60 protein-coding genes (1 of these 60 only partly in view) are annotated in these 54474 nt (G+C 72.3%); 32 read left to right on the top strand and 28 right to left on the bottom strand.

Features of this window, described 5'->3' with window-relative positions; genetic code table 11:
* Positions 1–104: 104 nt before the first annotated feature.
* A complete protein-coding gene (locus tag AB0F61_RS29295) occupies positions 105–1019 on the bottom strand; it encodes a MerR family transcriptional regulator (RefSeq protein WP_357816128.1) in 915 nt (304 codons plus the stop codon).
* A 118-nt stretch (positions 1020–1137) separates the two neighbouring features.
* Between AB0F61_RS29295 and eno the strand changes: the two genes are divergently transcribed.
* Positions 1138–2403, top strand: a complete 1266-nt coding sequence (eno, locus tag AB0F61_RS29300; RefSeq protein WP_357816131.1) for a phosphopyruvate hydratase — start codon at positions 1138–1140, stop codon at positions 2401–2403.
* Positions 2404–2419: 16 nt separating this feature from the next.
* Here the strand turns inward: eno and AB0F61_RS29305 are convergent, their stop codons facing one another.
* From AB0F61_RS29305 to AB0F61_RS29315, 3 genes are read right to left on the bottom strand one after another with little or no spacing between them, the layout of a single operon-like run.
* Positions 2420–2827, bottom strand: a complete 408-nt coding sequence (locus AB0F61_RS29305) for an arsenate reductase ArsC (protein ID WP_357816133.1) — start codon at positions 2825–2827, stop codon at positions 2420–2422.
* 17 nt (positions 2828–2844) lie between these two features.
* Entirely contained in the window at positions 2845–3930 is a 1086-nt protein-coding gene (gene arsB, locus AB0F61_RS29310) for an ACR3 family arsenite efflux transporter (RefSeq protein ID WP_357816136.1), read from the bottom strand.
* Positions 3927–4301, bottom strand: a complete 375-nt coding sequence (locus AB0F61_RS29315) for a metalloregulator ArsR/SmtB family transcription factor (RefSeq protein ID WP_357816139.1) — start codon at positions 4299–4301, stop codon at positions 3927–3929. The genes arsB and AB0F61_RS29315 overlap by 4 nt, the downstream gene beginning before the upstream one ends.
* A 104-nt stretch (positions 4302–4405) precedes the next feature.
* Here AB0F61_RS29315 and AB0F61_RS29320 point away from each other — a divergent pair, with 104 nt between their 5' ends.
* Both AB0F61_RS29320 and AB0F61_RS29325 read left to right on the top strand, forming a co-directional pair.
* The gene (locus AB0F61_RS29320) at positions 4406–4903 is read left to right on the top strand and encodes an N-acetyltransferase family protein (RefSeq protein ID WP_357816142.1); all 498 of its coding nucleotides are present in this window, start codon (positions 4406–4408) and stop codon (positions 4901–4903) included.
* Between the two features lie 46 nt (positions 4904–4949).
* Positions 4950–6338 (top strand): FAD-dependent oxidoreductase, encoded by a 1389-nt coding sequence (locus AB0F61_RS29325; protein ID WP_357816145.1) that lies wholly within the window; start codon positions 4950–4952, stop codon positions 6336–6338.
* 52 nt (positions 6339–6390) lie between these two features.
* On the opposite strand, the gene AB0F61_RS29330 is transcribed toward AB0F61_RS29325, so the two are convergent.
* The 5 genes from AB0F61_RS29330 to AB0F61_RS29350 all read right to left on the bottom strand — a co-directional run bounded on the left by AB0F61_RS29330 (position 6391) and on the right by AB0F61_RS29350 (position 11076).
* Positions 6391–6525 carry a TraR/DksA C4-type zinc finger protein gene (locus AB0F61_RS29330; protein WP_357816148.1) on the bottom strand — a complete coding sequence of 45 codons (135 nt, stop codon included), beginning with the start codon at positions 6523–6525 and terminating at the stop codon, positions 6391–6393.
* A gap of 297 nt (positions 6526–6822) precedes the next feature.
* Complete coding sequence (locus tag AB0F61_RS29335; protein WP_357816151.1) at positions 6823–8040, bottom strand: ferritin-like domain-containing protein; 1218 nt, start codon at positions 8038–8040, stop codon at positions 6823–6825.
* Complete coding sequence (locus tag AB0F61_RS29340) at positions 8037–8882, bottom strand: PhnD/SsuA/transferrin family substrate-binding protein (protein WP_357816154.1); 846 nt, start codon at positions 8880–8882, stop codon at positions 8037–8039. The genes AB0F61_RS29335 and AB0F61_RS29340 overlap by 4 nt, the downstream gene beginning before the upstream one ends.
* Entirely contained in the window at positions 8882–10051 is a 1170-nt protein-coding gene (locus tag AB0F61_RS29345) for an acyl-CoA dehydrogenase family protein (protein ID WP_357816157.1), read from the bottom strand. The genes AB0F61_RS29340 and AB0F61_RS29345 overlap by 1 nt, the downstream gene beginning before the upstream one ends.
* A gap of 77 nt (positions 10052–10128) precedes the next feature.
* Complete coding sequence (locus AB0F61_RS29350; RefSeq protein WP_357816159.1) at positions 10129–11076, bottom strand: ion transporter; 948 nt, start codon at positions 11074–11076, stop codon at positions 10129–10131.
* A gap of 166 nt (positions 11077–11242) precedes the next feature.
* Between AB0F61_RS29350 and AB0F61_RS29355 the strand changes: the two genes are divergently transcribed.
* Both AB0F61_RS29355 and AB0F61_RS29360 read left to right on the top strand, forming a co-directional pair.
* On the top strand, positions 11243–11941 hold the full coding sequence (locus tag AB0F61_RS29355) for a TetR/AcrR family transcriptional regulator (protein ID WP_357816162.1): 699 nt from the start codon (positions 11243–11245) through the stop codon (positions 11939–11941).
* A gap of 119 nt (positions 11942–12060) precedes the next feature.
* A complete protein-coding gene (locus AB0F61_RS29360; protein ID WP_357816165.1) occupies positions 12061–12420 on the top strand; it encodes a hypothetical protein in 360 nt (119 codons plus the stop codon).
* Between the two features lie 66 nt (positions 12421–12486).
* Here the strand turns inward: AB0F61_RS29360 and AB0F61_RS29365 are convergent, their stop codons facing one another.
* The gene (locus AB0F61_RS29365) at positions 12487–13344 is read right to left on the bottom strand and encodes an NAD(P)H-binding protein (protein ID WP_357816168.1); all 858 of its coding nucleotides are present in this window, start codon (positions 13342–13344) and stop codon (positions 12487–12489) included.
* Between the two features lie 97 nt (positions 13345–13441).
* Between AB0F61_RS29365 and AB0F61_RS29370 the strand changes: the two genes are divergently transcribed.
* On the top strand, positions 13442–13837 hold the full coding sequence (locus AB0F61_RS29370) for a helix-turn-helix domain-containing protein (protein WP_357816298.1): 396 nt from the start codon (positions 13442–13444) through the stop codon (positions 13835–13837).
* A gap of 45 nt (positions 13838–13882) precedes the next feature.
* Here the strand turns inward: AB0F61_RS29370 and AB0F61_RS29375 are convergent, their stop codons facing one another.
* Positions 13883–14845, bottom strand: a complete 963-nt coding sequence (locus AB0F61_RS29375) for a helix-turn-helix transcriptional regulator (RefSeq protein ID WP_357816171.1) — start codon at positions 14843–14845, stop codon at positions 13883–13885.
* Between the two features lie 422 nt (positions 14846–15267).
* Here AB0F61_RS29375 and AB0F61_RS29380 point away from each other — a divergent pair, with 422 nt between their 5' ends.
* From AB0F61_RS29380 to AB0F61_RS29390, 3 genes are all read left to right on the top strand, one after another.
* Positions 15268–15930 carry a hypothetical protein gene (locus AB0F61_RS29380; protein ID WP_357816173.1) on the top strand — a complete coding sequence of 221 codons (663 nt, stop codon included), beginning with the start codon at positions 15268–15270 and terminating at the stop codon, positions 15928–15930.
* A 114-nt stretch (positions 15931–16044) separates the two neighbouring features.
* Positions 16045–18042, top strand: coding sequence for a Xaa-Pro dipeptidyl-peptidase (locus AB0F61_RS29385; RefSeq protein ID WP_357816176.1), 1998 nt, complete (start codon positions 16045–16047; stop codon positions 18040–18042).
* 199 nt (positions 18043–18241) lie between these two features.
* A complete protein-coding gene (locus AB0F61_RS29390) occupies positions 18242–19750 on the top strand; it encodes a phosphoesterase (RefSeq protein WP_357816179.1) in 1509 nt (502 codons plus the stop codon).
* Positions 19751–19862: 112 nt separating this feature from the next.
* Here AB0F61_RS29390 and AB0F61_RS29395 read toward each other — a convergent pair whose 3' ends face one another.
* A complete protein-coding gene (locus AB0F61_RS29395) occupies positions 19863–20450 on the bottom strand; it encodes a MarR family winged helix-turn-helix transcriptional regulator (protein WP_357816182.1) in 588 nt (195 codons plus the stop codon).
* 114 nt (positions 20451–20564) lie between these two features.
* On the opposite strand from AB0F61_RS29395, the gene AB0F61_RS29400 reads away from it, so the two are divergent.
* From AB0F61_RS29400 to AB0F61_RS29410, 3 genes are all read left to right on the top strand, one after another.
* Entirely contained in the window at positions 20565–22184 is a 1620-nt protein-coding gene (locus AB0F61_RS29400; protein WP_357816185.1) for an LLM class flavin-dependent oxidoreductase, read from the top strand.
* A 64-nt stretch (positions 22185–22248) separates the two neighbouring features.
* Entirely contained in the window at positions 22249–22899 is a 651-nt protein-coding gene (locus AB0F61_RS29405) for a helix-turn-helix domain-containing protein (RefSeq protein ID WP_357816188.1), read from the top strand.
* Positions 22896–24224: an MFS transporter gene (locus AB0F61_RS29410; protein ID WP_357816191.1), complete on the top strand. Its 1329-nt coding sequence runs from the start codon at positions 22896–22898 to the stop codon at positions 24222–24224. Before AB0F61_RS29405 ends, AB0F61_RS29410 begins: the two co-directional genes overlap by 4 nt.
* A gap of 168 nt (positions 24225–24392) precedes the next feature.
* Here the strand turns inward: AB0F61_RS29410 and AB0F61_RS29415 are convergent, their stop codons facing one another.
* From AB0F61_RS29415 to AB0F61_RS29425, 3 genes are all read right to left on the bottom strand, one after another.
* Positions 24393–25088: an alpha/beta hydrolase gene (locus tag AB0F61_RS29415; protein ID WP_357816194.1), complete on the bottom strand. Its 696-nt coding sequence runs from the start codon at positions 25086–25088 to the stop codon at positions 24393–24395.
* A 39-nt stretch (positions 25089–25127) separates the two neighbouring features.
* The gene (locus tag AB0F61_RS29420) at positions 25128–25508 is read right to left on the bottom strand and encodes a VOC family protein (RefSeq protein WP_357816196.1); all 381 of its coding nucleotides are present in this window, start codon (positions 25506–25508) and stop codon (positions 25128–25130) included.
* Positions 25509–25683: 175 nt separating this feature from the next.
* Positions 25684–26106, bottom strand: a complete 423-nt coding sequence (locus AB0F61_RS29425) for an MmcQ/YjbR family DNA-binding protein (protein ID WP_357816199.1) — start codon at positions 26104–26106, stop codon at positions 25684–25686.
* A gap of 141 nt (positions 26107–26247) precedes the next feature.
* Here AB0F61_RS29425 and AB0F61_RS29430 point away from each other — a divergent pair, with 141 nt between their 5' ends.
* Positions 26248–28062, top strand: coding sequence for an acyl-CoA dehydrogenase (locus AB0F61_RS29430; RefSeq protein WP_357816200.1), 1815 nt, complete (start codon positions 26248–26250; stop codon positions 28060–28062).
* Between the two features lie 12 nt (positions 28063–28074).
* Here the strand turns inward: AB0F61_RS29430 and AB0F61_RS29435 are convergent, their stop codons facing one another.
* A complete protein-coding gene (locus AB0F61_RS29435) occupies positions 28075–28251 on the bottom strand; it encodes a hypothetical protein (RefSeq protein WP_357816203.1) in 177 nt (58 codons plus the stop codon).
* A 217-nt stretch (positions 28252–28468) separates the two neighbouring features.
* Positions 28469–29188: a spermidine synthase gene (locus AB0F61_RS29440; RefSeq protein ID WP_357816206.1), complete on the bottom strand. Its 720-nt coding sequence runs from the start codon at positions 29186–29188 to the stop codon at positions 28469–28471.
* Between the two features lie 125 nt (positions 29189–29313).
* Between AB0F61_RS29440 and eccB the strand changes: the two genes are divergently transcribed.
* On the top strand, positions 29314–30690 hold the full coding sequence (gene eccB, locus AB0F61_RS29445) for a type VII secretion protein EccB (RefSeq protein ID WP_357816208.1): 1377 nt from the start codon (positions 29314–29316) through the stop codon (positions 30688–30690).
* 34 nt (positions 30691–30724) lie between these two features.
* Here eccB and AB0F61_RS29450 read toward each other — a convergent pair whose 3' ends face one another.
* The 4 genes from AB0F61_RS29450 to AB0F61_RS29465 are packed head-to-tail and all read right to left on the bottom strand — an operon-like array spanning position 30725 to position 34601.
* Positions 30725–31330: a class I SAM-dependent methyltransferase gene (locus AB0F61_RS29450; RefSeq protein WP_357816211.1), complete on the bottom strand. Its 606-nt coding sequence runs from the start codon at positions 31328–31330 to the stop codon at positions 30725–30727.
* 54 nt (positions 31331–31384) lie between these two features.
* On the bottom strand, positions 31385–32251 hold the full coding sequence (locus tag AB0F61_RS29455; RefSeq protein ID WP_357816214.1) for a carbohydrate ABC transporter permease: 867 nt from the start codon (positions 32249–32251) through the stop codon (positions 31385–31387).
* Positions 32251–33210, bottom strand: coding sequence for a sugar ABC transporter permease (locus tag AB0F61_RS29460; protein ID WP_357816217.1), 960 nt, complete (start codon positions 33208–33210; stop codon positions 32251–32253). The genes AB0F61_RS29455 and AB0F61_RS29460 overlap by 1 nt, the downstream gene beginning before the upstream one ends.
* Positions 33207–34601, bottom strand: a complete 1395-nt coding sequence (locus AB0F61_RS29465; RefSeq protein WP_357816220.1) for an extracellular solute-binding protein — start codon at positions 34599–34601, stop codon at positions 33207–33209. The genes AB0F61_RS29460 and AB0F61_RS29465 overlap by 4 nt, the downstream gene beginning before the upstream one ends.
* 115 nt (positions 34602–34716) lie before the next feature.
* On the opposite strand from AB0F61_RS29465, the gene AB0F61_RS29470 reads away from it, so the two are divergent.
* The 6 genes from AB0F61_RS29470 to AB0F61_RS29495 all read left to right on the top strand — a co-directional run bounded on the left by AB0F61_RS29470 (position 34717) and on the right by AB0F61_RS29495 (position 40284).
* The gene (locus AB0F61_RS29470) at positions 34717–35754 is read left to right on the top strand and encodes a zinc-binding dehydrogenase (protein ID WP_357816223.1); all 1038 of its coding nucleotides are present in this window, start codon (positions 34717–34719) and stop codon (positions 35752–35754) included.
* A complete protein-coding gene (locus tag AB0F61_RS29475; protein WP_357816225.1) occupies positions 35755–36576 on the top strand; it encodes a sugar phosphate isomerase/epimerase family protein in 822 nt (273 codons plus the stop codon).
* Between the two features lie 65 nt (positions 36577–36641).
* A complete protein-coding gene (locus tag AB0F61_RS29480) occupies positions 36642–37928 on the top strand; it encodes a hypothetical protein (protein WP_357816301.1) in 1287 nt (428 codons plus the stop codon).
* Positions 37929–37983: 55 nt separating this feature from the next.
* The gene (locus AB0F61_RS29485; RefSeq protein ID WP_357816228.1) at positions 37984–38382 is read left to right on the top strand and encodes an NUDIX domain-containing protein; all 399 of its coding nucleotides are present in this window, start codon (positions 37984–37986) and stop codon (positions 38380–38382) included.
* 42 nt (positions 38383–38424) lie between these two features.
* Positions 38425–38937, top strand: coding sequence for a DUF2267 domain-containing protein (locus tag AB0F61_RS29490; protein ID WP_357816231.1), 513 nt, complete (start codon positions 38425–38427; stop codon positions 38935–38937).
* A 261-nt stretch (positions 38938–39198) separates the two neighbouring features.
* Positions 39199–40284, top strand: a complete 1086-nt coding sequence (locus tag AB0F61_RS29495; protein WP_357816234.1) for an FUSC family protein — start codon at positions 39199–39201, stop codon at positions 40282–40284.
* Positions 40285–40293: 9 nt separating this feature from the next.
* On the opposite strand, the gene AB0F61_RS29500 is transcribed toward AB0F61_RS29495, so the two are convergent.
* Positions 40294–41520: a hypothetical protein gene (locus AB0F61_RS29500; RefSeq protein WP_357816236.1), complete on the bottom strand. Its 1227-nt coding sequence runs from the start codon at positions 41518–41520 to the stop codon at positions 40294–40296.
* A gap of 26 nt (positions 41521–41546) precedes the next feature.
* The gene (locus AB0F61_RS29505) at positions 41547–42062 is read right to left on the bottom strand and encodes an NUDIX domain-containing protein (RefSeq protein WP_357816240.1); all 516 of its coding nucleotides are present in this window, start codon (positions 42060–42062) and stop codon (positions 41547–41549) included.
* A gap of 65 nt (positions 42063–42127) precedes the next feature.
* Between AB0F61_RS29505 and AB0F61_RS29510 the strand changes: the two genes are divergently transcribed.
* The gene (locus tag AB0F61_RS29510) at positions 42128–42619 is read left to right on the top strand and encodes a type II toxin-antitoxin system PemK/MazF family toxin (protein ID WP_030336385.1); all 492 of its coding nucleotides are present in this window, start codon (positions 42128–42130) and stop codon (positions 42617–42619) included.
* On the opposite strand, the gene AB0F61_RS29515 is transcribed toward AB0F61_RS29510, so the two are convergent.
* The gene (locus tag AB0F61_RS29515) at positions 42604–43272 is read right to left on the bottom strand and encodes an NAD(P)H-dependent oxidoreductase (RefSeq protein ID WP_357816244.1); all 669 of its coding nucleotides are present in this window, start codon (positions 43270–43272) and stop codon (positions 42604–42606) included. The genes AB0F61_RS29510 and AB0F61_RS29515 overlap by 16 nt on opposite strands.
* A gap of 160 nt (positions 43273–43432) precedes the next feature.
* Between AB0F61_RS29515 and AB0F61_RS29520 the strand changes: the two genes are divergently transcribed.
* Genes AB0F61_RS29520 through AB0F61_RS29530 form a run of 3 tightly spaced genes read left to right on the top strand, consistent with a single transcriptional unit; the run spans position 43433 to position 45315 of the window.
* Positions 43433–43777: a metalloregulator ArsR/SmtB family transcription factor gene (locus tag AB0F61_RS29520; RefSeq protein ID WP_357816247.1), complete on the top strand. Its 345-nt coding sequence runs from the start codon at positions 43433–43435 to the stop codon at positions 43775–43777.
* Positions 43761–44234 carry an SRPBCC family protein gene (locus tag AB0F61_RS29525; RefSeq protein ID WP_357816250.1) on the top strand — a complete coding sequence of 158 codons (474 nt, stop codon included), beginning with the start codon at positions 43761–43763 and terminating at the stop codon, positions 44232–44234. The genes AB0F61_RS29520 and AB0F61_RS29525 overlap by 17 nt, the downstream gene beginning before the upstream one ends.
* 37 nt (positions 44235–44271) lie before the next feature.
* Complete coding sequence (locus AB0F61_RS29530; protein ID WP_357816253.1) at positions 44272–45315, top strand: phosphotransferase; 1044 nt, start codon at positions 44272–44274, stop codon at positions 45313–45315.
* A gap of 143 nt (positions 45316–45458) precedes the next feature.
* Here the strand turns inward: AB0F61_RS29530 and AB0F61_RS29535 are convergent, their stop codons facing one another.
* Positions 45459–46109 carry a GGDEF domain-containing protein gene (locus tag AB0F61_RS29535; RefSeq protein WP_357816255.1) on the bottom strand — a complete coding sequence of 217 codons (651 nt, stop codon included), beginning with the start codon at positions 46107–46109 and terminating at the stop codon, positions 45459–45461.
* Positions 46110–46377: 268 nt separating this feature from the next.
* On the opposite strand from AB0F61_RS29535, the gene AB0F61_RS29540 reads away from it, so the two are divergent.
* From AB0F61_RS29540 to AB0F61_RS29575, 8 genes are all read left to right on the top strand, one after another.
* Complete coding sequence (locus tag AB0F61_RS29540; RefSeq protein WP_357816259.1) at positions 46378–46617, top strand: DUF397 domain-containing protein; 240 nt, start codon at positions 46378–46380, stop codon at positions 46615–46617.
* A 143-nt stretch (positions 46618–46760) separates the two neighbouring features.
* Positions 46761–47648 carry a helix-turn-helix transcriptional regulator gene (locus AB0F61_RS29545; protein WP_357816261.1) on the top strand — a complete coding sequence of 296 codons (888 nt, stop codon included), beginning with the start codon at positions 46761–46763 and terminating at the stop codon, positions 47646–47648.
* Between the two features lie 41 nt (positions 47649–47689).
* The gene (locus AB0F61_RS29550) at positions 47690–48580 is read left to right on the top strand and encodes an SAM-dependent methyltransferase (RefSeq protein ID WP_357816263.1); all 891 of its coding nucleotides are present in this window, start codon (positions 47690–47692) and stop codon (positions 48578–48580) included.
* Positions 48581–48804: 224 nt separating this feature from the next.
* Positions 48805–49848, top strand: a complete 1044-nt coding sequence (locus tag AB0F61_RS29555) for a LacI family DNA-binding transcriptional regulator (protein ID WP_357816266.1) — start codon at positions 48805–48807, stop codon at positions 49846–49848.
* A 2-nt stretch (positions 49849–49850) separates the two neighbouring features.
* Positions 49851–50054, top strand: coding sequence for a hypothetical protein (locus AB0F61_RS29560; RefSeq protein ID WP_357816268.1), 204 nt, complete (start codon positions 49851–49853; stop codon positions 50052–50054).
* Positions 50055–50152: 98 nt separating this feature from the next.
* Positions 50153–51604: a protein kinase gene (locus tag AB0F61_RS29565; RefSeq protein ID WP_357816271.1), complete on the top strand. Its 1452-nt coding sequence runs from the start codon at positions 50153–50155 to the stop codon at positions 51602–51604.
* A gap of 33 nt (positions 51605–51637) precedes the next feature.
* Complete coding sequence (locus AB0F61_RS29570; protein WP_357816273.1) at positions 51638–52279, top strand: histidine phosphatase family protein; 642 nt, start codon at positions 51638–51640, stop codon at positions 52277–52279.
* A 94-nt stretch (positions 52280–52373) separates the two neighbouring features.
* Positions 52374–53249, top strand: coding sequence for an alpha/beta hydrolase (locus tag AB0F61_RS29575; protein WP_357816276.1), 876 nt, complete (start codon positions 52374–52376; stop codon positions 53247–53249).
* 9 nt (positions 53250–53258) lie between these two features.
* On the opposite strand, the gene AB0F61_RS29580 is transcribed toward AB0F61_RS29575, so the two are convergent.
* The 3 genes from AB0F61_RS29580 to AB0F61_RS29590 form a co-directional block, all read right to left on the bottom strand.
* Positions 53259–53756, bottom strand: a complete 498-nt coding sequence (locus tag AB0F61_RS29580) for a DinB family protein (protein WP_357816279.1) — start codon at positions 53754–53756, stop codon at positions 53259–53261.
* A 46-nt stretch (positions 53757–53802) separates the two neighbouring features.
* Entirely contained in the window at positions 53803–54243 is a 441-nt protein-coding gene (locus AB0F61_RS29585) for a VOC family protein (RefSeq protein ID WP_357816281.1), read from the bottom strand.
* A 94-nt stretch (positions 54244–54337) separates the two neighbouring features.
* Positions 54338–54474 carry the 3' end of a carbon-nitrogen hydrolase family protein gene (locus AB0F61_RS29590; protein WP_357816284.1) on the bottom strand. The gene runs 610 nt beyond the window's last position, so only the last 137 of its 747 coding nucleotides appear in the window; its start codon lies off the right edge, out of view; its stop codon occupies positions 54338–54340.

Below are 54474 nucleotides of genomic sequence, written 5' to 3' on the forward strand. Positions count from 1 at the left end.
CCGCGTCCGGGATCTTCGGCGTCTGGTCCAACGGCAACAGCGGGCCGGCATGCCAGACCAGTGGCTCGCCGGCCTGCGGCGGGCCAGGGACTTCGACACAGACCCTAGGCGGCGACCGATCCGGGGGCCTGGCGTCGCTTGGTGAGCCACCGCATCACGTGCAGCGGGTGCGACGCCGGGTCCGGAATCGGGTGGAAGACGTGTTCGATCTCGCCGTCGGCGATGATCAGGGTCAACCGCTCGTAGAGCGTCATGTCGCCCGCGGTGCGGGTCGGCAGACGCAGCGCGTCGGCCAGGGTCAGCCGCGGGTCGGGGATCAGCGGATAGGGCAGCCGCAGCCGGTGTGCCAGCTCCCGCTGGTACCCGGTCGACTGCGCGGACAGGCCGTACACCCGGGCCGCGCCGGCCGCGCGGAGTTCCGCGTGGTGGTCGCGGAACCAGGCGGCCTGCTCGGTGCTGCCCCGGGCGCCGTGGACCTCCAGCAGGCCGTTGGGCAGGTCGACGCCCGGCCGCCCGGTCAGCGGGTACACGAAGATGACGCTGCGTCCGGCGCCGAGCGCGCCGAGGTCGACCGGGCGGCCGTCGGTGCCGTAGAAGGACAGGGGCGGCAGGCTGGTCCCGACAAGCGCGGCGGGGTCGGCGCCGACCGCCGCGCTGCCGGGCACGACCTGGGTCGCGGCCGCGTCGAGACGGGCGTCCAGCGCCTCCCGCTGGGCGGTCAGTCTGCCGATCCGCTCCTGCAGGCCGGTGATGGTGCTGCGGTAGGTGGCGACCGCCGCCGCGCACACGTCGGCGTCGTCGGCGCCACCGGCGATCGACTCGACGAACGGGCGGGTCTCCTCCACGGTGAGGCCGAGCGCCATCAACTCGCGGATCTGGGCCACCAGCCGCACCGCGATCGGGTCGTACTCCCGGTAGCCGTTGCCCAGCCTCCGGGGCACGACCAACCCGGCCGACTCGTAGTACCGCAAGGCCCGGACCGTCGTCCCGGTCCGTCGTGCCAGCTCACCCACCCGCATCCCGCGACCCTAAACCCGCACCCTGGGGTACGGGTCAACGTGTCCATCGTCGCGGTGTCAGGACCGCCGTTTCGTGCCAGTCTGGCGGCGAAAAGGCATCGTGAGCAGGGAGTGTGTGATGACGGCAATCAGCCGGGTACGGGGTCGGCAGATCCTCGACAGCAGGGGCAACCCGACAGTGGAGGCCGACGTGGTCCTCACGGACGGGTCGACCGGGCGCGCGGCCGTGCCCTCCGGGGCGTCGACGGGGGCGAACGAGGCGGTCGAGCTGCGCGACGGGGACCACACCCGCTTTCACGGCAAAGGCGTCACGACGGCGGTCGCCGCCGTGAACGGTGCGATCGCCGACGCGGTGATCGGGCTCGACGCGGAGGACCAGGCGCTGATCGACGAGACGATGATCGCGCTCGACGGTTCGAAGGACAAGGGTCGACTGGGAGCCAACGCGATCCTCGCGGTGTCCCTGGCGGCGGCCAAGGCGGCGGCGCTGGCGCACCGGCAGCCGCTCTACCGCTACGTCGGCGGAGTGGGGGCCCGGCTGCTGCCGGTGCCGATGATGAACATCATCAACGGCGGCGCGCACGCCGACAACCCGCTGGACTTCCAGGAATTCATGATCGCTCCGGTCGGGGCGCGGACGTTCGCCGAGGCGGTCCGGATGGGGTCGGAGGTCTTCCACACCCTCCGGACGTCCCTGGCGGCGGCCGGGCACAGCACCAACGTCGGTGACGAGGGCGGCTTCGCGCCGACCTTCACGGATGCCGACGAGGCGCTGCGTTTCGTGCTGCGCGCCATCGAGGACGCCGGCTACGAGCCCGGCACCGACCTGACCATCTGCCTCGATCCGGCCAGCTCGGAGTTCTTCCGCGACGGCGTCTACGACTACGTCGGCGAGGGGCGGCAGCGCGGCGTCGAGGAGCACGTCGACTACCTGCTCGACCTGGTCTCCCGCTACCCGATCAGCTCGGTCGAGGACCCGATGGCCGAGGACGACATCGCCGGGTGGAAACGGCTGACCGCGCTGGCGGGGGAGCGGGTGCAGTTGGTCGGCGACGACGTCTTCTGCACCGACGTCGACCGGCTGCGCGACGGGATCGAGGGCGGTTACGCCAACGCGATCCTGGTCAAGGTCAACCAGATCGGCACGCTCACCGAGACCCTCGCGACGGTGGACGCCGCCCACAAGGCGGGCTACCGGGTGGTGATGTCGCACCGCTCCGGCGAGACCGAGGACACCACCATCGCCGACCTGGCCGTGGGCGTCGGCTGCGGCCAGATCAAGACCGGCTCGCTGTCGCGCTCCGACCGCACCGCCAAGTACAACCAGCTCATTCGCATCGAGGAGGAGCTCGGCGACCGGGCCGTCTACGCGGGAACGCGTTGACGGCGGAAGACCCCGGTCAGGTGATCGGGCTCAGCTCGGCGAGGAGCTTCTCCACCCGACCCCGGATCTCGTCGCGGATCGGGCGGACGGCCTCGACGCCCTTGCCGGCCGGGTCGTCGAGCTGCCAGTCCTCGTAGCGCTTGCCGGGGAAGACCGGGCAGGTGTCGCCGCAGCCCATCGTCACGATCACGTCGGAGGACTCCGCGGTCGCGTACTCGAGGATCGTGGGGGTCTGGTCGGTGATGTCGATGCCGACCTCCCGCATGACCTGCGCGGCCGCGGGGTTGATCGTCTCGGCCGGCGCGGAGCCGGCCGAGCGGACCTCGACGGTGTCGCCGGCGAGGTGGCGCAGCCAGCCGGCGGCCATCTGGGAGCGGCCGGCGTTGTGCACGCAGACGAACAGGACGCTGGGTTTGGTGCTCATGAGGGTCGCCTTCCGGGTCACACGGTTGCCGAGGGAGTGAAGAGGCGGCGGCGCGCCCACAGGGACACGTAGACGAGCCCGACCAGGACGGGCACCTCGATCAGGGGGCCGACGACACCGGCGAGGGCCTGACCGGAGGCGACGCCGAAGGTGCCGATCGCGACGGCGATGGCGAGTTCGAAGTTGTTGCCGGCGGCGGTGAACGCGAGGGTGGTGGTGCGCTCGTAGCCGAGACCGATGGCCCGACCGAGGGCGTAGGAGCCGGCCCACATGAGCGTGAAGTACAGCAGCAGGGGCAGGGCGATGCGGACCACGTCCAGGGGTCGGCTGGTGATGGCGTCGCCTTGCAGGGCGAACAGGATCACGATCGTGAACAGCAGCCCGTAGAGGGCGGCCGGGCCGATGCGGGGCAGGAAACGGGCCTCGTACCAGTCACGGCCCTTGGCGCGTTCACCGAGGCGGCGGGTGAGGTAGCCGGCGAGCAGTGGGATGCCCAGGAAGATGAGCACGTTGCGGGCGATGTCCCACGCGGAGACGTTCAGCTCGGCCCCGGACAGCCCCAGCCACCGTGGGAGCACGGACAGGTAGAACCAGCCGAGCAGGCCGAAGGCGACGACCTGGAAGACGGAGTTGAGGGCGACCAGAACGGCGGCGGCCTCCCGGTCACCGCGGGCGAGGTCGTTCCAGATGATGACCATGGCGATGCAGCGGGCCAGGCCGACGATGATCAGACCGGTGCGGTACGCGGGTTGGTCGGCCAGGAAGATCCAGGCCAGGGCGAACATCACCGCGGGGCCGATGAGCCAGTTGAGGACAAGCGAGGAGATCAGCAGGCGGCGGTCGCCGGTGACGGTGTCGAGCCGGTCGTAGCGGACCTTCGCCAACACCGGGTACATCATGATCAGCAGGCCGATCGCGATCGGCAGGGATATCCCGCCGATCTGCACCGCGTCCAGCGCGCTGTTCAGCCCGGGGACCAGGCGACCCAGGAGCAGCCCGACGACCATCGCCAGCCCGATCCACACCGGCAGGAACTGGTCGAGGCGGGACAGGCGGCCGACGACGGCGCTCTCGGCCGGGTCGCTCTGGACGGTGCTGGTCACGAGCAGTCCGGTCGGTCGGCGGACACCGCGCCTGCGGGTGTGACGGTGAGCAGTGCGGCGAGCTGGCGCAGCATGGCCGGCCGGGCACGGTAGTAGACCCAGGTGCCCCGGCGTTCGGCGTCGACGAGCCCGGCCTCCCGAAGCGTCCTGAGGTGGTGCGAGATGGTGGGCCCGGTCAGTTCGAACGCGGGGGTCAGGTCGCAGACGCAGATCTCCCCACTCTCGGCGGAGGCGATCATCGACAGGAGTTGCAGCCGTACCGGGTCGCCGAGGGCTTTGAACGCGGGCGCGAGCACCGCGGCGGCCTCTGCTGGCACGCGTCGCTCGCTCAAGGAGGGGCAGCAGGCCGCCAGCGCCGCTTGATTAGACATTGCTCTAGGTTGACACTGATCTAATCAGCGTGCAACTGTCTGATTCGACAGGCGTCGAGACAGGCGTCGTCGAGCAACCGACCCCACCGGGAAGGAACACCTGGATGGCTGACCTCGCCGTGCGGCCCATGACCGACGCCGACGCCGACCGGGTGCTGGCGATCTACCAGGCCGGCCTCGACGCCGGCAACGCCAGCTTCGAGATCACCGCCCCCACCTGGGCGGCCTTCGACGCCGCGCGGTTGACCGGGCACCGGTTCGTGGCCGTCGACCGCGACGGCGTCATCCTCGGCTGGATCGCCGTCTCACCGACCTCGACCCGCGCGGTCTACGCCGGAGTGGTCGAACACTCCGTCTACGTGGACCCGGCCGCCCAGGGCCGTGGCGTCGCCCGCCTGCTGCTGGACGCACTGATCACCTCCACCGAGGCCGCCGGCATCTGGACCATCCAGTCCGGGATCTTCCCGGAGAACACCGCCAGCCTGACCCTGCACCAGCGGGCCGGGTTCCGCGTGATCGGCGTACGCGAGCGGGTCGGCCGCCACCACGACCGTTGGCGTGACGTCGTCCTGCTCGAACGTCGCAGCCCTGTCATCACCTGACGAGCCGCGCCGGCTGCGGCCGGCCACCACATCGAGGAGTCAACTGATGAACGCTCAGGACGGCCTTCCCGTCGTCGTCATCGGCGCCGGCCCGACCGGCCTCGCGGCCGCCGCCCACCTGCACGAGCGGGGCCTGACCTTCGCCGTCCTCGAAGCCGGCGACGGCCCCGGCGCGGCGGTGCGGCAGTGGGGGCATGTGCGCGTCTTCTCGCCGTGGCGGTACAACATCGATCCGGCCGCCCGCCGGCTCCTCGACGAGACCGGTTGGGTCGCCCCCGACCTGGATGCCCTGCCCACCGGCGCGGAACTGGTCGGCGCCTACCTCCAGCCTCTCGCGGAGCTGCCACAGCTCAAGCCGCACCTGCGCTACGGGGCGCACGTCGAGGCCATCAGCCGACTCGGCCTCGACCGGCTGCGCACCGCCGGCCGCGACACCACACCGTTCCTGCTCCGCCTCGCCGACGGCGAGGAACTGCTCGCCCGCGCCGTCATCGACGCCTCCGGCACCTGGCGTACGCCAAACGTCCTCGGTGCGTCAGGTCTACCCGCGCAGGGCGAAGCCGACGTGACGGCGTACCTGGAGCACGCCCTGCCGGACGTGCTCGGCGCCGACCGGGACCGGTTCGTCGGTCGGCGCACCCTCGTCGTGGGCGCCGGCCACTCGGCCGCGAACACCCTGCTGTCCCTGGCGGAACTGGCCGCCGCCGAGCCTGGCACCGAGGTGACCTGGGCCATCCGGGCCGCCGCGCCGACGCGTACCTACGGCGGCGGGGCCGCCGACGCCCTCCCGGCGCGGGGAGCGCTCGGCTCGCGGTTGCGTGCGCACGTCGACGCCGGACGGATCCGGCTGCTCACCGGGTTCTCCGTGGACGCGCTCGCCCCGGCCGACGGTCGGGTGCGGGTGGTCGTGCGGCACCGTGACGGCAGCACCGAGTCGATCACCGTCGACCGCGTTGTCGCGGCGACCGGCTTCCGCCCCGACCACAGCGTCGCCGCGGAGCTTCGGCTGGACCTGGACCCCGTCCTGGGCGCCACCCGCGCCCTGGCCCCGTTGATCGACCCCAACGAGCACTCCTGCGGCACCGTTCCTCCGCACGGCGTGGACGAGCTCGCCCACCCGGAGCGCGACTACTACGCCGTCGGCATGAAGTCCTACGGCCGGGCACCGACGTTCCTCATGGCCACCGGCTACGAGCAGGTCCGCTCCGTGGTCGCCGCCCTCGCCGGGGACTGGGTGGCCGCTCGTGACGTCCAACTCGACCTGCCGGAAACCGGTGTGTGCAACAGCAGCCCCGCCGGCGTGGCAAACGGCGACGACTGCTGCGGGCCCTCCACGGGCGGCTCCGGCGCGCCGTTGCCCGTGCCGGTCAGCCTCATCGCCCTCGACGCCATCGCCCTCGACGCCGTGCCCGCCGGCGGCTGTTGCCCGAGCTGATCCCGGCCGGCGCGGTGACGCTGCCCGTCGCTCTGACAAAGGACGGGCGGCGTCACCGTCGGCTGGCGCAGGCGACACACGTCCGCGCCGACGGGCGGGCGACGAGCCGTTCGGCGGGGATCGGTCGGGAGCACCGTTCGCAGACGCCGTAGCTGCCGTCGTCGAGCCGCCCCAGCGCGACGTCCAACTCGGCCAGGCGCCGGCGGGCCGCGTCCAGGACGGCGGTGAGCTGTGCGCGTTCGAAGGCGATCGTGCTGCCCTCGGGGTCGTGCTCGTCGTCGGCGTTCGACGACCGGGACGCCTCGAACAGGCTCCGCAGGTCAGCCTCCAGGGCGACGGCTTGGGCATCGGTCTGCCCGCGTAGCCGCAGCAGTGCCCTCGCGGGTCGCGCTGGAGTCGCTGGTCATGGCCCCTCACCGTACTGCGGAATGACAGCTGTCACACGCTGCCGTCAGGCGCACGCCGTGCCGGGCGCGGGGATCGCCTACATGAAGTTGCGGGTGTGCAGGGCGGACAGAGCGGCGGCCTCGTCGGGCCGGAAACCCAGCCGTACCAGTCGGCGCTGGCGACCCTGATCCATGGCGTGTTGCAGGGCCTGCACCCGGTCGAAGCCGGCGGACACGTCGTCGGGATGCCAACCACCCGACGCGAGCACCACAAGCGCGTCGAAGACGTCCGCGTTGAGGCCCGCGGTGTCGACAAGCGCGTCGTGGCGGCGGTGGATGGCCGCCCGCAGCCGATCCCGCAACAGCGGGTCGAGCCGCGCCTGATGCTCCAGGTGCGCCATGCCGAACACCACGTGCCGGCGCTCGTCCTGCATGGCGAGCCAGCAGATCCGGCGCGTCACCGGGTCCGGTGCGTTCTGGTGCAGGAACGAGAGCAGGTCGACGAAGCTGCCCTCACCCAGGACGGACAGCAGGAACGAGGCTAGCGCGAAGTCGGACTCCGCGACGAGCGTGAAGAGCGACTGTCGACCACCGGCCGACGACGTGCCCAACTCGGCGCCCCGCAGCAGCGCCCGTCGGCTGAACACCTCCATGTGCCGCGCCTCGTCGGCCATCTGTACGGCGAGGAGCTGCACCACCTCACGGAAGTGCGGATGGATCCGCCCGACGAACCGGGCCGGCACGACGAGGGCGGCCTGCTCGTTCTCCACCAGGTACGTCATCACCTGCACCACCGCGGCTTCGACATCGGCCGGCAGCGCGAACGGATCGTCCCACGGCACCGCGGTCTGCGGGTCCCACTGTCGGGCCGCCGCCTGCGCGTAGAGGTGGGGAGCGACATCGGCCCACACCAGGTCGCGGTCGTCCAGGTCGAACCGGGCCTCGGGGCCACCGGCCTCGAGCAGCGCGCCCCGGGCGCCGAGCCCCCACCGGGCCGGCGGACGGTTGCTGAGCGCCGTCGGGAGGGCGGGCCCGGCCCGCTCCGCGCCGAACCAGCGGTCGTCGTCCGCCGTGCCCCGGACCACCACCGCCACCACCCCGCTGCGGTCGCCCGGCTCCGGCGCTTCGACCCGATGACCCCGGCCGCGGCACCAGGCGGGCAGGTGCACCGGCAACGCCGGGTCGCGTCCGCGGACCGCCAACCGGCCTCCGGGCGGCAGACCGGCCAGGGCGCGGTGCACCAGCAGGTGTGCGCCCCGGCCGAAGCTCAGGTCACCGAGCTGGACCTCGGCGTCGGCGGCCGGTGCCGCGCTCACGGCCGGTAGTCCGCGGCCGTCACCCGCCCGTCCGGGGAGTAGAAGCCGGTGGCGTCGACCGCCCCGGCCAGGGCGTCGTACCCCGAGGTGCGTCCGTCCTTCCAGGCCGTCAGCCCCTCCAGGTCGAGCAGCGGACGCACCTGTGCGTCCGCGTACGACATGCCGAGCAGCAGCGTGCCGAAGAGCTGGACCCCGGCGGACCCCGGCTCGCGGACCGTCATGTTGCAGTGGTCGTACGGTGCGGTCTGCGCGACGATCCGGGTGCCGTCGGGCGGCAGTGTGCCCTCCTGGACGAACGCCAGGTGGTTGGCGTCGATCATGCAGGCGGCGTCGACCTCCCCGGCCATCAGGGCGCGGGCCGCGTCGCGTTCACCGCCGATGTGGTCGCCGTGCAGGCCGACGCCGACGTCGAACCCGCGCACGTCGACCTCGACCCCGGCGGCCGCGAGGTGACCCAGCGGGATGAGCGTCGCCTGGGGGCTGTCCACCGCGCCGACCGCGACGACCTTCCCGGCCAGGTCCGTGACCTGCCGCGCTGGCGAGTCGGCCCGGACCACCACGACCGAGGTGAGGTCCTGGTCGGTGTCGCGCATGGTGAGCGCGCGGACGGTCGTGCCGTTGGCGACCGCCAGTCGCTCGGCGCGCAGCCAGGCCAGGGGTGAGTTCCATGCCGCGTCGATCCGTCCGGCGAGGAGATCCTCGACCTGTCGCTCGTAGTGCGAGTAGAGGACGAAGTCGAAATCGAGGCCGTGCCCGCGTAGCCAGGCACGGAAGCCCTCCCAGATGGTCACCACCTTGGGGTCGTACGCGACGGCACCCATCAGGACCGTTGGCGCCGGCATCAGCGGTTGGCCTCGTCGAGCAGCGGAAGGCCGGTGGCGACCCGGCCGACGAAGTCGTGCAGCGCGTCGGTGGTCGGTGCCATCACCCGGGCCGCGCGCGAGTCCCGGAAACGGCGCTCAAGGCCCAGCTCCCTGCGGAACGCGCTGCCGCCGCAGAGCTGCATCGCGCCGTCGGTCACGTCGGCCACGGTCTCGCCGGCGAGGGCTTTGACCTGCAACACCCGCAGCATCGCGTCGTCGCGGCCGGTCTCCAGCGCGGTGAGGGTGTCGCCGAGGAAGGCACGCAGGGCGTCGGTGCGGATCATCAGTCGGGCCAGGTCGCGGCGGGTGACGGGCGCGTCGCGCAGGGCGGCCCCGGTGTGCGTGAGCGTGGTCCCTGTGACATGCCGGCCGGCCTCGGTGACCGCGCTCTGGGCGAGACCGAGGCAGAACGCGGCGTTGAGCACCAGGAACCAGGGCAGGACCGCGCCGAGCGCGGTGTCCAGCCCCGCGCCGTCGGCCGCCATCATCGCCGTCGACGGAACCCGGAGCCCGTCGGCGGTCATCGGCCGGGAGCCGTTGCCGCGCAGGCCGAGCCCGTCGAAGTCGCCGGTCACGCTCAGGCCGGCGCTGCCGGCCGGCACGAGCCACAGCGTCATCGGACCGGCGTCGGGGGCCACCGGGAGGCTCGACCAGACGTAGCTGTCCACCTCGCCGGCGGAGGTGACCCAGCTCTTGCGGGCGTCGAGGCGGACGCTGCCGTCGTCGGTGGGTGTCGCGGTGCCGGTGGGCGACCAGAAGTGGCTGCGCGAGCCGTACTCGGAGAACGCCAACGTGGTGAGATGCCCGCCGGTCGCGATGGCGGCGCGGACCTCGCGTGGGCCGTGCGCCTCGATGACGGCGGTCGCCGCGTAGTGCATGAGGACCACCATCGCCGTGGAGCCGCATTCGGCGGCCAGCCGCTCGACGACCTCGGCGATCACCCGCATGCCGTGGCCGCCGCCACCGACCTCGGTCGAGGAGGCCAGGCCGAGCAGGCCGGCCGCGGCGAGGGCGTCGACACCCTGGCGGGGGAAGACCCCCTCTCGGTCGACAGTCGTCGCCTGCGGGCGGATCACGTCGTCGATGATGGTGCCGAGGGCGTTCGCGGCATCGGTGGTGGGATGGGCATTGTCGACAGTGGTCGTCATGCTGGTGCCCCTTCGGCCGAAGCGGTGGGACCGCCGTCGACACTATCCGAACGGAAGCACACAGCGCGAGCGTCGGATCACCGTCTGGTGCGGGTTCCGTCCCGGTGTGGGCGGCCGTGCCCGTCGTCCCGGTCGATCCGCAACTCCCGCTCCAGCTCGGCGATGACCGCCCGCAGGTCGTCCAGCCGCTGGGTCAGCGCGATGCGGTCCACCTCGTCCGGTACGCCGTCGCCGTCCTCGTCGTAGTCGGGGGCCAGTCGCTCGGTCATCTCCAACCGCCGTGCCTCCTCCATCGAGTTGACGATGACCGCGATGAGGATGTTGAGCAGCAGGTTGACGGTGATGATCACGTAGCTGACGTAGTAGAGCAGCGTCCACGGCGAAATGGCCATGCCCTGCTCGATGAGGTCGGGAAGCGTCTCCAGCGACAGCAGCACGAACAACGTCAGCAGCGACCGGCCGATGTCGCCGTACTGGTCCGGGTACCTGCTGCCGAAGATCAGCCAGCCGGCCATGCCGTACACGTAGAGCGTCACCACGGCCAGGGCGAGGAAACCTGTCACGCCCGGCAGGCTGCGCCACAGCGCGGAGACGATGGTCCGCAGACCCGGCGAGAACCGCACCAGCCGGACCATGCGGGCGACCCGCACGACGCGCAGCAGCGCGGGATCGCCGTGCAGGCCCGGAATGAAGATCGCCGCGATCACCACGAAGTCGAAGACGTTCCAGCCGTGCCGGAAGAAGTCCTGTGGACGCCTGCCGTAGGCGGCCAGCCGGACACCGATCTCGACGACGAAGACGGCGCGGAAGAACAACTCCAGCCAGTGCAGTGCGGTGCCCGCCGGGGTCAGGTCGTCGTACGTCTCCAGGCCGAGGACGATCCCGTTGGCGAGGATGACCACCACGATGACGATCTCGAAGGGGCGTGACCCGGCGACTCGGGCGCAGTGCCCGGCCCAGCCGGATCGGTGCTGCTCGGGTGGGTCGGGCGCACCCCGCTGGGCGGGCACGGATGCGCCACTCACCAGTGCGCCGGCTCGATCGCGGCCGCCGGGACCACCGTGTGGGCCCGTCCCCGGATGTCGTCGTGACGGTGCGGGCGGGGTGCGGGCATGCCGACCAGCCTAGCCAAGATCAATGATCGTGGGCGGGTCATAATTGCGAACCTGGTTTGCAGTTTAGGGTGGGTCAGTGAGCGATTCAGCCAGGAGGGCCGGCGACGGCGACACCGCCCGGCAGCCGATCTGGGCCAGGCCCGAGCGCGGCAGCCGTGGTCCCGCTCCAGCGCACAGTCGAGACGCCATCGTCGTGGCCGCCATCGCCCTGGCGGACACCGACGGGCTCGCGGCGGTGTCGATGCGTGCCGTGGCCGGTGCGCTCGGCACCGGGGCCGGATCCCTCTACCGCTACCTGTCGTCCCGCGATGATCTGCTCGACCTGATGACCGACCGGGTCGTGGGGGAACTGCGGCCGTACCCGCCGGCGACTGGTGACTGGCTGGACGCCATGGTGCTGCTGGGTCGCCGGCAGTTGGCGCTGTTCCGCGCCCACCCGTGGTTGCTCGACGTGATCCACCGGACGTCCGGCATCGGCCCGGAGAGTCTGGCCTGGTTCGACACCTGCCTTCGGATCCTGGAACCGGTGCGCTGCGCCGCGTCCGCCAAGTTCGAGGCGATCGCGATGATGACCGGCACGGTGAGCCTCTTCGCCCGCCGCGAGGCCACCGCCGAGACGTTCGACCTGGCCGGGATCGACCTCGCGGCGTACCCGCACCTGGTCGCGGCGTTCAGCCAGCCCTCGGCGCCGGCGCCCCGAACGGATCTCTTCGAGCGCACCGTACGCAGCCTGCTCGCCGGCCTGCTGCTGGCCCAACCACGCGAGGCGGGCTGAGAGGCCAGGTGGTGTCGGGACGTTCCGCCGTCCGCCGAGGCGTCGACTGGTCTAGGTTTTCGGTGGTGGGCGCAACCGGCTGGCCGCACCGCCCGAGGTGCGCTGATGGGAGGTGGGCAATGGCCGACCCTGATCTTGCTGACCTACGGGAACGGGCCGCGAACGGGGACCGGGACGCGGTCGACCGGATCGTCGAGCTGGCCGGCGAACGAGGTGACCTGGCGGAGCTGCGACAGCTCGCCGAGAGCGGCAACGCCGACGCGGCGGCGCAACTCGTCGAGCTCGCCAGCGAACGCGGCGACATGGACGAGCTGCGGCGTCTCGCCGATCGGGGTGACCGGGACGCGGTCGACCAGCTTGTCGAGTTGGCAGCGGAGCGGGTCGATGTCGGCGAACTTCGACGGCTCGCCGACGCGGGCAACCGCGACGCGGCCGACGTGTTGGCCGAGCTCACCGAAGAGGAGGACGAGCCGGAGTAGGCGCCGTACGCCGGGCGGGCGAGGGGAGCTCCCCTTCGCCCGCCCGGCGTCGGCTCGAATGCTGGCTCAGGCCCGCGCGGCCCGGATGGCGTCGCGCAGCGGGGTGCTCGGGCGGCCGAGCAGCCGGCTGAGGTCGTCGCTGTCGGTCGCCAGCTCACCGAGGGCGATCGAGTGGTCGAGCGCGGCGACGAACGCGGCGGTGCTGGCGTCGAGTCCGACGTTCTCCAGGGTCGAGGCCAGTTCGGCGGCCGACAGGTCCCGGTGGACGACCGTGGTGCCGGTGACCTCCGTGACGGCCTCGGCCAGCTCGTCGAAGGTGAACGCGGTGCCGCCCAGTTCGTAGACGGCGTTACCGTCCTCCGCGCGGGTCAGCGCGGCCACGGCGGCCCCCGCGTAGTCCGCCCGGGTCGCGGCGGAGATCTTGCTGCCACCGCTGGCGCCGAGGATCGTGCCGGTCGTCAGGTACTGCGGCAGTTGGTCGGTGTAGTTCTCGATGTACCAACTGTTGCGCAGCACGGTGTGGGCCAGACCCGACGCGGCGAGGGCCTCCTCGGTGGCCTTGTGCTCCGGGGCGAGCGGGTTCGTGGTGGTGTCGGCCTTCAGGATGCTCGTGTAGATCAGGCGCTCGACGCCGGCGAGTGTGGCCGCCTCGATGACCGCCGTGTGTTGCGCGACCCGCTGACCGGGACTGTTGCCGGAGATGAGCAGCAGGCGGCGTACGCCGGCCACGGCGCCGGGCAGCGTCGACGGGTCGTCGTAGCTGGCCTCGCGGATCTCGACCCCGCGTGCGGCCAGGTCGGCGGCCTTCTCCGGACTGCGAACGATGGCGGCGATCTCGGCGGCGGGTACGCCGGAGTCGAGCAACCGCTCGATCACCAGGCGGCCCAGCCGGCCGGTGGCGCCGGTGACGGCATAGGTGGGCATGGGAAACCTCCGGTACGGCGGTGACTAATCGCAAGCACTTACGAATCTACAGCACTAACCGAAGGGCGGCGTGGGATAGGCTGGTGAGGTGAGCGACATGCCGGCCCAGGACCCGGCGGGGCCTACCCAGGAATTCGTCAGCGATGTCTTCGCCCGGGGGTGCACCTCCCGTGCGGCCTTCGAGGACGTCACCTCGAAGTGGGCCTCGCTGGCTCTGTTGGCGCTCGGCGAGGGCCGCTACCGGTTCAACGCGCTGCGTCGGCGCATCGACGGGGTCAGCGAGCGGATGCTCTCGCAGACGTTGCAGACCCTCGAGCGCGACGGCATGCTCACCCGCGAGGTGCTCACCGCGATCCCACCCCGCGTCGAATACTCGTTGACGCCTCTCGGCGCCCGGGTCGCCGAGCAGTTGCGCGGCCTCGCCGACCTGCTGGAGGCCTCGGTGCCCGAGGTGCAGACCGCCCGCGACACCCACGAGCGCGCGCGGGGCTAGCCCGAGCGTCCGCCGGGCGGGCGGGAAGCTCGGTGTTCGGCCCGGTCAGGCGCGGAGCGTCTCGCGCGGTGGCACACCGAAGCTGGCGTGGTACCGCGCGGTGAACCTGCTGTGGCTGGCGAATCCCCACCGACTGGCGATCGCCGAGACCGTCTCCTGGTCCGGGTCGGCGCGTATCAGGTCGTGGTGTGCCCGGACGAGCCGGACCCGACGCAGGTAGGCCATGGGGGTGGTGCCGAGATGCCGGCGGAAGGCGAGTTGCACCGCCCGGAGGGAGACGCCGGCGGCGCCGGCGATGTCGGCCGCGCTGATGTCCCGGTCCGCGTGCTCCTCCAGGAAGGCGATCGCCCGTCGCAGCGTGGCGGTGGTGGCGTCGTTCCGGTCCGCGGCTGTCGGTTCGGTGAACGCGGTGTTGGGGAAGACCGCGAGCGCCGCCGCGGCCAGCATCCGGGCGGCGTTGCCGATCACCAGCGATTGCGCCCCGGCGGCCGGGCTGTTCAACACGATGTCGCGGACGAAGCTTGTGGTGTTGCGCCATTGCCGGGCGAGGGAGGTGCTGGCGGCACCCAGTTCGGTGAACTCGATCCGACCGGGCCGGCGGGCCGGCGCGGTGGTGGCCACCTGCGCCAGCACCGACAGGTCCAGCACACAGAGCTCCACCTCGCCAGGATGCCAGTCGACGGTGCACGGCTCCTCCGGCCTGGTGACGAGGAAGGCCTCGCCGGGGCCGAACCGGTGGGCCGCTCCGGCACAGGAGCGATTGACGTTCGCGCTGCGGGTGCGACCGATGACCAGCCCGCCGAGGGTGCTGGCATCGATTTCCAGGTGCCCGGTCTGGCGGGTGGTCGCAATGGCGAAGAGACCCGTGTCGACGCGGTGGTGGGTGAGCCGGTACCCGTTCCTGCTCTGAATGCGCAGCTTCGGGTCGTACGTGGCGGACAGGAATTCCTGGATGACCGCCGGGTCGCGGCTGTCGAACTGGTGGGTCTGCACTGGCGATGACGTCATCCGCTGTCTCCGTCCGGTGGAGGGCCGCCGGGTGCTGGACCGGGTGCCGACGGCAGGTTCGGGACGTGCCGGGGTGCTCGGCGGTGACCCGGCACGCGGCTGGCCGGCGGTGCGGTGAGGTGGCGCGTCGCGAGCGGGACGGCAGCGACCGGTTGCGGGTGTCGGCTCTGGTCCGACCATTCGATGAACCTGGGGCGCAATATCTGTAGATGGGAATGTCACCATACGACAGTCACCGGCGTGCCGTCCCGTGAATCAGCGTGATGTGTCGGCAGCTCGACTTCGTTTTCCGGCTAGCGCGCCGAATGGTTCTGCGTCTGCGGTCCTAGCCACCCTCGTGGCCGACAGCGAAATCTTGTTCATGATTCGTCGGAGGACGACCGGGTCACCGCCGGGAGGCCGACCCGCGGAGGGGGGAAGCGTTGGACAGTACTGATCCTGACCGCGTCGTTCGGCTGGCCGTTGCCGAGGCGCTGGCGCGGGTGGCGGACGAGGACAGCCTGGGTCTGGGCGAGGGTGACGCGCTGGAGCGGCTCGGGGCTGGGCTGCGTGAGGTGCTCCGCCGGGCACTCGACGACCGGGTGCCCCTGACCACGCCGGACTTCGTCGACCTCTGCCGTGACCTGCGTCTGACCCGGGACGCCTTCGACCTGCTGGGGCACTACCTGATGACCGCGTTGCTGACCCAGCACGTCGGACCGGACGCGCTGATCCGGGTCGGGGTGCTCTTCGGCACCGTCGGGCGCTACCTACCCGCTGCCCGTCCGGTGGCCCACCGCAACGAGGGTCCCGCGTCACGGCGACGTGACGTGCGTTCGGACAACAGCGTCGTCGGTCGGTACCGCCGCGCCAAACTGCCGGAGCACCTGCCCAACCCGCCGAGCTGGACCTGCACCGGATGTGGCCGCGAGTGGCCCTGCGCCACCAAGCAGAGCCAACTGCTCGCCGAGTTTGGCGGAGCGCGCGCCTCCCTCGCGGTCTATCTCGGCTCCTGCCTGGTCGCGGCCGCCCAGGACCTGCCGACGCTGCCGCTGCCTCGGGTCCGGCTTCGGTTCCTGGGCTGGCTGCCACGCGCCCGGATCTGACCCGGCCGTCGGCGGCCCACCCCTCGTACGGAAGCCGGATCGGTGCGGGCACTAGGCAGCGCACCCATTGATGCGGTGGAATGTGCACCACGTGTCGCGCCCGGGAGGACACCGATGACGTCTGCTCCGTCGCCCGGCGGCACCCGCGCACGGGTCGCCAGCCTCCTGGTCGGCCTGCTGCTGGTGGCACTGCCCGCCGCGCCGGTGGTCGCCGCTGGCCGGACAACCTCCCCGACGGCGGCCGAGGCGGCGGCGCGGCACCGCCCCCTCCCGCCGCACGTGGTCGGCGACCAGACCGTCCCCGCCTACTCCTACGCCGACGCGATCCGGGAGAGCGTCTGGGTCCAGACCCGCGCCGACACCGATCGTGACGGGGTGCCCGACCGGGTGGCGGTGGACCTCGTCCGGCCCCGGGAAGCCGCCACCGCCGGGGTCCGCGTACCGGTCATCATGGACGCCTCGCCCTACTACCTCTGCTGTGGTCGGGGCAACGAGGGCGAGCGGAAGACGTACGACGCGGCCGGCGTGATCGCCAAGGCCCCGCTCTTCTACGACAACTACTTCGTCCCGCGCGGGTACGCCTTCGCCGCCGTGGACCTGGCCGGCACCGCCCGGTCGACCGGCTGCGAGGACGTCGGCGGTCCCGCCGAGGTGGGCAGCGCCACCGCGGTGATCGACTGGCTCAACGGGCGGGCTCGCGCGTACGACGACGCCGGGCGGCCGGTCGGCGCCGCCTGGAGCAGCGGGCAGGTCGGCATGATCGGCAAGTCCTGGGACGGCTCGGTCGCCAACGGGGTCGCCGCCACCGGCGTGTCGGGATTGGCCACCATCGTGCCGATCTCGGCGATCTCGAGCTGGTACGACTACATGCGCTACCAGGGGGCTCTGGTCGGCACCGACTATCCCGGCTACCTGCACTCGGCCGTCAACGGCCGCCCCGACGAGGCCTGCGCGCAGGTGTTGGCGCGACTGCGTGCGGACAGCGCCGACGAGACCGGTGACTACACCGAGTTCTGGGCGCGGCGCGACTACCGGCCCTCGGCCGACCGGGTCCGGGCCAGCGTCTTCCTGGCGCACGGCCTCAACGACCTGAACGTCACGACCAACCAGTTCGCCCGCTGGTGGCAGGAGTTGGCCGAGCAGGGCGTGCCCCGCAAGCTCTGGCTGCACCAGGCCGGCCACCAGGACCCGTTCGACGTTCGACGCGCCGAGTGGGTGGCCGCCCTGCACCGCTGGTTCGACTACTGGTTGCAGGGGCTGCGCAACGGGGTGATGGACGAGCCGCGGGTCGACCTGGAGACCGCGCCGGGTACGTGGACGACGCAGCGCGACTGGCCCGCTCCCGGGACCCGGGACGTGCGGGTGGCCCTCGGTTCCGGTGACGGGGTGACCGGCACCCTCGGCGGGCGCGGCGCACGGCCGGGTCAGGAGCAGGCGTACGTCGACGAATCACTGTCCGAGGACGAGTTGGTCGCCGCGCCGAACACCGCGACCTCCGGCCGGTTGGTCTTCCTCTCCGGCGCGCTGCCCTCCGCGCTGCGGATCGCTGGCAGCCCGTCGGTGCGGCTGCGGATCCGGGTGGATCGGCCCACCACCGAGCTGACCGCCCGGCTCGTCGACTACGGGACCGCCGAGCGGATTCAGCTCACCGGTTCGGGAGGAGTGCGGACACTGGACACCGAGTCCTGCTGGGGCGCCTCCACCGCCGTCGACGACGCCTGTTACCGCGACACCGAGGAGGACATCGCGGTCTCCGACCACGCGGTGCTGACCCGGGGGTGGCTCGACGCGGCGCACCACCGCTCGCTGCGGTTCACCACGCCGCTGCGACCGGACCGCTGGTACACGGTGACGGTCCCGCTGAACGGGTACGACGCGGTGGTGCCCGCCGGGCACGTGCTCGGGCTGGTGCTCGGCCAGAGCGACCCGGGGTTCACCGAGACCGCCGACCGGGACGCCACCGTCCGGGTCGACCTCGGTCGCAGCACGCTGGTCCTTCCGATCACCGGTCGTGTCGGGCTGCCCGCCGTCGATGTCGCACCGCCGGTGGTGACCGCGCCGACCGACCCGTCGGCCTCCCGGACGCCCCGCGACACCCGGCAGATGCCCTGACCCGGTCCCGGCCGGGGGAGGCCCCGATCGGGCACTCCGTGCGGTCGAGGGGTGACCCGCTGCGGTGTGTGGCCGGTGCTTTCGGCAGGTCAGGGTGAGGTGTTCACGGTGGACACGCGTGCCGTACGGCGGGTGTTCACCACCCTCTCCGAGGCTTCTTGATCGAAAGAGCATTCGCTTGATCGAGGAGAGGCCCTCAGTGCGAGACAAGCAACCCGAAGAGACCGAGCACGCGCAACTGTCCCGGCGCAAGCTGGTCAAGTACGCGGGCGTCGGCGCGACGCTGGCCGCGGCCAGCCCGCTGGTCGGTGCCAGCGCGGCGTGGGCTGACGAGGACCGTCGGCCCGGTGATGACACGGGCGACCGGGGCAACTCCAAGAACCGCGTGTGGCGTGCCGGTGACCACCACATCCACTCCGAGTACAGCGGCGAGTTCGACACCACGAAAAGCCCGATCGTCTTCCACAAGGGCGCGGACGCGGTCTACCCGATCGTCACCAACGCCATCATGGCGAAGAACTTCGGTCTGACCTGGGCGATGTGCACCGACCACGGTGGACCGACGCACTCCAAGGTGAACATCGAGCAGGCGTACCCCGACCTGCTGCGCTCGCGCAAGCTGGTCCCCGAGGTGCTCCAGTTCTGGGGTATGGAGTTCGACGCGCCCTCGCTCGACCACCACACCCTGATGATCCCGCGCCACGACGACGAGGCGAAGCAGCTCTTCGAACTGGAGAGCCGGTTCGCCAAGTACGACGCGTTCCCCACCGACCCGGCCCGCGACACCGAGGCCAAGATGGTGGAGTTCCTCAAGGTCGCCCGGGGCATGCCGCACAAGCCGCTGGTGATCGCCCACCACGCGTCCCGCTCGGCGACCGGGCTCGGCGTCTACGGCCAGGACACCCCGCGGGAGTTCCGCAACGGCAACAACGCCGCACCGGACGTCTACATCGGCTTCGAGGGCGCGCCCGGGCACCAGGCCGGCCCGCTCAACGGTGGCAAGCGCGGCGGGTACGGCAACCACCCCACCTACGGCGGCTTCGACCAGATGACCGCCCGGGTCGGCGGGTTGTGGGACTCGCTGCTCGGTGAGGGGCGGCGTTGGTGGATCACCGCGACGTCGGACTCGCACGTGCACTGGACCCGCGGCGGCTCCGACTTCTGGCCGGGCGAGTACAGCAAGACCTACGTCCACGCCCGCCAGGACTACGGCGACATCATGGACGGTCTGCGCAACGGCCGGATCTGGGTCACCACCGGCGACCTGATCCGCAGTCTCGACGTCACCGCCACGTCCCAGGGCAAGACCGCCGAGGTGGGCGAGACCATCACGGTCAGCCGTCGTAGCCGTACCGACGTCGAGATCGAGATCAAATTCCGTCCGCTGGGCGGCGCGAACGCGAACGGGGACCGTCCCGAGGTCCGTCGGGTCGACCTGATCGTCGGCCAGATCACCGGCCCGAGCGCCAACCTGGACGCCGACACCAACCCCACCACCAAGGTGGCGGCCCGGTTCGGCCCGCGGGACTGGCGTCGACAGGGCGAGGACTACGTCATCCGGCACACGCTGCGCAACGTCGAGGCCGACACCTACGCGCGGGTGCGGGGCACCAGCACCGACGAGGCCGAGCCGCTCGCCGACGGGCTGGAGAGCCCGTGGGACGACCTGTGGTTCTACTCGAACCCGGTGTTCGTGCACGTGCGCTGATCCACGCGCCATCGGCGCAGCGCGGGTCCGTCCGGCTCGCTCGACCTACCACGTCGAGTGAACTGGACGGGCCCGCTTCCGCGTTTCTTTCCGGCGTTGGCTGTCGTCCGGGTCAGTCGGCGGTGCGGCGACGGCCTCGGGGAGTGGCGGTGCGCCCGCCGCGGCCGGCCGGGGCGTCGGTCTGGTTCGGTGCTGGCGTGGGCTGCACCTGCGGCACCACCTCGCAGAGGTCACGCAGCGGGTCCATCGCCTGAGCGGAGCAGGCGACCCGCTGGAGCAGTGCCCGCAGCGTCGCCGACTCGGTCGGCGTGAGCGTGCCCAACAGGTGCGACTCGACGTGTCGCAGCGCCAGACGCCGCTGCTCCCAGGCGGCGCGGCCGACGTCGGTGACGTCGACGAGCCGGTTACGCCGGTCTGCCGGGTCCGCCCGACGGGCGACGAACCCGGGCCGTTCCAGGTCATCGATCAGGTACGTGAGGACGGTCCGGTCGATGCCGAGCTCCTCCGCGATCGCACCCTGGTTGCGGGCCGGCCCGGTGATCGCCGCGGTGAGCACCTGGTAGCCGCGCGGGCCGCCGGGGAAGTCGGTGAGGGCGTGCTCGGCCGCCCGGACGTAGCCGCGGAACACGACCCCGAGCATCCAGCCGAGGTCGTCGTCGAGCGGATCGGGCCGGTCCGGCCGGTGAGGGACACCCGTCATCCCCCGACAATAGCGCAGTGACGAAGACCTTGTTGGCGAAAGATGTTCTGTCTGACATAAGGTTATGGTCTCGACGCATCGATCGAGGCGTCGCGTGAATCGGGAGGCTCGCAGATGAGCGACTACGGCCACGACCTGGTCTTCGGATCGTTCGTCACCCCCAGCGGTGACAACCCGGCCGGCACGGTGGGCCTCGCCGTCCTGGCCGAGCAGGTCGGGCTGGACCTGGTCACCTTTCAGGACCACCCGTACCAGCCCGCGTTCCTCGACACCTGGACCCTGCTCAGCTTCGTCGCGGCCCGGACCAGCCGCGTGCACCTGGCGGCCAACGTGACGAACCTGCCACTGCGCCCACCGGCGGTGCTCGCCCGCAGCGTGGCAAGCCTGGACCTGCTCAGCGGCGGCCGGGTGGGCCTCGGCCTCGGCGCGGGGGCGTTCTGGGACGCCATCGAGGCGATGGGCGGCCGACGCCTGACCCCCGGCCAGGGCGTACGCGCGTTGGAGGAGGCCATCGAGGTCATCCGCCAGATCTGGGACGCCGAGGCGCGTGGCGGCGTGCGTGTCGACGGCGAGTTCTACCGGGTGCGGGGCGCCAAGCGCGGGCCGGCGCCGGCACACGCGGTGCCGATCTGGCTGGGCGCGTACAAGCCCCGGATGCTCCAGCTCACCGGTCGCCGGGCCGACGGTTGGCTGCCCTCGCTGGGCTATCTCCAGCCGGGCGACCTGACCAGGGGCAACGCGACAATCGACGACGCCGCGCGGGAGGCCGGCCGGTCACCGCAGGACGTGCGCCGGTTGCTCAACATCTCCGGGCAGTTCTCGGCCGCCGGGCGCGGACCGCTGAACGGGCCCGCCGAGCAGTGGGCGCGGGAACTGGCCGAGCTGGCGCTGGGGGAGGGCGTGAGCACCTTCATCCTCGGCAGCGACGATCCCGACGACCTGCGCCGGTTCGCCGGCGAGGTGGCTCCGGCGGTTCGTGAGCTGGTCGCGGCGGAGCGTGATCGCGGTACGACGCCGGAGCTGGAGCGTGCGCGGGGGCCGGAGCCGGACCCGGAGGCGGGGCGTGCGCCGCAACCGGGGCCGGAGCGTGCGCCGGAGCCGGCGGTGCGGCCGAGCCGCGCGACAGCGACCGGTGGCGCGTTCGCCGTGGTGCCGACCCCCGACGACGGTGTGCGGCGCAGCGACCAGCGGGTCTGGGACGAGTCGACCCGGCCGACCGGGCCCGCGCCCGACTCGGACCGCACCTACACCCCGCACGAGCAGGCCACCGGGGCGCACCTGGTGCAGGTCCACGACGGCCTGCGTGCCGAGCTGGCCCAGATTCACGATCTGATCGAGCAGGTGGCGGCCGGTGAGATCGACGCCGGGGCGGCCCGGTCCCACATCAACACCATGACCATGCGACAGAACCGCTGGACGCTCGGCGTCTACTGCGAGTCGTACTGCCGGATCGTCACCACCCACCACACCATCGAGGACCAGTCGTTCTTTCCCCGGTTGCGGGCGCGTGACCCCCGACTCGGCCCGGTCGTCGACCGGCTGGAGCAGGAGCACCACGTCATCCACGACGTGTTGGAGGGCGTCGACCGGGCCCTGGTCGCGTACGTCGGGTCTCCGGACGGTCTCGCCGAGCTGCGCGCGGCGGTGGACCTGCTGACCGACGCCCTGCTGTCGCACCTGAGCTACGAGGAGCGGGAGTTGGTCGAGCCGTTGGCGCGGTTGGGCATCGCCTGATCGTCACGTGGTCCCCGTGCGGCCCGGGGTTGCCGGACCCGACGTGAGAGACTACTTTCGAGACATGTCTCTCAAGAACCCGTACGGGGATTTCGAGATCACCGAGCCGCAGGCGCTGCGGGCACTCGCCCATCCGGTGCGGCTGGCGATCCTCGAACACCTGCAGCGGCACGGCCCGGCCACGGCGACCGGGCTGTCGCCGCACGTCGGCGCCACACCGTCGGTGGTGAGCTGGCACCTGCGGCACCTCGCCACGTTCGGCCTGGTCACCGACTGGGACGGCGCCACCAGCAAGCGGGAACGCTGGTGGCAGGCCGCTGCCCGGGGCTTCCGTTTCACAGCGACCGACAGCGTGGAGGGGCAGTCCGCGAGCCAACTGCTGCGCGGCGAGATGTTCGCCCGCAACGCCGACGCGCCCCAGCAGTGGCTGCTGCGCGAAGAGCCCCGGCTGGAGCCCGAGTGGCGCGCCCTGGCCGGCGTGGCCGACACCCGGTTCGTGGCCACCGCCGACGAGCTGCGGCAGCTTGAGGAGTCGATCGAAGAGCTGATCGCTCCGTTCGTGCGGCGCAAGGAGGAGTCGTCCCCGGACGGAGCGCGGATCGTCCGGATGCTGCGCTACCTCCTGCCCGAGCCCGGCGACGACGCTCCGGCCGAGGCCGAGGCCGAGGCCAACGACGACCAGGCCGAGGCCCACGACGATCCGGCCGCGTCGTGAACACCCCCGGCGCCGAGACCGTGCGCACCGCCGGCGCCGACACCGAGCGCGCCCCCGGCGCCAAGACCCTGCGCGCCCCCGGGGCGGCGCCTCCGCCGGCCCTGCACCGCGACCGGCGGTTCCGCACCTTCTGGATCGGTCAGACGGTCTCCGACTTCGGCGATCGGATCAGCGAACTGGCCCTGCCACTGATCGCCGTCACCCTGCTCGCCGCGACGCCCGTGCAGGTCAGCGTCCTCACCGCGTCGATCTGGCTGCCCAACCTGCTGGGCCTGTTCCTCGGCGCCTGGGTGGACCAGCGCACCCACAAGCGGCGACTCCTGATCATCGCGGACCTGATCCGCGCCGCGGTGCTGATCAGCCTGCCGGTGGCCTATCTGTTCGACGCGATCACCCTCACCCAGCTCTACCTGGTGGGACTGCTCACCGGTGCCGGGGCGGTGCTGTTCGCCATGGCACGCCAGGCGTTCTTCGTGGCCCTGGTGCCGCGATCGGCGTACGTGGACGCGACAAGCAAGCTGAGCATGAGCCGGTCACTCTCGTTCATCGCCGGTCCGGCCGTCGGCGGCGGACTGGTCCAGACGCTCAGCGCGCCGGTCGCGATCGTCGTCGACGCGGTCTCCTTCCTCGGCTCCGCGCTGCTGCTCAGTCGCATCCCGGTGACCGAGCCGCCTCCGCCGCCGCGCCGAACGTCCACCCTCGGCCTGGTCCGCGAAGGGCTCGTGCTGGTGCTGCGGCACCCGGTGCTGCGGGCCGCCCTCGGCTGCACCAGCACTGTCAACTTCTTCACCTTCATCGCCAGCGCCCTGCTGCTGCTCTACGCCAGCCGCGACCTCAACCTGTCGGCCGGCGAGATCGGCGTCGCCCTCGGATTCGGGGCGGTCGGCGGGCTCGCGGGCGCGGCGCTCGCACCACGGATCTCGCGCGCCATCGGACTGGGGCGTACCGCGATGATCGGCGCGGTGCTCTTTCCCGCGCCGCTGGCGCTGACCGCCCTGGTGTCGGGGTCGACCTGGACGAAGGTGGCCCTGCTGGCAGCCATCGAGCTGGTCTCCAGCGTCGGGGTGATGCTGATGGACGTCAACCTCAACGCCCTCCTCACCGCCGTCACACCCGACGACGCGCGCGGACGCCGCGCCGGTGCGTACAGCGCTGTCAACTACGGCATCCGACCGCTCGGCGCGCTTGTCGGTGGTGTGCTGGGCACCACCATCGGGTTGCGACCGACACTTGTCGTCGCCGGCCTGGGTGGTGTGCTCGCCGTGCTCTGGCTGCTCGCGTCGCCGGTGCGCCACATCAGGACCCTGGACGACCAGACGGCCTGATCGACCCGGGTGGCTCGCCCGGACCGCCGTGGCCCGACGCGGAACCGCCGCTGCCCGGGGTGCTGGCGCACCGGTATGTCGCTGATTCCGGTGGTTGACCCGCGGGCCGCGGTCGGTGGGTGCCGCGGGGCGGTAGTCGGTGTGCGGGGGAGGCCGGGCCTTCGCCGGTCAGATGGTTTCCGCCAGCAGGATCTGAGCCAGCTCGGCGGGCTGGGAGAGCATCGGCCAGTGACCGGTCGCCATCGTGACCAGTCGCCAGCGGTCGCTTGTCAGCAGCTTGGCCACGGTCTCGTTGGGCTCGGGCCCGTCGAGCAGGCACTTGATGTACGTCGCCGGTAGCTCGCCCAGCGGGCCGTTCAACACGGCCGGCTCGGTAAGCGTGGCACCCGGGTGCGGCGTGCAGCCCTCGACCAGGCGGGTCACCTGCTCGCCGGTGAGCCCCTGACCGTCGAGGTCGGCCGCACCGGGCGGCGCCCAGAAACCGCCGTTGTCGGCGAGCAGCGCCTCGAACGCCGCCTGGCCCTGCCACCAACCGGACGCGAACGACCCGCCGTCGACCGGCACCTCGGAGTCGACGAAGACCACCCTGGTCAACCGGTCGCCGATCCGCTCAGCGGCCTGACCCGCCGGGATGCCCGAGTAGCTGTGCCCGACGAGCACCACGTCGCGCAGGTCACGACGCTCGATCTCGTCGACGATGTCCCGCACGTGGGTCTGCTGGCCGGCGGCCACGCCCTGCCGCTCGGCGAGACCCGAGAGGGTCAACGGGTAGGTGTCGTGCCCGGCTGCCCGCAGCGGCGGCACCACCTCGTCCCAGGCCCACGACCCCAGCCACGCCCCTGCCACCAACACGAAATCAGCCATGGTCGGGACCCTAGCGCCGCCGTGTGACAGGCCGGCGGCTCAGGGCCAGGTGCGGGCCTGTGCGGCGAAGACCTCCGGTGGGCTCGCCACCGGCAGCACGCACAGGAGATGCCCACCGGGGGCCCGCAGGATCCGACACTCCAACCACCGCGACACCTCGGCAGCGCCCAGGTCGATCAGCCGCGCGGTCTCGGCCGCCACGTCGTCGGTCTCGATGTCGAGGTGATAGCGCGGCGCGTCGTCCACCGCCTGCACGGCCGTGACCAGCCCTGGCAACGCCTCGTGCAGGCCGACGAACTGCGGCTCCGCCGGATCCGACCGGGTGCTGACACCGAGCGCCGCCGACCAGAACTTTGCCGCCTGGGCGGCCTGCGCCTCGGGGGCGTCGATCAGCAGCGCGTACACGCGGCTTCGATGCATGTCGGCCAGGATATCGACGATGCCGACGTGCTGCTCGGTGCGGCACGTGGCACCCGACCGCCGGCGACCACAGGACGATCACGCGCCGGCGTCGAGGTGGGCCGCGATCTGCGTCGGCAGCGGATAGCTCCAGGAGACCGCCGGCGCTCAGCGGACGGCAGGGTGCCCTCGGCGCTCAGCCGACTGGCGGCGCCGGAGGGCCTACCTGGGCGGCGAGTCGCTTCGGGGCCATGATGCGGTAGCTCTCGGTGAGCAACTCGCCCACCTCCTCCCAGTCGGTCTTCCCGTCCAGGACCATGCCCAGCACGTTCGGACTCCAGTCCGGTTTGTAGAAGGGGTGCCCGGTGGCGAGGAGACCGGCGATCTCGTCGAGTGGCGACCGGAAGGTCAGCAGGCAGGCAGGTTGGTCGGGTGCGGCGGCCCGTGCGTGGACCGGCTGGCGATCGGGATCGACGCTGCGCACGTGGGCGATGGTCCGCTTGCGGACCCGCCAGCGGGTGCCCACCCACGCGGGCTCCTCGTAGGTCTCCGGCAGCCCGAGGCAGATCGGCCGCAGCCGGTCGAGGACCTCGGGCGGGACGTCTCCGGGTTCGGTCACGGGCAGCGACGCTAGTCGGCGGGTGTGACACGTTCCGCTCGTCGACCGCCGCCCGGCCCGGTGGTGCACGCCCCGTCGATCCGCCAGGATGGGCCAGGGCGACAGTGGGCCGTCGTCCAGGCTCGACCACCCCCGTGCCCGATGAGGAGTGCCGTGCCGTCCACCCTGCTCTCCCGCCGCGACCTCGACTTCCTGCTGCACGAGTGGCTGCGGGTGGCCGAACTCGTCGAGCGTCCCCGCTACGCGGAGCACTCCCGGGAGACCTTCGACGACGCCCTGGACCTCGCCGAGCGGGTGGCCACCGAGCAGTTCGCCCCGCACAACCGCGCCGCCGACCTCGCCGAGCCAACAGTCGACGGGCAGCGGGTGCGGCTGATCCCGCAGGTCCGCGCGGCGCTCGACAGCTTCGCCGAGACGGGTCTGCTCAGCGCCGGGCTGGACGCCTCGGTCGGTGGCCTGCAACTGCCACACGCCGTGGCGGCGGCCTGCTTCACCTGGTTCCAGGCGGCCAACGTGGCCACCTCGGCGTACCCGTTCCTCACCCTGGGCAACGCCAACCTGCTGCTGGCGCACGGCAGTGCCGAGCAGGTGGACACCTACGTCCGGCCCATGCTCGACGGCCGGTTCTTCGGCACCATGTGCCTGTCCGAGCCGCACGCCGGCAGCTCACTCGCCGACATCACCACCCGGGCCGAGCCCCAGGCGGACGGCACGTACCGGCTCTTCGGCACCAAGATGTGGATCTCCGGTGGCGATCACGAGCTGGCCGAGAACATCGTCCACCTGGTGCTGGCGCGGATCCCCGGCGGCCCGCCCGGCGTGAAGGGCATCTCGCTGTTCATCGTGCCCAAGGTGCTGGTCGGCCCGGACGGGTCACTCGGCGACCGCAACGACGTGGTGTTGGCCGGGCTCAACCACAAGATGGGTTTCCGGGGCACCACGAACACCCTGCTCAACTTCGGTGACGGGGGGCACACCCCGGGCGGCCGCGCCGGTGCGGTCGGCCACCTGGTCGGCGCGCCACACCAGGGTCTGGCCCAGATGTTCCACATGATGAACGAGGCCCGGATCGGGGTCGGGGCCGGTGCCACCGCGCTGGGGTACACCGGCTATCTCAAGAGCCTGGCGTACGCGAAGGAGAGGCCGCAGGGCCGTCCGGTCGGTGCGAAGGACCCGGCCACGGCACAGGTGCCGATCATCGAGCACCCCGACGTGCGGCGGATGCTGCTGGCGCAGAAGAGCTACGTGGAGGGGGCGTTGGCGCTGGTGCTCTACTGCGCGCGGCTGCTCGACGAGCAGCAGACCGCCCCCGTCGAGGCGGACCGCGAACGTGCGCACCTGCTGTTGGACGTGCTCACCCCGATCACCAAGAGCTGGCCGTCGCAGTGGTGCCTCACCGCCAACGACCTGGCGATCCAGGTGCTCGGAGGCGCCGGGTACACCCGCGATCACGACGTGGAGCAGCACTACCGGGACAACCGGCTCAACCCGATCCACGAGGGCACCCACGGCATCCAGGCGCTGGATCTGCTGGGACGCAAGATGACCATGCGGGGCGGCGCCGGTCTCGCGGTGCTGACCGCGACGATCGGCGACACCGTCGAGCGGGGCCGGAAGGCCGGCGGTGAGGCGGCCGGGCTGGCGGACCGGCTGGCCGGTGCGGTGGACCGGACGACCGCTGTCACCCGCCGGCTGTGGGCCGACGGTGACCCGGTGCTGGCGCTGGCCAACGCCAGCGCCTACCTGGAGGCGGTCGGGCACGTCGTGATCGCGTGGATGTGGTTGGAGCAGGTGCTGGCGCTGCCGCCGGAGGGGGCCGGCGACGCGTTCCACGCCGGCAAGCGCCAGGCGGCACGCTACTTCTTCCAGGTCGAGTTGCCCCGCACTGGCCCACAGTTCGACCTGCTGGAGAGCCGCGACCGCACGAGCCTCGACATGCGCCCGGACTGGTTCTGACCGGGCCGGCCGTCAGCGTCGGCGGTTCTGGTGCTGCATCGCCTGCCGCCCCTTGACCACGCCCAGGATGATCACGATCACCAGCGCGATCAGACCGATGATGATCAGCCAGCGGACGGCTTCGAGGAGCAGCCCGAGCAGGATCAGCACGCCGGCTACCACGCCGACGACCCAGAGCAGTGCACGCATGTCCACCTCCGGTGACCGGCCGCGCCTGGTGCGGCGGGCACGGGGTCTCCTTCCCGATCCGGCGGCCACCATGCCCGGTTGAGGTGAGAAGAGCTGCTTTTGATCGACAGGGGTTCGTTGACGTCGGGGTGTCCGGGACGCGGGACGGCCCGATCTCCGGAAAAACTGAGTCGATCACGGGCAGGCCCCGGGGGCCAGCCCGGCTGGCCCGGCCGGCTCAGCCCTCGGCGCGCGCCACGTAGACCGTGTTCGCGGACTCGCCGCCGGTCAGCGGGTTGGCGAACGGCACGACGTGCGCCCGCACCTCCCCGAACACCTCGCCGACCGCCGCGGTGAACTCGGCGTCCGGCGGGTCGTCCGACCAGAGCGCGAACACCCCCTCGGGGCGCAGCAGCGCGGCCAGCCGACGCAAACCGGCCGGCGGGTAGAACGCCGCGTGGCTGGGGTGCAGGACGTTGCGCGGGGAGTGGTCGACGTCGAGCAGCACCGCGTCGAACCGCCGCCCGGGCACCTCGGCGTCGAAGCCGACGTCGCCGGCCACCGCCGCGAAGAAGTCGGCCTGCACGAACCGGGTCCGCGGGTCCTCGGCGAGCCCCGCCGCGAACGGCAGCAGCCCCCGACGGTGCCAGTCGATCACGTCCTCGATGGCCTCCACCACCAGCAGCGAACGCACCCGTGGGTCGCCCAGCGCCGCGCAGGCGGTGTAGCCCAACCCGAGACCGCCGACCACCACGTCGAGCGAGTCACCGGCGACCTCGGCGAGACCCAGTCGGGCCAGCTCGATCTCCGCGACCGGGAACAGGCTGGACATCAGGTACTCGTCGTCGAGCTTGACCTCGTACACCTCGACCTGGAGGGCCGGATCCCGGCGTCGGCGCAGGCTGATCGCGCCGATCGGGGTCTCCCGCCAGGCCAGCTCCTCGAAACGCGCGCCCACGGGTGCCCTCTCGCCGCCGGATTCGTCCCCGGATGGTACCGGTTGCCCCGTGCCGGACACGCAGGGTCCCGAGACATCGACGCACCGCATATTCTGTGCCCGGCCGAACCACCGGAAGGGACCTCATGCCGTCGCGGCAGGACCAGCTGCACTCCTACCAGTTCAGCGTCCAACGGGCGGTCGCCGCTCTGGTCATGCGGGAGACCGACCCCGCGCAGTCGCCGTTTCGGCGGCTGGCCGGCGCCGGCCTCGCCAGCGTCCTGGTCGCGGCGATCGGGCTCGGCGGCTCCGCGCTCTACGGCCTGTTCGCCGGGGGCGGCAACGGCTGGCGCGACCCGGGTGCGGTGATCGTGGAGAAGGAGTCCGGCGCCCGGTTCGTCTATCGCGAGCAGAAGCTGCACCCGGTGCTCAACTACGCCTCGGCGTTGCTGATCGTCGGCGCGGACCGGTCCAAGACCGTGCTGGTCTCCCGACGCACGATCGACGGCGTGCCGCGCGGGCTGCCGCTGGGCATCGCCGACGCGCCCGATTCGCTGCCCGCCCCCGGCCGGCTCGCCACGGCGGCGTGGACCGTCTGCTCGACGGCCCCGGCGGGGGAGCCGCCCCGCTCCGCGCTGCTGATCGGCACCGAGCCCGGGGGCGGCCGGCCGCTGGGCGACGAGGCGTTGCTGCTGCGGCACCCCGACGGCGGGCTGCACCTGGTCTGGCACCAGTGGCGCTACCTCGTCCGCGATCCCAGCCGGGTGCTGGCGGCGCTCGCCACCACCCGCGCGCAGGCGGTGGCGGCAGCGCCCGCCCTGCTCAACTCGCTGCCCGCCGGCACCGACCTCGCCCCGCTCGACCTACCCGGGCTGGGGCAGCCCGCCACCCGGGTGCCGGACGCCGTGATCGGCACGGTCTACCTGGTGAGCAACTCCGGTGGCGGCCGGCAGTACGCGGTGGCCGTCGACGCCGGTCTGGCCGGCATCACCGAGTTGCAGGCCGGGCTGTTGCTGGCTCGCACCGGGCAGGGTGAGCCGGTGCCAATGACGTTGGGCCGTTTCGCCGCGCTGCCCACGGTGCCCGACCTCGCGCCGAGCGGCGCGAACGCCCCACCGCCGACCCCACCCCGGCTCGCGGCCGGCGACGACGGCGCCCTCTGCACCCGGGTCGCCGACGACGGCGGGGTCGCCGAGGTGCGCTGGGGCGTACCGCTGCGGGACCTGGCGGCCACGCCGCGGACCGTGCCCGGCGGTGGCGCGGTGCTTGCCGACCACGTGGTGGTGGAGCCGGGTCGTGGCGCGGTGGTCGAGGCCGCCGCGGCGCCCGGCGCGGCCGGGGGCGCGGTCTCCGTGGTCACCGACCTGGGCCGACGCTACGTGCTGGCCGACCGGGACGTGCTCCCGATGCTCGGCTACCGGGATGTGCGCCCGATGCGGCTGCCCGCCGGGCTGGTCAGCCTGGTGCCCGCCGGCGCCACCCTGGACCCGGCCGCCGCTCGGGCCGTCGCCGCCCCGGACTGAGGGTGACGCCGCCCGACCGGGGTCGGGTCGGCCGTCAGTCGGCCGGGCGGCGCAGGATGCTTACCGCGAACGGCGCGTCGTCGCGCCACGGGCGCAGGTCCCAGGTGGCGAAGCGGTGCTCCACGCGCAGCCCGGCGGCCACCGCGTCGGCGTCGAACGCGGTCAGGGGATAACCCCGCTCCGTGCCGAAGCCCACGGCCAGCACACCGTCGGGGCGCAGGTGCGCGGCGACCCGGCGCAGCACCTCCGGTTCGGTGCCGACGGCGACGAAGGCGAGGACGTTGCCGGCCAGCACCGCCGCGTCGAACGGCTCCGCCTCACCAAGCGCCGGCAGGTCCAGCTCGGCCAGGTCGGCGACCAGCCATGTGGGGCCGGGATAGTCGGCGCGGGCGGCGTCGACGAGCATCGGGTCGGCGTCCACTCCCACCACGGTGTGCCCACGCTCGGCAAGCGCGGCACCGACCCGGCCGGTGCCGCTGCCGGCGTCGAGGATCCGGGAGCCGGGCGCGACCAGAGTGTCCACCAGGCGGGCCTCGCCGGCCAGGTCCTCGCCCTCGGCCACGAGTTTGCGGAACCGGTCGATATACCACTGTGAGTGCTCGGGGCCGGTGTCGGTCGCCCAGCGGGTCGGGTTGGACATGTGGCCACCGTAACCGGGCCGGTGGGGATGCCGCGGGGGACCCGGGGGAGACGATCATCCCTTCTCCGCGCCGCTGGTGAGCCCCTCGGTGAGCAGCCGCTCGCTGGCGAAGAAGAGGATCACGATGGGCAGGGTGAGGACGACCGACCCGGCCATCAGCACCGTCTTGGGCACCTCCACCCCGTCGGCGAGCAGGGACAGCCCCAGCGACACCGTCCACCTGTCGGGTTTGTCGACCAGGAACAGCAGGGCGAAGAGGAACTCGTTCCAGGCGATCATGAAGTCGTAGAGCGCGACCGCCATGATCGACGGCAGGGCGAGGGGCAGGCTGACGCGGCGGATGATGCCGAGCCGACCCGCGCCGTCGATGGCGGCGGACTCCTCCAGACTCACCGGAATGGTCTCGAAGTAGTTGCGCAGCATGTAGACCGACACCGGCAGCGTCTGCGAGATGTAGACCAGCACCAGGCCGAACAGCGAACCGCGCAGCTCGGCGAGGCTGAACACCACGAACAACGGGATCGCGATGACGATCGACGGAAACAGGTAGACCGCCAGGAACAGGAAGTCGACCTGCCGCCGGCCGAAGAACCGCAGCCGGGCCACCGCGTACGCGCCGGGGATCGCCACCAGCAGGGTGAGCACTGTCGCCGAGACCGCCACCACCCCGCTGTTGCGGATGAAGGTGAGGAACCCCTGGCCCCCGTCGTCGGTGGCCTTCAGGACCTCGGTGTACGTGGACACGGTCAGCTCACCGAAGCCGACCAGCAGCGCGCCCGGGTCGAGCAGCAGTTGCTCGATGGGGCGTACCGAGAGCACCAGCATGTAGTAGAAGGGGAAGACGGTGACCACCAGGAACACGGCGATCACCAGGCGTCGCAGCCACCGCAGGCTCACCGTCTCGACCACGTCCCGGTCCATCAGCCGGCCCTCCGTCCGAAGAAGCGCAGATAGATCAGCACGAACACGATGAGCACCACGGCCAGCACGACCGCCTGCGCGGAGGCCGCGCCGATGTCGGTGCGAGCGGTGAGGAACTCGTACACCCGCACGCTGACCACCTCGGTGCCGGCCGCACCCCCGGTGAGCAGGTAGACGTCGTCGAACTTGTTGAACGTCATGATGAAGCGCAGCACGCCCAGCAGGGCGATCACCGGCAGCAGTTGGGGCAGCAGGATGTGCCGGAACCGTTGGGTGGGGGTCGCGCCGTCGACCCGGGCGGCCTCCTCCAACTCGCCGGGCACCGCCTGGAGCCGGGCCAGCAGGAACAGGAACGCGAACGGGAAGTACCGCCACGCCTCGAAGGCGATGACCGTGCTCAGCGCTGTCGACTCCTGGGACAGGAACGGCACCGGGGCGTCCCAGCCCAGCAGGCGTTGGCCCCACGCGTTGACGATGCCGAGCTGTGGGTCGAGCATCACCTGCCACACGAACGTCACAGCGACCACCGGCGCCACGTACGGCAGCAGCATGGACGCCCGGACCAGCGTGCGGCCCCGGAACGGCCGGCGGACCACCAGGGCGGCCACCAGACCGAGCAGGATCGACCCGACGGTGCCGCCGATGCTGTAGATCAGCGTGACCCACAGCGTCTCGGCGAAGCCGGGGGTGTGCAGCACCCGGTCGAAGTTGTCCATGGTGAAGTCGCCGAACAGGCCGGTCTTGCGCAACGTGGCGAGCCGGACCCGCTGGAAGGCGAGCACCACGGTCCACACGATCGGGATGCCGATGACCGCGACGGTGACGAGCAGGGTCGGTGCGACGAGCGCGAGCCCGGCCCGGGACTCGCGGCGGCGCAGGGTCAGTGGGCGACGGCGGCCGGCCCGTCCCGGCCGCTCCCGGTTGGGGGAGCGGCCGGTCTCGGGCGCGGTGGTGGTCAATTGACGCCCGCCTTGATGGCTTCGACGTCCTTCTTGGCCCGGCCTGCGGCGGCCGCGGCGTCGGACTTGCCGGAGTAGACGTCGGTGAGCGCCTTGGGCACCGGTAGCTCACCGAGCATGGCGCCGACCAGCTTGCCCTGCCCCTGGGTGAGCCCCCACCGCTGGAAGGTGTCCGGGCTGCGGCGCAGGGTGGCCAGCACCTCCTCGCCGAACACGTCGGCGAGGGGCTTCTTCGCGTCCACCCCGGCCTGGCTGGTGTTCCACGCGGTGAGGAACTTCTCCGGCTCGGCGGAAGTGCCCTTGCGCACCGGGAAGCGGCCCTCGGGGGACATGCCGAACCAGCTCGGGTAGCCGTCGCTGAGCATGTACTCCACGAAGGACTTGGCCGGGTCGGTCACCGCGCCGTCGAGCACCGCCCACGAGCTGATCTCGCCGTACTGCGCCGGCTCGGTGCCGTTCGGGCCCTTGATCGCGGTGACGAACCCGCTGTTCTTCGCGAGGAACGCCGGGTCGCTCTGACACTGTGGGCAGGTGGGCTTGGCGTCGTTGCGCAGCCCGGCCAGCTCGTCGAGGATGAATGGCGACCAGATGACCATGGCCGCCTTGCCGGCGAAGTAGGTGGCCCGGGTGGTGTCCACGTCCTGGGCGCCCTTCACCGAGCTGGTGCGGATCAGGTCGCCGTAGAAGCGGATCGCCTCGACGCACTGGGGCGAGTCGAGGGTGACCTTGCCGGAGTCGTCGGTGAGCTGGCAGCCGTTGGCGAGTGCCAGGTGCTCGAAGGTCTGCTGGGTGAACACGTCGCTGGCGGAGGTCGCCGCGGTGATCCCGGCGACGCCGCCGGTGTTGAGTTTCGCCGCGGCGTCGGTGATCCGCTCGTACGTGTCCGGGGCGGGTAGGCCGGCGGCGGCGAAGAGGTCCTTGCGGTAGACGAGCAGTTGACCCCACCCGTCGCTGGGGACGGAGAGCTGCTTGCCGTCGTCGGAGGTCAGCTCCAACGCCCGGGGCGAGAACGTCTGCCTGCCCAGCTTGTCGACGACCTCGGCGTTCGCCGAGGCGTGCAGCAGCTCGTTGCCGGCGAGCGTGCGGACGCCGGCCAGGGAGACCGAGCCGACCACGTCGGGCAGGTCGCCGGCGGCGGCGTTGGCGGCGATCAGGGAGGGGAACTGGTCCTCGTTGACCGTAACGAGGTCGACCTGGATCCCGGTCCTGGCGGTGAAGTCGGCGATGATCGCCTTGGTGGCGGTGACCCGGTCGGCGACGTCTTCCAGGCTCCAGACGGTGATCTTCTTGCTGTTGCTGTCCGGTTCGTCGTCTCCGCAGGCCAGCAGGGTGGGCATGGACAGTGCCATGATCAGGGTGGTGGCGAGTATCCGCCTCGGAGGTGCTGACATCAGTGGCACTCCTCTCGAAGGGTACATGACGGATTCAACACCATCGATAGATCAATGACAAGACATATGGCGATTTTTTGCTATCCTGGAGCCCAGTGCTACCGGGATGTGACACATGGGCAACTGGGTCGTCTCTCTCGCCGGGCCTCGACGGATCAGCCTCGAGCCCTGCCCACCGGATCCGCTCGGCCCCGGTCAGGTCCGGGTCCGCACCTGCTACTCGGGCATCTCCGCCGGCACCGAGCTGACCCTCTACCGGGGCAGCAATCCCCGGCTCAGCAAGGACTGGGACGACACCGCCCGGATGTTCGTCCCCCGGCAGACCCCGGTTCCGTACCCGCTGATCGGCTTCGGCTACGAAGAGGTCGGCGAGATCGTCGAGGTGGCCCCGGAGGTCACCGACCGGCATTCCGGGCAGCTCGTGTGGGGCATCTGGGGTCACCGGGCCGAGGCGGTGCTCACCGCCGGCGCGGTCCGTCCACTCCCCGCCGGGCTGGACCCGCTCGCCGCCGTCTTCGCCCGGCCCGGCGCCATCGCGCTCACCGCCGTGCTCGCCGGTGACCTGCACCTCGGTGACTGGGTCGGCGTCTTCGGGCAGGGCGTCATCGGGTTGCTCGCCACCCGACTCGCCGTGCTCTCCGGCGCCCGGGTGGTGGCCGTCGACCCGGTGCCCGGCCGGCTGGCGCACGCCGCCGGCTACGGCGCGAGATCCACCGTGGACGCCCGCACCGAATCGGCGGCGGCCGTGCTGCGTCGGGCCACCGACGGCCGGGGCGCGGACGTCTGCCTGGAGCTGTCCGGCGCGTACCCGGCGTTGCACGAGGCGATCCGGTCCACCACGCACGCCGGCCGGGTCGTGGCCGCCGGCTTCTACCAGGGCCAGGCCGACGCGCTCGGCCTCGGCGAGGAGTTCCACCACAACCGCATCCAGTTGGTGGCCGCCCAGGTCTCCGGGCCCACCCCCGCGCCGAGCATGGCCGGCCGGTGGACCGGAGACCGGGTGGCGCAGACCTTCATGGATCTGGTGGCTGAGCACAGCCTCGACCCGATGCCGCTGGTCAGCCACATCGTCGACGCCAGCGCCGTCGCCGACGCCCTCGCGCTGCTCGACCGCGGCGCCGGTGACGTCCTCCAAGTGGTGCTGAGGTTCTGAATGACCACCATCGCGCTGGCCTGTCAGGAACAACTCCTGCCGGGCACCGACCTGACCCAGAAGTACGCGCTCGCGACCGCCCTCGGCTACCAGGGCATCGAGTTACGCGGGCGCGGTGACCTCGCGTTCGCCCGCCGGCTGCCGGAGCTGCGCCGGGCCCGCGCCGCCGGGGCCGTGCTGCCCACCGTCTGCGTCGAGATGGACCACTTCATCGGCGACTTCGACCCGGCCCGCTCCGCCGACGCCGTCCGTAACCTGCGCTCGCAGCTCTCGGTGATCGCCGAGCTGGGCGGCATCGGGGTGATGACCCCGGCGGCCTGGGGGATGTTCTCCCGACGGCTACCACCGTTCGAGCCGCCGCGTCCGCCGGCCGGCGACCGGCAGGTCCTCCTCGACGCCCTCGGCGAGCTGGGCGAGCACGCCCGGGCCGAGGGGGTCACCCTCTTCCTCGAACCCCTCAACCGGTACGAGGACCACATGGTCAACCGTCTCGACGAGGCGGTCGCGCTCTGTGCCGCCGTCGGGATGCCGTCGGTCCGGGTGGTCGCCGACACCTTCCACATGAACATCGAGGAGGACGACATGCACCGGGCGCTGCGTGCCGCCGCGCCGTACCTCGGGCACGTGCAGGTGAGCGACTCGAACAGGTGCCAGCCCGGCGCCGGGCACCTGGACTGGCCGGCACTGGTGCGTACGCTGCTGGAGCTGGACTACCGGGGCTGGCTGGCCCTGGAGTGCCGGCTGCGCGGTGACCCGGTCCGGGCCCTGCAACAGGCCGCGACGGTCCTGCGACACGCGCTGCCCCGCGAGGCCGCCGCGTGAGCGCCGGAGGTGTGACGGCCGACGCCGACCCCGCCCGCACCGGTGGGCCGGCCGACGTCGCCGGGCTGCGCCAACTCGCCGTCGACACACTCGACGCCAACTGGGAACGCGACCACACGGTGCCCTCGCGCACCCTCTACCCGCACCAGTGGAGTTGGGACTCGGCGTTCATCGCGGTCGGGTTGGCCCAGGTCCGCCCCGAGCGCGCCTGGCGGGAGCTGGCGAGCCTCTTCCGGGCGCAGTGGGTCGACGGGCGGGTCCCGCACATCGTGTTCAACCCGGCGATGCGGGTCGGCACGTACTTCCCCGGCCCGGAGCTGTGGCGCTCGTCGGCTGTCGCGGGCACGCCCGCCGTGGACACCTCCGGCCTGGTCCAGCCACCGGTGCACGCGCTCGCGGCGTGGCTGGCGTACCAGCGGGCACCTGGCCCCGTCGGCCTGGCCGCGCTGCGCCGGCTCTATCCCGGGCTGGTCGCCCAGCAGCGGTACCTGGCGACGCGGCGGGACGTGGCCGGCGACGGGCTGGTCTGCCTCGTGCACCCGTGGGAGTCCGGGCTGGACAACAGCCCGGCCTGGGACGAGCCGATGGCCGCGGTCGCGGCGGAGGCGGCGGTCATGCGCGCGTACCGTCGGCACGACACCGCGCACGCCGACGCCGCGCACCGCCCCACCGACCTGGACTACGCGCGCTACCTGGCGATCGTCGCGGCCTACCGGGACCGCGGCTACTCCGACCGCCGGCTGGCCGACGGTCACCCCTTCCTGGTGGAGTGCCCGCTGTTCAACGCGGCGTACGGGTCGGCCGAACACGCCCTCGCCGAGATCGCCGTGCTTGTCGGGGCCGACCCGGGGCCGCACCGGGCCCGTGCGGCCCGGATCACCGAGGCGCTGCTACGACGGCTCTACGACCACCGCACCGGGACGTTCCAGCCCCGTGACCTGCGCACCGACCGGTTGGTAAGCGCCCGTACCGTGCTCGGGTTGACGCCGCTGATCCTGCCCGACCTGCCCGCGCGGCAGGCCGACGCGTTGGCCGTCGAGGCCCGGTCGGCCCGGTTCGGGGTTGCCCGGCGAATGGACCGGCCGTTGCCCACCTACGACCGCACCGCGCGCGACTTCGAACCCCTGCGCTACTGGCGCGGGCCGAGTTGGCTGAACATCGGCTGGCTGGTCCGGCGCGGGCTGCTCGCGCACGGGCACCCGGAGCTGGCCGCCGGGCTGCGTCGCTCGATGATCGACCTGGTCGGCGGGGCCGGCTGCCACGAGTACTTCCACCCGGACACCGGCGCCGGGCTGGGCTCGCCGGCGTTCAGCTGGACCGCCGCGCTGCTGCTCGACCTGCTGGCCGAGTGAACGTGCGGCGGCCACCGGCTGGTAGCGTGCCCGATCTTCGACCGGAAGGGGCGGCGTGCGCGAGATCGACAAGGTGGCCTGGATCCTCATCGAGGACGGGCGGGTGCTGAGCACCCGGTCGGTGGGCAAGGACGTCTGGTACCTGCCGGGCGGCAAGCGTGAGCCGGGGGAGACCGACCTGGAGACCCTGCGCCGGGAGATCGACGAGGAGTTGAGCGTCGAGGTGGACGTGCGCCGCGCGGTGCACCTGGGCACCTTCACCGCGCAGGCGCACGGGCACGCGGGTGGCGTCGCCGTGCGGATGACCTGCTACCGGGCCGGTTACCAGGGACGGCTGCGGCCGGCCAGCGAGATCGCCGAGATGGCCTGGCTCGGCTACGCCGACCGGCACCGCACCTCGCCTGTCGACCACCTCATCTTCGACCACCTGCTGGCGGAGGGTCTCCTGCGCTGACGGCGCCGTTTGTCGCGGCCGGCCGGGGGTAACCGCCCGGACGTGACCGACCGCGACGGGTTCCCGTACTTCATCGACGCGGTGTCCCGCCGCTCCGGCCTGCCGCCCGAGCAGGCCGCCGCGCTCGCCCGCGCCGTACTCCGGACGTTGGCCGAGCGGGTGACCGGTGGCGCGCCCGACGACCTCGTCGGGCACCTGCCGGACGAGGTCGACGGCTACCTGACCGGCCCAGCCGCGGATCGAGCCGGGACCGTCGGTGCCGCCCCGGATCCGGCGGGGATTGGCGGATCGGACGGTGGCGTGGACGGGCTGGACACCGGGGTCGGGCTGGACGTCGGTGGCGCCGCCGCGATTGCTCCGACGCCGGACGCCGGCCCGGCGGAGTTCCTGCGCCGGGTGGGAGAGCGCGCCGGGGTGGACCCGGCTACCGCCCGGGCCGGCACCGGCGCGGTCTTCGGCACGTTGCGGTCGGCGATGACCGTACGGGAGTTCCGGCAGCTGGTGGCGCGACTGCCGCGCGACGGAGACGGCGACGCCACGCGCTACCTGCCCTGACCCCGCCCCGCGCCGTCCGGTCCCGGGCGAGATCCACCACTCGCCGGGTGGTCGTGGACCCGGCGGGGCACGCTCATCGGGGCCGACGGTGCCGCCGGGGTCGGGATTGTCCGGACCTGCCGGGCCGCGGCGTGGTACGAGTGCTCGGTGAATGCCGATAGTCACCGCCGGCACGGCGTCCGCCCGCGGCGCGACCGTGTGGTGGAAGAGGTCAGGCGCGCCGCTGCCCGGCTTCGGGGTCGGGGTGGCCGGGCGGGCCGGTTGCGGCTGAGTCAGCTGGAAGCCGCCCTGGTGATCTCGGTGCAGGCGGGACTCGCCGCGGCTCTGGCCTGGTCGATCGGGCACGACCTGCTGGACAACCCCGCGCCGATCTTCGCCCCTTCCGCGGCCGTGGGCACGATTGTGGCCGCGCTCGGCCAACGTGCACACCGGACCATCGAACTGCTGGTCGGGGTCGGCCTCGGCATCGCCACCACCGACCTTTTGCTGAGCTTTCTGGGCACCGGGTTCTGGCAGACCGGATTCGTCGTCGGGTGCGCCGTCCTCGCCACGCTCGTGCTCTTCGGGCGCAGCGGAGCGGCCGTTGGCCAGGCCGGCGGTACGGCGGTGCTGCTCGCGACCCTGGCTCCAGCTCAGCACGACCTGGAATGGCCGCGGATCGTCGAGGCGATGGTCGGCGGTGCCGTGGGCCTCGTGGTGGTCGCGTTGCTGGTGCCGCTGAACCCGATGCGAATCCTCGACCGCGACGCGGCCCCGATCTACCAGCGGCTCGCCGGTCAGCTGAGGGAGGTGTCCGCGGCGCTGGCCACCGGCGACCAGCAGCGGGCGGTGCGGGCCTTGGACGCACTGCGCGGAATGGGCCCGGCCCTGGACCGGATGCACCAGGCTCTGAGCGGCGCCGAGGAGGTGGTGAGCCTCGCCCCTGCCCGATGGCTGCGCCGGCAGGATGTGGAGCGGTTCGCCCGCGCCAGCGAGCACGTGGAACGCGTCATCGAGCACAGTCGGGGAGTTGCGCGCCGATCGGCGATGGCGTTGCAGTACAACGAGCCGATACCCCCCGACCTGCCCGCCGGCATTGGACGGTTCGCCGACTCGGTCGAGCTGCTGCGCCGCGAGCATCGCGCCGGACGTCCCACCGAGAGGACCCGCCACGCGGTACGCGAGGCCGTCTACACGGCTGGCCGCGCCCGCGCGCTCGGGGTCGACGAGTTCGGCGACGCGGTGGTGACCCAGTTGCGTACTGCCGCCAGCGACCTCCTGCGCGCCACCGGCTACGACCCGACCTCGGCCAACGACGAGGTACGCAAGGCGGCGCAGGACGGCGAGAACTCGGTGAACGCGGGATGATCGCGCGCCTCACGTCGCGGAGTCGGGCAGCTCCTCCGGCTCGGTGATCCAGGCGGAGAACACGGGCACCCCGTGCCACGGCCCGGTGGTCCCGTCCGGCCGGGCATCGGTGGCGAGGGCGACCACGGCGTACGGATGGCCGAAGCGCAGCTCCGCGGTGCGGGCCACCCCCTCCGGCGGCAGGCTCACCACCCCGAACATCCCGGTCACCGCGGCTGCCTCGAAGCCGTACCTGTCGTAACGGGCCACCGCCGTCTGTCGCGCCTCGAAGCCCTGCACAGGCTGGGCCAGCGCCCTCGCCAGCGCCGCCGTGGCGGCCGGAAAGCCCAGCGCCGGGGCACTCAGGTCGTGCTCGCTCCGCGCCGACCAGCAGGGGAGCACGGCGATGTGCCGCTCCTCGCGGCCGTCGCGGGCCCGGGTCCGGACCCGCTCCTCGGTGAGCGTCCACAGCGGGGTCTCGCCGAGCGGCAGGTCGAACAGCGACCGGCTGCCGGCCGGTGGCTCGCCGTCGGCCGCGCCGGCGCTGAGGTCGTACGCGACGGCCAACACCTCGGCGGGCGACACCTGCGCTGCGGCGGCCACCGAGAGGACGACCAGCCCCGCGCCGTCGCTGCTCCGCGCCGGTGCGGCGTGCACGATCACGTCGCCGATTCCTGTGCCGGAGACGATGGCGCACCGGTGGCCCTGGCTCGGGCTGCGCAACACCTGGCGTAGCCGGCGCGCCCACGCGCTGCCGGCACCGAGCGCGCGGGCGTCGGTGCGGTCGAACGGTGTCGCCCAGGAGATCCGGGTGGCCAGCGCGCTGGCCAGGGCGAAGACCACGTCCGGGCTGACCTTCAGCGGGAACCTGTCGATCAGGCCGTCGGTGTGCTCGCGCGCCCAGGCGTCCAACCCGGCCTGGTCGGGCAGCGCGCCGACCTCGGTCGTCGCGGGCAGCGCGGCCCGCCAACCGGTCGACCCGCCGCCCCGGCCCGCCCGGTGCCAGAGCGCGGTGGCGGACGCGACAAGCGGATGTGGTGCGTCCAGCAGCGTCCGGGCGACCTGCGCCGCGCTTGCCAGGTCGGTGCCCAGAGCGCGAGCCAGGTCCTCGGCGGCCGGGTCGGAGTCGCCCGCCGTGGCGCAGACCGCGAGCAGCAGCCAGGCGCCGAGCGGGGAGGCGACGTGGTGCCGGTCGCCGATCGTGGTGTGCAACCGAGCGGCGTACGCGGAGAGCGGCCCGTGCAGATCGGTCGTCATGCCCCCACTCTGCCCGCCGGCCGGGCTCACGACCACAACTCGAACGGCTCGTCGATCTCCTCACCGGCCAGGAAGGGCGTGATCAGCCGGGGGAGTTGCCCGGGGTAGAACCGGTCCGGGCTGGCCACCACCTCCGGCACCGGCCACCAGCGGAAGCCGAAGTAGTCCTCCCGCTCGTAGTCGAGGCGGTGCGCCTCGTCCACGTCCGGGCCGGGGCCCGCCAGTCGTACGCTGACGACCACCTCGTCCTGGACGTGCCGCACCTGGCGGTGCAGGAAGCTTGCCCGCCGTCGCCAGAGCGGCGCGCCCACCTGGTCGGCGGCGACCACGATGCCGGTCTCCTCGCGCAGCTCGCGCACCGCGGTGCCGCGGTAGGTCTCCCCGGGGTCCATGCCGCCGCCCGGCAGCTCCCACCATTTGCCCAGCCGGGGATGGTCCGGGTCGTGGGTGTGGAACAGCAACACCCGATCGCTGTGGTCGAGGACCACCACCCGTACCGCACGCCGTTCGAGGAGCGGCAGGTCGTTGGGTACGTCAGTCATCGGCCCAGTCTGCCCCGGCAACTCCCACGCCGACGGCCGGCGCGGCGACGGGTAGGCTGCCCGCCGTGGCTGGTCTGTTGAGGAATGTCGCGGCTCGTATCTCCCGGGTGGGCGCGGTGATCCCGTCGCCCCGACGTACCGGGCCGGCACCCGCGCAGGTGGCCCGTCGCCGTCAGGTGAGCGCCCTGCAACGACGGGAGTTGACCTACGCCCCGGAGCGGGACGGTCAGGCCGACCCGGGCGAGATCGTCTGGACGTGGGTGCCGTACGAGGACGACCCCCGGCAGGGCAAGGACCGGCCGGTACTTGTCGTCGGGCGGCACAGCCGGACGCTGTTCGGGCTGATGCTGTCCAGTCAGAGCGAGCGGGACGGGCAGCGGCACTGGTTCGCGCTCGGGCCGGGCGAGTGGGACCGGGACAACCGGCCGAGCTGGGTCCGGCTGGACCGGGTGCTCACCATGCGGGAGGACAGCATCCGCCGCGAGGGCGCCGTGTTGGACCGGCCCCGGTTCGACCGGGTCGGGCAGGCGCTGCGCGCGGGCTACGGCTGGCGCTGACCGCGCGGCTGCTCGCGGCTCGGGCCGACCGCGGCGCCCTGCGTGTCCGGCGGTGGGTACGGCTTATCGGCGAGCAGCCGGGCCAGGTGCGCGGTGTTGAGCGCCAGGGCCTTCGTGGTGCGGCCGGTGGTGTCGGGCTTGGGACCGGCGTCGCGGTAGTCCACCTTGTGCAGTGCCTCGCCGACCCAGTAGGTCGCCGCGGCGGCGGGGACGGTGAACCCGACCTCGTTGAGTGCCTGCTGCACCTCGCCGATGGTGTGGTGCGCGCCGTCCTCGTTACCGACGACGGCGACGCCGGCCACCTTGCCGTAGGTGAGGAGCCGACCGGCGGAGTCGGTCTCGGACAGCTCGGCGTCCAGGCGTTCGAGGACCATCTTGCAGACGCTGGCCGGCTGACCGAGCCAGATCGGCGTGGCGATGATGAGCACCTGGGCCGCCAGCAGCTTGGCGCGGATCGCCGGCCAGCCGTCGCCGTCGCCCTCGTCGGTCGACACCCCGAAGCGCACGTCGTGGTCGACCACCCGGACCAGCTCGCCCTCGACACCCTGTGCGGCCAGCTCGGCCAGCACCTCCCGACCGAGCTGCTCGGAGCTGGACGGGGTCGGCGACGGCTTGAGGGTGCAGTTGAGCACGAGGGCGCGAATGGTCGCCACGTCGGTTCCTCCCGGTGGTCCGCTGGGGTGCGGTTGTCCATACCCGGGCAGGGACCCCCGAACACACGGGCCCATCCGGTACGGCGAAACCGTTGACGGGACGGAGCCGAGCTGTATATTCAACTGACAGGTTGATTAACCCAACGGTTGAAAGCGACAGATGACAGCAGATCCAGTCGACGCCGTGTTCGCCGCGCTCGCCGATCCGACCCGCCGGGCCATCCTGGCCCGGCTGGCGACCGGTGCCGCGACGGTGAACGAATTGGCGGCACCGTTCCCGATCAGCGTGCAGGCGGTTTCCAAGCACCTCGCCGTGTTGGAGCGTGCGGGCCTGATCGTGCGGACCCGCGAGGCGCAGTGGCGTCGCTGCCGGCTGGACCCGGCTCCGCTGCGGACGATCGCCGAGTGGGTCGACCAGTACCGCCGGCTCTGGGACGACCGTTACGACACCCTGGACACCTACCTACGCGACCTGACGGAGACCCACCATGACCAAACTCCCTGACCTGACCGTCGACCTGCCGTCCGACCGGGAGATCACCCTCACCCGGTGCTTCGACGCCCCGCGTGAGACGGTCTACGCCGCGCACACGCAGGCTGAGCACCTCCAGCACTGGTGGGGCCGGGGGAACCCGCTGGATGTCGAGATCGACTTCCGGAAGGGCGGCCACTACCGCTACGTCGAGCACGCCAAGGACGGCAACGACTACGCCTTCCGCGGTGAGTTCCGCGAGATCGTCGTGCCGGAGCGGATCGTGCAGACCTTCGAGTTCGAGGGCATGCCCGGCCACGTGGCGGTGGAGACACTTGTCTTCACCGAGCAGGAGGGGCGCACCACCGTCACCGTCACCGCCCACTACGACACCACCGAGGAACGCGACGGCGTGGTCGACTCCGGCATGGCAAAGGGCGCCGCCGAGTCGTACGCCGCGCTGGACCGGCACCTGACCACACTGCGTTGAGCGTGGACGCGGCCGGCAGTGCTGGCATGCTGTCCGCATGACCGAGGACGTCGCACGGCAGGTGGCCGAACAGGTTCGGGCGGCCTTCGGTCTGCGGCTGTCCATGATGGAGCGGGTGACCCACGGTGCGGACGAACACGCCCGACTGTGGCTGGCGTCCACCGTCGACGGCGCTCGGTACGCGGTCAAGCTGAGCGGCGGGGGCACCCCGGCCGGCCTGGCCGTGACGGCGTACCTGGCCCGACATCGGGTGCCGGGCATCGCCGCGCCGCTGCGGACCCACGACGGACAGCTGTCCGTCGACCTCGACGGCCGCCGCGTCTCGGTGGTGCCGTGGGTGTCCGACCAGCGGGCGCTCGACGGCCCGATGACCGACGCGCACTGGCATGCGTACGGCGAGGTGCTGGCGGCCGTGCACGCGGTGCCGGTAACCGACGAACTGAGCCGGCTGCTGCCGCCGGGCGGTGCGGCGTACCCCTCCATCGTCGCCGCGACCCGCGCGATGGCCGAGCGGCTGCGCGACCCCGACCCGGCCGACCCCGCCGGTCCGGCGCTCGCCGAGCTCGCGGCGGTGTGGTCCACGGCGGCCGGCCGGGTACGCACACTGACCGGCGAGGTCGAGCGCATGGCCGCCGACCAGCGCGATCAGCCCGCACCGGTCGTCTGTCACGGCGACCCACACCTGGGCAACCTGTTGCTCGGCGCGGACGGGCAGGTGTGGCTGATCGACTGGGACGACGCGGTGCTCGCGCCGCCCGAGTGTGACCTGATGTTCGTCCTGGGTGGGGTGCTCGCGTTCGCGCCGGTCACCCCCGGGCAGCAGCGGGCCGTGCTCGCCGGCTACGGTCCGGCGGACATCGACCCGGCTCGCCTGGCGTGGTTCCTCGCGGTCCGCGCGCTCGACGACCTCAGTGACTGGACCCGCCAGGCGTTGGACCCGGGCGTCGACCCGGCCGACCGTGATCGAGCGGCGGAGATCGTGCGGGGGCTGGTGTCACCTGTCGGTCTGGTCACCCTCGCCGACGAGGCGTTGCGCGACCTCGCGCCGCCGGGTCGTACGCCGCGCTGGACCGACGCCTGACCGCGCCGCGCCGAGCGGCCCACCCCACCGGTCCGGCGGCCGTCGAGCCCGCGACGAGCCGGAAACGTCGTCACGGGCCAGCCGTCCAGGAACGCTTGATCGATGTCCGGGTGACCCGGTGTCACCGGCCGGGCGGTGCTGGGTCAGCGCTCGGCCAGGCGGGCACTGTCGACCAGTTGCCGGGGTGAGCGGGCGCCGCCGAGGCTCTTCGCCTGGTACATCGCCGCGTCGGCGCGGCTGAGCGCGTCACTGAGCTGGGCCGGACCGGTCACCGGGGCGAGCCCGACGGACGCGGTGACCCGGACGCTGCAACCGCTCAGCCGGATCGGCGCGGCGACCGTCTCACTGAGGCGGCGGGTGGCGTGCTCGATCCAGCGCCTGTCGACGGTGGGGGTGGAGAGCAGCCCGGCGAACTCGTCCCCGCCGAGGCGGGCGACGAGGTTGTCCCCAGCGAAGCCGGCGAGCCGCTCGGCCACACTGATCAACACCTGGTCGCCGGCGGCGTGCCCGTACTGGTCGTTGATCTGTTTGAAGTCGTTCAGGTCGAGCACGACGGCGATCAACGGCTCGCCGGCGGCGTCGGTGAGCAGGGCGGCTGCCAGGCGGTAGAAGGCGCGGCGGTTGGGCAGCCCGGTGAGCGGGTCGTGACTCGCGGCGTGCCGTTCGGCAGCCAGCTCGGCGTGCAGGTGCCCGATCTCGGCCTCGGCGCGCAGTGCCCGTCGACGCAGTTGCCAGGAGGAGACCAGCGCACCGGCGGCACAGATGCCGGAGGCGACACTCATCGGATCCGGCACGATCCCTCCCATCGCCTCGACCGCCTCCAGCCTCCGGTCGACGCGGCGTGCCGCGTCAGGGCCACGTTTTGCCTGATGGCTGCCCCTGTGGGGGTAACTGAAAGTGAACGGATGGCAACCGATCACGTGCGTTATCATGCTCGCCGTCCGGTGCAGATGCAATAGCAGATGCACGTGCATGACCGTCCAATGTCGATATGGCACCCCCCTCGCCGTCACCGCTCCTCCCCACGGCCACCGGCGGGCTCGTGAGCAGAAAGACGCCTCCATGCAGCAGCCACCCAATGGCGTACCGATCCACCAGCTGCCTCCGCTGAGCTGGCAGAAGAGCCGCCGGAGCAACCCCAGCGGTAACTGTGTCGAACTCGCCGAACTGCCCGGAGGAGCGGGTATCGCGGTCCGCAACTCGCGCCACCCGGAGGGCCCGGCCCTGATCTACACAGTGGACGAGATCACCGCCTTCGTGCTCGGTGCACGCGACGGCGACTTCGACCACCTCATCGGCTGACCGTTCGTCGGCGCGAGCGTCCCGGCGACGGGACCGAATAGCCGGTCCGGAGGAGTTCACCTCACTGTCGGTCCATGGCATGCTTACACGTCGGCCGGGCCGGGGTGCCCGGCCATCACGGGTTGGTGTCCGGAGGTCCGCACGTGACGATGGTTCCTGCCGAGGGTGGCCCGACAACCGGGCCGACGGTGCTCCGGATGCTGCTCGGCGCCCAGTTGCGCCGTCTGCGGGAGTCCAGCGGGGTGACCCGCGAGGGCGCCGGTTGGGAGATCCGCTCCTCCGAATCCAAGATCAGCCGGATGGAGCTGGGCCGGGTCGGTTTCAAGGAGCGCGACGTCTCCGACCTGCTGACCCTCTACGGCGTCACGGAGGAACACGAGCGTGACGCGCTGCTCAAGCTCGCGCGCGACGCCAACAGTCCCGGCTGGTGGCACCGCTACGGTGACGTGTTGCCAACCTGGTTCCAGTCGTACCTCGGCCTGGAGGCCGCGGCCGCGCTGATCCGCAGCTACGAGGTGCAGTTCGTGCCCGGCCTGCTGCAGACCCGGGAGTACGCCAGGGCGGTCGTGCTGCTCGGGCACGGCACGGCCGGTCCGGACGAGATCGACCGACGTGTCGCCCTGCGGATGCAGCGTCAGCAGTTGCTGCACCGGGAGAGCCCGCCGCAGCTCTGGGCCGTGGTGGACGAGGCCGCGTTGCGTCGACCGATCGGTGGCCCCGAGGTCATGCGTGAGCAGCTCACCGCACTCATCGAGGCGACCAAGTCACCGAACATCCGGCTCCAGGTCATCCCGTTCGCCGCCGGGGGTCACGCCGCCGCCGGGGGCGCCTTCACCATCCTGCGCTTCGGTGACCAGGAGCTGCCCGACATCGTCTACATCGAACAACTCACCAGCGCCATCTACCTCGACAAGCGCGACGACCTGGACTACTACGCGGTGGCCATGGAGCGGCTCTGTGTCGAGGCCGAGCCACCCGAGCGTACGGCCGAGATTCTCGGCGGGCTGCTGGACGACCTCTATCCCGCGTGATCGTCGGGTGGGGTCACGGCCCCACCGGCCCTGGCACTAGCATGGTCGACGATCGGCGACAGTGGACACATGCCATTGCGGGAGCTGCCTTGACCACCGATGCTGCGGGCGCGACGGCCGGCTCGCCGAGCGACCGGATCGACACCTCGGTGGCCCACCCCGCCCGCCGTTACAACTACTGGCTGGGCGGCAAGGACAACTTCCAGGCCGATCGGGAGTCCGGCGACGCGATAACTGCCGCCTTCCCGACCGTCCGCACCGCCGCACTGGAAAACCGCCGCTTCCTGCAACGGACGGTGGGATACCTCGCCCGCGAGGCCGGCATCCGGCAGTTCCTCGACATCGGCACCGGCATCCCGACCGCCAACAACACCCACGAGGTCGCCCAGGCCATCGCGCCGGAGACCCGGGTGGTCTACGTGGACAACGACCCGATCGTGCTGGCCCACGCCCGCGCGCTGCTGACCAGCTCGACGGCGGGCGCCACCGCCTACATCGACGCCGACCTGCGCGACCCGCAGCGGATTCTCGCGCACCCGGAGTTGATCCGCGCCATCGACCTGTCGCAGCCGGTCGCGCTCATGCTTGTCGCGGTCCTGCACTTCCTGGCCGACGACGACAACCCGTACGCGCTGGTGCGCCAGTTGCTCGACGTGCTGCCGGCCGGCAGCTACCTGGTCGCCTCGCACGGCACCCACGACCACCTTCCGCCGGCGGTCGCCGCGGACTTCCGGGCGAAGGCCCGCGGCGGCGGGCCGCACGGGCTGATCAACCTGCGCACCCGTGACGAGTTCGCCCGCTTCTTCACCGGTCTCGACCTGGTCGAGCCGGGCATCACCTCGGTCGCCGAGTGGCGGGCGGAGGGTGAGGCGCAGCCGCGTCCCTCGACCGACGAGGTGGGCATGTACGGCGGGGTCGCCCGCCTGCCCTGACTGTGGGGCTGGCCGGGTTGGCCTGATGGTTGCCCCGGCCGCCGTGCGGCCAGTTCGCCGTGCCGCCGAGGGCCGCGGGGCGTCTGGTGCGGGGAGCCCCGAGGCCTCGCCGGTTTCCGCGTCGAATCCACGTATTGACCGCTGCCGACTGGTCGAGCTAGTCTCTGTATCGATACAGACTGGATCGATACAGAGAGGTGCCGGTGAAGCCAACACTGCAAGCCGTGGCCGACGCCGTCGGCGTCTCCCGCAGCACCGTGTCAAACGCCTACAGCCGCCCTGACCAGCTCTCCGTCGCCCTGCGCGAGCGGATCCTGGACGCCGCCCGGCAACTCGGCTACCCCGGCCCCAACCCCACCGCACGTTCCCTGCGCCGGGGCTTCGTCGGCTCGATCGGTGTGCTGTTCACCTCGCACCTGTCGTACGCCTTCACCGACCCGTTCGCGGTCCGCTTCCTGGCCGGGGTCGGTGAGGCCGCCGAGCGACACGGCACCAGCATGCTGCTGGTGCCGCTGCCGCCGGCCGTGACCGACGCCCGGCGGGCGGTGGAGAACGCCGCTGTCGACGGGTTCTGCGTCTACTGCGTGGCCGACGAGGACTGGGCGCTGGACGTGATCCGCGCCCGCGGGCTGCCGTTCGTCAGCACCGCCGCCCGCGACGACGCCGGCCCGGACGAGCGGTTCGTCGGCATCGACGAGCGCGCCGCGGCGCGTGGCGTCGCCGCACACGTGGCCGGCCTCGGTCATCGCCGGGTGGCCCTGCTCGCCGATTCCGTGGTCCCCGACGCCCCCGCCGGCCCGCTCCGCCTGTCCGGCGTACACGAGGCCGGGCACCCCACGACCCGGGGCCGGCTCGCCGGATTCGCCGACGCGTTCGCCGAGGTCGGCGTCGAGTGGGCCGAGTTGACAGTGCTCAACGCACCGGGCAACAGCCGCCAGGCGGCCGCCACCGCCGTCGCCGGTCTGTTCGACGGGCCGGGTGCGCCGACCGCCGTGCTGGCCGGCTCCGACGTGCTCGCCCTGGGTGTGCTCGACGCGCTGGCGCAGCGGCCGGGCGGCCCTCACCCGCCGGTCTCGGTGACCGGCTTCGACGACGTCCCCGAGGCCGCCGCGGCCGGCCTGACCACGGTCCGGCAGCCAGCCGAAGAGAAGGGCCGGATCGCCGCCGAACTCCTGCTCGACCCGCCCGCGGACGCCGCGGCCGGTCATGTGTTGTTGCCCACCGCACTCGTCGTCCGGGCTTCCACCGGACCTGTCCCGAGGAGTTGACCATGGAACTTCCCACCGGATACGTCACCGCGCTCGACGCCATGAACCGGCACGTCAACTCGGCCCGACCGGACGCCCCGGTCCAGGTCGAACGCGTCCGCCCGGCCCTGCTCGCCCCGACCCGGCAGGCCGCCGCCGTCGCCCTGCGCCGGCTCGCCGACCGCATCCAGCCGGGACCGCTGCCCGCCGCGCCGGGCTGCTCCTGACCCGACCGAAACTCATTCCGGTACGCACGGGACGAACAGTGTGGGTCCGGGCACGCAGGGTGGTCGAGGAGGGCGCGGCCAGGCAGACTGGTGAGGCCATGTCGCCCTTCACGCCCACCCTCCGCCTCCACGACCGCTACGTTCTGCACGAGCGGATCGGGCTCGGTGGCATGTCCGAGGTGTGGCGGGCCGACGACGACGTGCTCGGCCGACCGGTCGCGATCAAGGTCCTCGCCGGGCAGCTCGCCGCCGACCCGCAACTGCGGGCCACCATCCAACGCGAGGCCCGCGCGGCCGCCCGGCTGACCCACCCACACGTGACCCAGGTGTACGACTACGCCGAGGCGACCCTGGCCGACGACGTCGTCGTCCCGTACCTGGTGATGGAACTCGTCGACGGCCACAACCTGGCCGACCGCCTGCGCGGTGGGCCGCTGCCCTGGCCGGAAGCGGTCCGGGTGGCCGGCCAGATCGCCGCCGCGCTCGCCGCCGCGCACCGCATCGGCGTGGTGCACCGCGACGTCAAGCCGGGCAACGTCATGCTCACCGACACCGGGGCCAAAGTGCTCGACTTCGGCATCGCCGCGCTCGGTGGGCTCGACGGCCAGTCCGGCGAGCCGCTGATGGGCACCCCCGCCTACTTCGCCCCGGAACGGCTGACCGCCGGCCCGCCCGATCCCGCCAGCGACGTGTACGCCCTCGGAGCGCTGCTCTACCGCACCCTCACCGGGCAGGCGCCGCTGCCGGTGCAGAGCTGGGAGGACGCCCTCGACGTGCATCGGCGCGGCACTCCGGTGCCGCCGCTACGGGTGCCCGGCCTCCCCGCCGACATCGCCGAGTTGACCCTCGCCTGCCTGGCCGCCAACCCGGCCGACCGGCCGAGCGCCGCGCACCTGGCCCGCCGCTTCGGCGCCGGCCAGCCGGTCGAGCCGCCCACCGAGCTGCTGCGCATCCTGCCGGCGGCGCACCCGCCCACCCTGATCGACCGCTCCGCGGCCCGCCCCGCCCCGGTCGCCGCGCCGACCCGCCGCCGGTCACGCCGGCCCCTCGCCGTGCTTGTCGCGGCCGGCCTCGCCGTGCTGGTCGGCGTCGGCGCCCTGCTCGCCGAGGGCCCCTTCGGCACACCGAGCTCGCCCACCTCGCCGCAGGTGGCCGCCCCGCCGTCGGCATCGGCCCCGAATCCCGCGCCCACGACGCACTCGCCGACGCCCGCGACACCCTCCTCGCCCCGACCCAGCGCCAGCACCGCGCCTCCGACGGCCGGGCAGCAGGTGCCGGTCAGCCTCCGGGAGGTGACAAGCGAGTTCGCCGCCGTCCTCGCCGGGGCGGTCGCCCGCGGCGACGTCGACCGCAAGACCGCCGACGATCTGCGCGACGACCTGGCCGACCTCAACCGGCACACCCGGGACCGGGCCAAGCGCGTCGCCGAGCTGCGCGAACACATCGCCGAGCTGGTGGAACGCGACCGGCTGCCAGCGCAGACGGGTGCCCAACTGGACGCTCTGCTGACCCGGGCCGGCAGCTTCTCCACTGGCCGGACGGACGACTGATACCGCTGTCGATGCCGCTGGCATGATGTGCCGATGCGGACACGTCTGATCTTCGTACGGCACGGTGAGTCGCTTCACCAGGTCGAGGGAATCGTGGGCGGCCCACGTGGTTGTCGGGGCCTCACCGCCCTCGGCCACGAGCAGGCACACGAGCTGGCCAACCGGCTCACCCGTGACGTCGCCGCCGACGGACCGGTGGCGGTCTACTCGTCCGTCCTGCGCCGAGCCGTCGAGACCGCGCAACCGATCGGCGCGGCACTCGGCGTGCGACCGGTGGCCGACTGCGGTCTGTGCACCTGGCACACACCCCCGTACGCCGACGGCCTGCCGACCGCCCGCTTCCGCACCGAACACGCGGTGGCCGGCGGGGGTGTGTTCCGGCCGTTCGAGGAGGGCAACGAGAGCTGGGCCGAGCTGGTGGTCCGAGTCAGCCGCGCGATCATGGAAATCGCGCACCGGCACCGGGGCGCCACAGTGGTGCTCGTCGGCCACAGCGAGACCGTCGAGGGCGCGTTCCACGCGCTCGCCGCGCAGCCGATCTTCCGGGCGTTCGACCTGGACGTCGCCCCGGCCTCGATCACCGAATGGACCACCGACCACGACCCCGGCGGTTGGCCGCCGGCCCGGTGGACGCTCCGCCGCTTCGGCGACACCCGCGGCTGGGCTGGAGCGTGACCCAGTACCGCCGTGCTGGGCCGAGACTGGTGTCCCGGACGCGCCGGCACGGCGTACCCGTGCATCGCTTTGCGCCGGCCGTAGTCTCACCGACATGACGACAACGCAGACGCACACCCTCGCCGTGCCCGGTGTCGACCTGGTCTACGACGTCCGCGGTCCGCTGCCCCCGTCCGGCGGGCGCCCCGTCCTGCTCATGATCGGTCAACCGATGACGGCGGAGGGCTTCACCGCGCTCGCTCCGCACTTCACGGACCGCACAGTGGTCACCTACGACCCGCGCGGCCTCGGCCGTAGCGTCCGCACGGACGGCCGCGCCGACCACACGCCGCAGCAGCAGGCGGTCGACCTGCACCACCTGATCGAGGCGCTCGGCGCCGGCCCGGTCGACCTGTTCGCCAGCAGCGGCGGCGCGGTCACGGCGCTCGAACTCGTGGCGGCCTACCCGGGCGACGTCGTCACGTTGGTGGCGCACGAGCCGCCGATCAACGCGGTGCTTCCCGACGCCGGAGCCGCCGAACGCGCTCGGGCCGACTTCTACCAGGCGTACCAGACGAAGGGCGCCGGCGCGGGCATGGCCGCGTTCATCGCGATGACCTCGTGGCAGGGCGAGTTCACCGACGCCTACTTCGCCCAGACCCCGCCCGACCCGGCGACGTTCGGGCTGTCCACCGAGGACGACGGCAACCGCGACGACCCGCTGCTGTCGGACCTGTCGTGGGCGATCAGCGACTACCGCCCCGACCCGAGCCGGCTCACCGCGGCGCCGACCCGGATCGTGGTCGCCGTCGGCGAGGAGTCGGCCGGGACGTACACCGCCCGCACGGCCCTCGGTCTGGCGGCTCTGCTCGGCCAGGAGGCAGTGGTGTTCCCGAGTCACCACGGCGGCTTCCTCGGTGGCGAGTTCGGCTACGCGGGCAAGCCCGAGGAGTTCGCGGCACGGTTGCGGGAGGTGTTGGACGCCGGCTGACCGCCCCCGCTACTCGGCCAGGAGTTGCTCACGCAGGATTTCGGCGTGCCCGCAGTGCTGGGCCAACTCGCGCAGCACGTGCAGGTACACCCAGCGCAGCGGCAGCGGGCCGCGCCGGTGGCCGCGCAGGATGTCGTCCAGGCCCAACGACGCCGTCGCGCGGCGGGAGGCTTCGCACGCCTCGCGGTGCGCCCGCTGGACGCTGGCGATCGTGTCCTCGTCGTTTAGGATGAACGACTCGTCCGGCGTCGCGGGAATGCCGATCTCGGAGCGGGGCCGGCAGGTGACGGCCTCGTCGAACCAGACCTTCTCCACGAACGCGGCGTGCTTCACCAGACCCAGCAGCGTGGTCCGGGACGGCACCAACGATCGGCGCGCCTGCTCCTCGGTCAGCCCGTCCAGACAGCCGCTGAGGGCTCGGCGATGCTCGTCGATGAACGCCTCGAACTGGGCCTGCGCGGGCCGATTGACGACATCGTCGGCGAAGGTCCCCGGAAAGGAAGTCACCCGGGAAGCATTCCAAGGGCATGGCCGAGGCGCAAACACCAGCCACTCAGCCGAACGAGACGAGAGCACCCCGCTCGTCGAAGACCGCAGTGCCCGCCCAGGCGATCTCCCAACGGTTGCCCTCCGGGTCGGCGATGTAGCCGGAGCGCCCACCCCAGGGCCGGTCGGTCGGCTCCGCCACCACCGTCGCGCCCGCGGCGACCGCTGCGCTGAAGGCGGTGTCGACCTCCGCGCGACTGTCGACAACGCACGCCAGTGTGACGCCGGACCAGCCTCCGGCCGGACCGGGCAGGCCCGGCGCCGCCTCGGCTGCCAGCTCCGGCAGCGGGAAGAGCGCGAACAGCACACCACCGAGCAGGAAGGCCGACCAGCCGTCGTCGCTGGCCGGCAGCTCGGGCCACCCCAGCGACCGGTAGAAGGACCGCAGCGCGCCGATGTCACGTGCTCCGAGCGTGACCACGGACAGGCGGGAGGGAACGGTGCTCATGAGCCGATCCTGCCCGAAACGTACGACAGCTGCCAGGCATCGCCGTTCGGCAGCGGACACCGGCGCCAGCATCCCCTCAGAAACGCCGTGCCACTCACCCGGCAGGGTGCGGTGCCGACCGGCTGGCGGCGCCCCGCATGGGTCCGACGACTGTGACGCCGACCGACTCACCCGGCTCGGTGCCCGCGCGTGCGACCACCTCGCCCGCCGGCGACCAGACCGCCGACCGCC

Origin of the sequence: Micromonospora sp. NPDC023888 (genome assembly GCF_040639415.1) — a bacterium.
GTDB lineage: Bacteria > Actinomycetota > Actinomycetes > Mycobacteriales > Micromonosporaceae > Micromonospora.

Coding starts and splice junctions, on each gene's coding strand:
- AB0F61_RS29295 (WP_357816128.1), bottom strand. CDS start 1,019: ATGCGGGTGGGTGAGCTGGCACGACGGACCGGGACGACGGTCCGGGCC.
- eno (WP_357816131.1), top strand. CDS start 1,138: ATGACGGCAATCAGCCGGGTACGGGGTCGGCAGATCCTCGACAGCAGG.
- AB0F61_RS29305 (WP_357816133.1), bottom strand. CDS start 2,827: ATGAGCACCAAACCCAGCGTCCTGTTCGTCTGCGTGCACAACGCCGGC.
- AB0F61_RS29315 (WP_357816139.1), bottom strand. CDS start 4,301: ATGTCTAATCAAGCGGCGCTGGCGGCCTGCTGCCCCTCCTTGAGCGAG.
- AB0F61_RS29320 (WP_357816142.1), top strand. CDS start 4,406: ATGGCTGACCTCGCCGTGCGGCCCATGACCGACGCCGACGCCGACCGG.
- AB0F61_RS29325 (WP_357816145.1), top strand. CDS start 4,950: ATGAACGCTCAGGACGGCCTTCCCGTCGTCGTCATCGGCGCCGGCCCG.
- AB0F61_RS29340 (WP_357816154.1), bottom strand. CDS start 8,882: ATGCCGGCGCCAACGGTCCTGATGGGTGCCGTCGCGTACGACCCCAAG.
- AB0F61_RS29345 (WP_357816157.1), bottom strand. CDS start 10,051: ATGACGACCACTGTCGACAATGCCCATCCCACCACCGATGCCGCGAAC.
- AB0F61_RS29360 (WP_357816165.1), top strand. CDS start 12,061: ATGGCCGACCCTGATCTTGCTGACCTACGGGAACGGGCCGCGAACGGG.
- AB0F61_RS29365 (WP_357816168.1), bottom strand. CDS start 13,344: ATGCCCACCTATGCCGTCACCGGCGCCACCGGCCGGCTGGGCCGCCTG.
- AB0F61_RS29370 (WP_357816298.1), top strand. CDS start 13,442: ATGCCGGCCCAGGACCCGGCGGGGCCTACCCAGGAATTCGTCAGCGAT.
- AB0F61_RS29375 (WP_357816171.1), bottom strand. CDS start 14,845: ATGACGTCATCGCCAGTGCAGACCCACCAGTTCGACAGCCGCGACCCG.
- AB0F61_RS29385 (WP_357816176.1), top strand. CDS start 16,045: ATGACGTCTGCTCCGTCGCCCGGCGGCACCCGCGCACGGGTCGCCAGC.
- AB0F61_RS29395 (WP_357816182.1), bottom strand. CDS start 20,450: ATGACGGGTGTCCCTCACCGGCCGGACCGGCCCGATCCGCTCGACGAC.
- AB0F61_RS29400 (WP_357816185.1), top strand. CDS start 20,565: ATGAGCGACTACGGCCACGACCTGGTCTTCGGATCGTTCGTCACCCCC.
- AB0F61_RS29405 (WP_357816188.1), top strand. CDS start 22,249: ATGTCTCTCAAGAACCCGTACGGGGATTTCGAGATCACCGAGCCGCAG.
- AB0F61_RS29415 (WP_357816194.1), bottom strand. CDS start 25,088: ATGGCTGATTTCGTGTTGGTGGCAGGGGCGTGGCTGGGGTCGTGGGCC.
- AB0F61_RS29420 (WP_357816196.1), bottom strand. CDS start 25,508: ATGCATCGAAGCCGCGTGTACGCGCTGCTGATCGACGCCCCCGAGGCG.
- AB0F61_RS29430 (WP_357816200.1), top strand. CDS start 26,248: ATGAGGAGTGCCGTGCCGTCCACCCTGCTCTCCCGCCGCGACCTCGAC.
- AB0F61_RS29435 (WP_357816203.1), bottom strand. CDS start 28,251: ATGCGTGCACTGCTCTGGGTCGTCGGCGTGGTAGCCGGCGTGCTGATC.
- eccB (WP_357816208.1), top strand. CDS start 29,314: ATGCCGTCGCGGCAGGACCAGCTGCACTCCTACCAGTTCAGCGTCCAA.
- AB0F61_RS29450 (WP_357816211.1), bottom strand. CDS start 31,330: ATGTCCAACCCGACCCGCTGGGCGACCGACACCGGCCCCGAGCACTCA.
- AB0F61_RS29455 (WP_357816214.1), bottom strand. CDS start 32,251: ATGGACCGGGACGTGGTCGAGACGGTGAGCCTGCGGTGGCTGCGACGC.
- AB0F61_RS29465 (WP_357816220.1), bottom strand. CDS start 34,601: ATGTCAGCACCTCCGAGGCGGATACTCGCCACCACCCTGATCATGGCA.
- AB0F61_RS29470 (WP_357816223.1), top strand. CDS start 34,717: ATGGGCAACTGGGTCGTCTCTCTCGCCGGGCCTCGACGGATCAGCCTC.
- AB0F61_RS29475 (WP_357816225.1), top strand. CDS start 35,755: ATGACCACCATCGCGCTGGCCTGTCAGGAACAACTCCTGCCGGGCACC.
- AB0F61_RS29500 (WP_357816236.1), bottom strand. CDS start 41,520: ATGACGACCGATCTGCACGGGCCGCTCTCCGCGTACGCCGCTCGGTTG.
- AB0F61_RS29505 (WP_357816240.1), bottom strand. CDS start 42,062: ATGACTGACGTACCCAACGACCTGCCGCTCCTCGAACGGCGTGCGGTA.
- AB0F61_RS29520 (WP_357816247.1), top strand. CDS start 43,433: ATGACAGCAGATCCAGTCGACGCCGTGTTCGCCGCGCTCGCCGATCCG.
- AB0F61_RS29525 (WP_357816250.1), top strand. CDS start 43,761: ATGACCAAACTCCCTGACCTGACCGTCGACCTGCCGTCCGACCGGGAG.
- AB0F61_RS29530 (WP_357816253.1), top strand. CDS start 44,272: ATGACCGAGGACGTCGCACGGCAGGTGGCCGAACAGGTTCGGGCGGCC.
- AB0F61_RS29540 (WP_357816259.1), top strand. CDS start 46,378: ATGCAGCAGCCACCCAATGGCGTACCGATCCACCAGCTGCCTCCGCTG.
- AB0F61_RS29550 (WP_357816263.1), top strand. CDS start 47,690: ATGGTCGACGATCGGCGACAGTGGACACATGCCATTGCGGGAGCTGCC.
- AB0F61_RS29560 (WP_357816268.1), top strand. CDS start 49,851: ATGGAACTTCCCACCGGATACGTCACCGCGCTCGACGCCATGAACCGG.
- AB0F61_RS29565 (WP_357816271.1), top strand. CDS start 50,153: ATGTCGCCCTTCACGCCCACCCTCCGCCTCCACGACCGCTACGTTCTG.
- AB0F61_RS29570 (WP_357816273.1), top strand. CDS start 51,638: ATGCGGACACGTCTGATCTTCGTACGGCACGGTGAGTCGCTTCACCAG.
- AB0F61_RS29575 (WP_357816276.1), top strand. CDS start 52,374: ATGACGACAACGCAGACGCACACCCTCGCCGTGCCCGGTGTCGACCTG.
- AB0F61_RS29585 (WP_357816281.1), bottom strand. CDS start 54,243: ATGAGCACCGTTCCCTCCCGCCTGTCCGTGGTCACGCTCGGAGCACGT.